The sequence below is a fragment of the Nocardiopsis sp. iso_186 genome (assembly GCF_056173365.1).
Window position 1 is genome coordinate 1,492,935 of record NZ_CM149670.1, and the last position, 57,341, is coordinate 1,550,275.

The 57,341-nt window shown below is 68.2% G+C and carries 52 protein-coding genes and 4 tRNA genes (1 of these 56 only partly in view); 35 read left to right on the forward strand and 21 right to left on the reverse strand.

Going from position 1 to position 57,341, the window contains the following annotated elements:
• Positions 1–1,415 carry the 3' portion of a RecQ family ATP-dependent DNA helicase gene (locus tag AC0VYP_RS06740; protein WP_475473050.1) on the forward strand. The gene continues 721 nt to the left of window position 1, outside the view, so the window shows 1,415 of its 2,136 coding nt (coding positions 722–2,136); its start codon lies beyond the left edge, outside the window; the stop codon is at positions 1,413–1,415.
• Positions 1,416–1,514: 99 nt separating this feature from the next.
• On the opposite strand, the gene AC0VYP_RS06745 is transcribed toward AC0VYP_RS06740, so the two are convergent.
• Positions 1,515–2,402 carry a carbohydrate kinase family protein gene (locus AC0VYP_RS06745; RefSeq protein ID WP_285759567.1) on the reverse strand — a complete coding sequence of 296 codons (888 nt, stop codon included), beginning with the start codon at positions 2,400–2,402 and terminating at the stop codon, positions 1,515–1,517.
• A 228-nt stretch (positions 2,403–2,630) separates the two neighbouring features.
• On the opposite strand from AC0VYP_RS06745, the gene AC0VYP_RS06750 reads away from it, so the two are divergent.
• The 6 genes from AC0VYP_RS06750 (at position 2,631) to AC0VYP_RS06775 (ending at position 9,555) form a co-directional block, all read left to right on the forward strand.
• Entirely contained in the window at positions 2,631–5,351 is a 2,721-nt protein-coding gene (locus AC0VYP_RS06750; protein ID WP_475473051.1) for a bifunctional acetate--CoA ligase family protein/GNAT family N-acetyltransferase, read from the forward strand.
• A gap of 346 nt (positions 5,352–5,697) precedes the next feature.
• The gene (locus AC0VYP_RS06755) at positions 5,698–6,291 is read left to right on the forward strand and encodes a DUF5998 family protein (RefSeq protein WP_285759430.1); all 594 of its coding nucleotides are present in this window, start codon (positions 5,698–5,700) and stop codon (positions 6,289–6,291) included.
• A gap of 19 nt (positions 6,292–6,310) precedes the next feature.
• On the forward strand, positions 6,311–7,444 hold the full coding sequence (locus tag AC0VYP_RS06760) for an alkaline phosphatase family protein (protein WP_475473053.1): 1,134 nt from the start codon (positions 6,311–6,313) through the stop codon (positions 7,442–7,444).
• Between the two features lie 10 nt (positions 7,445–7,454).
• Positions 7,455–7,919, forward strand: coding sequence for a peroxiredoxin (locus tag AC0VYP_RS06765; RefSeq protein ID WP_285759434.1), 465 nt, complete (start codon positions 7,455–7,457; stop codon positions 7,917–7,919).
• Positions 7,920–8,048: 129 nt separating this feature from the next.
• Entirely contained in the window at positions 8,049–8,837 is a 789-nt protein-coding gene (locus tag AC0VYP_RS06770; protein ID WP_475473054.1) for an enoyl-CoA hydratase-related protein, read from the forward strand.
• 64 nt (positions 8,838–8,901) lie between these two features.
• Positions 8,902–9,555, forward strand: a complete 654-nt coding sequence (locus AC0VYP_RS06775; protein WP_285759437.1) for an MBL fold metallo-hydrolase — start codon at positions 8,902–8,904, stop codon at positions 9,553–9,555.
• A gap of 52 nt (positions 9,556–9,607) precedes the next feature.
• On the opposite strand, the gene AC0VYP_RS06780 is transcribed toward AC0VYP_RS06775, so the two are convergent.
• From AC0VYP_RS06780 to AC0VYP_RS06795, 4 genes are all read right to left on the reverse strand, one after another.
• Positions 9,608–10,009, reverse strand: a complete 402-nt coding sequence (locus tag AC0VYP_RS06780; protein WP_285759438.1) for a DUF5709 domain-containing protein — start codon at positions 10,007–10,009, stop codon at positions 9,608–9,610.
• 51 nt (positions 10,010–10,060) lie between these two features.
• Positions 10,061–12,370 carry a CHAT domain-containing protein gene (locus AC0VYP_RS06785; RefSeq protein WP_475473057.1) on the reverse strand — a complete coding sequence of 770 codons (2,310 nt, stop codon included), beginning with the start codon at positions 12,368–12,370 and terminating at the stop codon, positions 10,061–10,063.
• A gap of 177 nt (positions 12,371–12,547) precedes the next feature.
• Complete coding sequence (locus AC0VYP_RS06790; RefSeq protein WP_285759442.1) at positions 12,548–13,000, reverse strand: hypothetical protein; 453 nt, start codon at positions 12,998–13,000, stop codon at positions 12,548–12,550.
• Positions 12,997–13,563 (reverse strand): RNA polymerase sigma factor, encoded by a 567-nt coding sequence (locus tag AC0VYP_RS06795; RefSeq protein WP_285759444.1) that lies wholly within the window; start codon positions 13,561–13,563, stop codon positions 12,997–12,999. The genes AC0VYP_RS06790 and AC0VYP_RS06795 overlap by 4 nt, the downstream gene beginning before the upstream one ends.
• Positions 13,564–13,782: 219 nt before the next feature.
• Here AC0VYP_RS06795 and AC0VYP_RS06800 point away from each other — a divergent pair, with 219 nt between their 5' ends.
• A complete protein-coding gene (locus AC0VYP_RS06800) occupies positions 13,783–14,277 on the forward strand; it encodes a DUF3145 domain-containing protein (RefSeq protein WP_285759445.1) in 495 nt (164 codons plus the stop codon).
• A gap of 8 nt (positions 14,278–14,285) precedes the next feature.
• Here AC0VYP_RS06800 and AC0VYP_RS06805 read toward each other — a convergent pair whose 3' ends face one another.
• The 9 genes from AC0VYP_RS06805 to AC0VYP_RS06845 all read right to left on the reverse strand — a co-directional run bounded on the left by AC0VYP_RS06805 (position 14,286) and on the right by AC0VYP_RS06845 (position 19,496).
• On the reverse strand, positions 14,286–14,804 hold the full coding sequence (locus AC0VYP_RS06805; protein ID WP_285759446.1) for a DUF1707 SHOCT-like domain-containing protein: 519 nt from the start codon (positions 14,802–14,804) through the stop codon (positions 14,286–14,288).
• 47 nt (positions 14,805–14,851) lie between these two features.
• Entirely contained in the window at positions 14,852–15,286 is a 435-nt protein-coding gene (locus tag AC0VYP_RS06810; RefSeq protein ID WP_475473060.1) for a DUF1707 SHOCT-like domain-containing protein, read from the reverse strand.
• On the reverse strand, positions 15,235–15,726 hold the full coding sequence (locus AC0VYP_RS06815) for a hypothetical protein (protein ID WP_475473062.1): 492 nt from the start codon (positions 15,724–15,726) through the stop codon (positions 15,235–15,237). The genes AC0VYP_RS06810 and AC0VYP_RS06815 overlap by 52 nt, the downstream gene beginning before the upstream one ends.
• 849 nt (positions 15,727–16,575) lie before the next feature.
• On the reverse strand, positions 16,576–17,196 hold the full coding sequence (locus AC0VYP_RS06820) for an HAD family hydrolase (protein ID WP_475473064.1): 621 nt from the start codon (positions 17,194–17,196) through the stop codon (positions 16,576–16,578).
• 129 nt (positions 17,197–17,325) lie between these two features.
• Positions 17,326–17,862, reverse strand: a complete 537-nt coding sequence (locus AC0VYP_RS06825; RefSeq protein WP_475473066.1) for a YbhB/YbcL family Raf kinase inhibitor-like protein — start codon at positions 17,860–17,862, stop codon at positions 17,326–17,328.
• 722 nt (positions 17,863–18,584) lie between these two features.
• Positions 18,585–18,659: transfer RNA gene (locus AC0VYP_RS06830), tRNA-Val, on the reverse strand.
• Between the two features lie 22 nt (positions 18,660–18,681).
• Positions 18,682–18,753: transfer RNA gene (locus AC0VYP_RS06835), tRNA-Gly, on the reverse strand.
• Positions 18,754–18,781: 28 nt separating this feature from the next.
• A tRNA-Gly gene (locus AC0VYP_RS06840) sits at positions 18,782–18,853 on the reverse strand.
• Positions 18,854–19,064: 211 nt separating this feature from the next.
• Positions 19,065–19,496, reverse strand: a complete 432-nt coding sequence (locus AC0VYP_RS06845) for a roadblock/LC7 domain-containing protein (RefSeq protein WP_285759452.1) — start codon at positions 19,494–19,496, stop codon at positions 19,065–19,067.
• A gap of 374 nt (positions 19,497–19,870) precedes the next feature.
• On the opposite strand from AC0VYP_RS06845, the gene AC0VYP_RS06850 reads away from it, so the two are divergent.
• Entirely contained in the window at positions 19,871–20,713 is an 843-nt protein-coding gene (locus AC0VYP_RS06850) for an aminotransferase class IV (protein WP_285759453.1), read from the forward strand.
• A 211-nt stretch (positions 20,714–20,924) separates the two neighbouring features.
• Here the strand turns inward: AC0VYP_RS06850 and AC0VYP_RS06855 are convergent, their stop codons facing one another.
• Positions 20,925–21,344: an SsgA family sporulation/cell division regulator gene (locus AC0VYP_RS06855; RefSeq protein ID WP_285759454.1), complete on the reverse strand. Its 420-nt coding sequence runs from the start codon at positions 21,342–21,344 to the stop codon at positions 20,925–20,927.
• Positions 21,345–21,777: 433 nt separating this feature from the next.
• Here AC0VYP_RS06855 and AC0VYP_RS06860 point away from each other — a divergent pair.
• Positions 21,778–21,851: transfer RNA gene (locus AC0VYP_RS06860), tRNA-Val, on the forward strand.
• A gap of 88 nt (positions 21,852–21,939) precedes the next feature.
• Here AC0VYP_RS06860 and AC0VYP_RS06865 read toward each other — a convergent pair.
• Together AC0VYP_RS06865 and AC0VYP_RS06870 are read right to left on the reverse strand one after the other, a co-directional pair.
• Positions 21,940–22,200: a PGPGW domain-containing protein gene (locus AC0VYP_RS06865; RefSeq protein ID WP_285759568.1), complete on the reverse strand. Its 261-nt coding sequence runs from the start codon at positions 22,198–22,200 to the stop codon at positions 21,940–21,942.
• 190 nt (positions 22,201–22,390) lie between these two features.
• Positions 22,391–23,572 carry an FAD-dependent monooxygenase gene (locus tag AC0VYP_RS06870; protein ID WP_285759456.1) on the reverse strand — a complete coding sequence of 394 codons (1,182 nt, stop codon included), beginning with the start codon at positions 23,570–23,572 and terminating at the stop codon, positions 22,391–22,393.
• 185 nt (positions 23,573–23,757) lie between these two features.
• Here AC0VYP_RS06870 and thrS point away from each other — a divergent pair, with 185 nt between their 5' ends.
• The 20 genes from thrS to AC0VYP_RS06970 all read left to right on the forward strand — a co-directional run bounded on the left by thrS (position 23,758) and on the right by AC0VYP_RS06970 (position 43,880).
• Entirely contained in the window at positions 23,758–25,737 is a 1,980-nt protein-coding gene (gene thrS, locus AC0VYP_RS06875) for a threonine--tRNA ligase (RefSeq protein ID WP_285759458.1), read from the forward strand.
• The gene (locus AC0VYP_RS06880) at positions 25,734–27,005 is read left to right on the forward strand and encodes a DUF2786 domain-containing protein (RefSeq protein ID WP_475473068.1); all 1,272 of its coding nucleotides are present in this window, start codon (positions 25,734–25,736) and stop codon (positions 27,003–27,005) included. The genes thrS and AC0VYP_RS06880 overlap by 4 nt, the downstream gene beginning before the upstream one ends.
• Before the next feature lie 68 nt (positions 27,006–27,073).
• Positions 27,074–28,771 carry a DUF885 domain-containing protein gene (locus tag AC0VYP_RS06885; protein WP_475473069.1) on the forward strand — a complete coding sequence of 566 codons (1,698 nt, stop codon included), beginning with the start codon at positions 27,074–27,076 and terminating at the stop codon, positions 28,769–28,771.
• Between the two features lie 181 nt (positions 28,772–28,952).
• Entirely contained in the window at positions 28,953–29,798 is an 846-nt protein-coding gene (locus tag AC0VYP_RS06890; protein ID WP_285759463.1) for a TerC family protein, read from the forward strand.
• 101 nt (positions 29,799–29,899) lie between these two features.
• Positions 29,900–30,469 (forward strand): HIT family protein, encoded by a 570-nt coding sequence (locus AC0VYP_RS06895; RefSeq protein ID WP_285759464.1) that lies wholly within the window; start codon positions 29,900–29,902, stop codon positions 30,467–30,469.
• Positions 30,466–30,849 (forward strand): thiol-disulfide oxidoreductase DCC family protein, encoded by a 384-nt coding sequence (locus tag AC0VYP_RS06900; RefSeq protein WP_285759465.1) that lies wholly within the window; start codon positions 30,466–30,468, stop codon positions 30,847–30,849. Before AC0VYP_RS06895 ends, AC0VYP_RS06900 begins: the two co-directional genes overlap by 4 nt.
• Before the next feature lie 66 nt (positions 30,850–30,915).
• A complete protein-coding gene (gene pgsA, locus AC0VYP_RS06905) occupies positions 30,916–31,551 on the forward strand; it encodes a phosphatidylinositol phosphate synthase (RefSeq protein WP_285759467.1) in 636 nt (211 codons plus the stop codon).
• A 10-nt stretch (positions 31,552–31,561) separates the two neighbouring features.
• The gene (locus AC0VYP_RS06910; RefSeq protein WP_285759469.1) at positions 31,562–32,467 is read left to right on the forward strand and encodes a phosphatidylinositol mannoside acyltransferase; all 906 of its coding nucleotides are present in this window, start codon (positions 31,562–31,564) and stop codon (positions 32,465–32,467) included.
• 5 nt (positions 32,468–32,472) lie between these two features.
• Positions 32,473–33,621 (forward strand): glycosyltransferase family 4 protein, encoded by a 1,149-nt coding sequence (locus AC0VYP_RS06915; RefSeq protein ID WP_475474179.1) that lies wholly within the window; start codon positions 32,473–32,475, stop codon positions 33,619–33,621.
• A 43-nt stretch (positions 33,622–33,664) separates the two neighbouring features.
• Positions 33,665–34,147: a hypothetical protein gene (locus AC0VYP_RS06920; protein WP_475474181.1), complete on the forward strand. Its 483-nt coding sequence runs from the start codon at positions 33,665–33,667 to the stop codon at positions 34,145–34,147.
• A gap of 277 nt (positions 34,148–34,424) precedes the next feature.
• Entirely contained in the window at positions 34,425–35,351 is a 927-nt protein-coding gene (gene pdxS / locus AC0VYP_RS06925) for a pyridoxal 5'-phosphate synthase lyase subunit PdxS (protein ID WP_285759571.1), read from the forward strand.
• A gap of 178 nt (positions 35,352–35,529) precedes the next feature.
• On the forward strand, positions 35,530–36,138 hold the full coding sequence (pdxT, locus tag AC0VYP_RS06930) for a pyridoxal 5'-phosphate synthase glutaminase subunit PdxT (protein WP_475473070.1): 609 nt from the start codon (positions 35,530–35,532) through the stop codon (positions 36,136–36,138).
• Positions 36,135–36,884, forward strand: a complete 750-nt coding sequence (locus AC0VYP_RS06935) for a YebC/PmpR family DNA-binding transcriptional regulator (RefSeq protein WP_285759472.1) — start codon at positions 36,135–36,137, stop codon at positions 36,882–36,884. The genes pdxT and AC0VYP_RS06935 overlap by 4 nt, the downstream gene beginning before the upstream one ends.
• 131 nt (positions 36,885–37,015) lie before the next feature.
• Positions 37,016–37,483 carry a DUF4282 domain-containing protein gene (locus AC0VYP_RS06940; RefSeq protein WP_285759474.1) on the forward strand — a complete coding sequence of 156 codons (468 nt, stop codon included), beginning with the start codon at positions 37,016–37,018 and terminating at the stop codon, positions 37,481–37,483.
• A 102-nt stretch (positions 37,484–37,585) separates the two neighbouring features.
• Positions 37,586–38,134 carry a crossover junction endodeoxyribonuclease RuvC gene (gene ruvC, locus AC0VYP_RS06945; RefSeq protein ID WP_475473071.1) on the forward strand — a complete coding sequence of 183 codons (549 nt, stop codon included), beginning with the start codon at positions 37,586–37,588 and terminating at the stop codon, positions 38,132–38,134.
• 28 nt (positions 38,135–38,162) lie between these two features.
• Entirely contained in the window at positions 38,163–38,774 is a 612-nt protein-coding gene (gene ruvA, locus AC0VYP_RS06950) for a Holliday junction branch migration protein RuvA (RefSeq protein ID WP_475473072.1), read from the forward strand.
• A 134-nt stretch (positions 38,775–38,908) separates the two neighbouring features.
• On the forward strand, positions 38,909–39,964 hold the full coding sequence (ruvB, locus tag AC0VYP_RS06955) for a Holliday junction branch migration DNA helicase RuvB (protein WP_475473073.1): 1,056 nt from the start codon (positions 38,909–38,911) through the stop codon (positions 39,962–39,964).
• Positions 39,965–40,097: 133 nt separating this feature from the next.
• The gene (yajC, locus tag AC0VYP_RS06960) at positions 40,098–40,487 is read left to right on the forward strand and encodes a preprotein translocase subunit YajC (RefSeq protein ID WP_432707469.1); all 390 of its coding nucleotides are present in this window, start codon (positions 40,098–40,100) and stop codon (positions 40,485–40,487) included.
• A 100-nt stretch (positions 40,488–40,587) separates the two neighbouring features.
• The gene (locus tag AC0VYP_RS06965; RefSeq protein ID WP_285759482.1) at positions 40,588–41,118 is read left to right on the forward strand and encodes an adenine phosphoribosyltransferase; all 531 of its coding nucleotides are present in this window, start codon (positions 40,588–40,590) and stop codon (positions 41,116–41,118) included.
• Positions 41,119–41,696: 578 nt separating this feature from the next.
• Positions 41,697–43,880, forward strand: a complete 2,184-nt coding sequence (locus AC0VYP_RS06970; RefSeq protein WP_285759483.1) for a RelA/SpoT family protein — start codon at positions 41,697–41,699, stop codon at positions 43,878–43,880.
• A gap of 81 nt (positions 43,881–43,961) precedes the next feature.
• Here AC0VYP_RS06970 and AC0VYP_RS06975 read toward each other — a convergent pair whose 3' ends face one another.
• Positions 43,962–45,194, reverse strand: coding sequence for a DUF349 domain-containing protein (locus tag AC0VYP_RS06975; protein WP_285759484.1), 1,233 nt, complete (start codon positions 45,192–45,194; stop codon positions 43,962–43,964).
• A gap of 387 nt (positions 45,195–45,581) precedes the next feature.
• Between AC0VYP_RS06975 and AC0VYP_RS06980 the strand changes: the two genes are divergently transcribed.
• The 4 genes from AC0VYP_RS06980 (at position 45,582) to AC0VYP_RS06995 (ending at position 51,767) form a co-directional block, all read left to right on the forward strand.
• Positions 45,582–46,256: an MBL fold metallo-hydrolase gene (locus AC0VYP_RS06980; RefSeq protein ID WP_475473074.1), complete on the forward strand. Its 675-nt coding sequence runs from the start codon at positions 45,582–45,584 to the stop codon at positions 46,254–46,256.
• A gap of 183 nt (positions 46,257–46,439) precedes the next feature.
• The gene (gene aspS, locus AC0VYP_RS06985) at positions 46,440–48,179 is read left to right on the forward strand and encodes an aspartate--tRNA ligase (protein ID WP_475473075.1); all 1,740 of its coding nucleotides are present in this window, start codon (positions 46,440–46,442) and stop codon (positions 48,177–48,179) included.
• A gap of 793 nt (positions 48,180–48,972) precedes the next feature.
• On the forward strand, positions 48,973–50,997 hold the full coding sequence (locus AC0VYP_RS06990; RefSeq protein ID WP_475473076.1) for a SpoIIE family protein phosphatase: 2,025 nt from the start codon (positions 48,973–48,975) through the stop codon (positions 50,995–50,997).
• Positions 50,998–51,074: 77 nt separating this feature from the next.
• Positions 51,075–51,767, forward strand: a complete 693-nt coding sequence (locus AC0VYP_RS06995) for a phosphatase PAP2 family protein (protein ID WP_285759489.1) — start codon at positions 51,075–51,077, stop codon at positions 51,765–51,767.
• A 27-nt stretch (positions 51,768–51,794) separates the two neighbouring features.
• Here AC0VYP_RS06995 and AC0VYP_RS07000 read toward each other — a convergent pair whose 3' ends face one another.
• Positions 51,795–53,213 carry a serine/threonine-protein kinase gene (locus AC0VYP_RS07000; RefSeq protein ID WP_285759491.1) on the reverse strand — a complete coding sequence of 473 codons (1,419 nt, stop codon included), beginning with the start codon at positions 53,211–53,213 and terminating at the stop codon, positions 51,795–51,797.
• 157 nt (positions 53,214–53,370) lie between these two features.
• Between AC0VYP_RS07000 and AC0VYP_RS07005 the strand changes: the two genes are divergently transcribed.
• A complete protein-coding gene (locus tag AC0VYP_RS07005; RefSeq protein WP_475473077.1) occupies positions 53,371–54,690 on the forward strand; it encodes a replication-associated recombination protein A in 1,320 nt (439 codons plus the stop codon).
• A gap of 76 nt (positions 54,691–54,766) precedes the next feature.
• On the opposite strand, the gene AC0VYP_RS07010 is transcribed toward AC0VYP_RS07005, so the two are convergent.
• Entirely contained in the window at positions 54,767–55,327 is a 561-nt protein-coding gene (locus AC0VYP_RS07010) for a hypothetical protein (RefSeq protein ID WP_285759494.1), read from the reverse strand.
• A 121-nt stretch (positions 55,328–55,448) separates the two neighbouring features.
• Complete coding sequence (locus AC0VYP_RS07015; RefSeq protein ID WP_475473078.1) at positions 55,449–57,092, reverse strand: serine/threonine-protein kinase; 1,644 nt, start codon at positions 57,090–57,092, stop codon at positions 55,449–55,451.
• Positions 57,093–57,341: the final 249 nt, after the last annotated feature.

Consider the following 57,341-nt stretch of genomic DNA (forward strand, 5'->3'; position numbering starts at 1 on the left):
CACGGCTCAGCTGGCTGGCGCAGAACCTCGGCGAGTTCGAAGGTTCCGGCATCATCTACACCCTCACCGTCGCCGCTGCCACCGAGACCGCCGAGTTCCTCGCCGCACGCGGTTACGACGTCCGCTCCTACAGCGGCCAGACCGATATCGAGGACCGTCGCCGCGCCGAGGACGACCTTCTCGCGAACCGGACCAAGGCATTGGTGGCCACCAGCGCGCTGGGAATGGGCTTCGACAAGCCCGACCTCGGCTTTGTCGTGCACTTGGGCGCTCCGCAGTCGCCCATCTCCTACTACCAGCAGGTCGGGCGTGCCGGCCGAGGCGTGCACCGTGCCGAGGTCGTCCTCTTGCCCGGCCGCGAGGACCGCGAGATCTGGGCCTACTTCGCCAGCATGGCGTTTCCCCCAGAACCCACTGTGCGCCGCACCCTGGACGCCCTGGGCGCAGCGGAGGGACCGACCTCGCTGCCGAGGCTGGAGGCCCAGGTCGATCTCGGTCGCAGCCGTCTGGAACAGATGCTCAAGGTCCTCGACGTGGACGGCGCCGTGCGTCGGGTGCGCGGCGGCTGGACCGCCACCGGTCAGCCCTGGAGCTATGACGCCCAGCGCTACGCCGCAGTGACCGCCGCCCGTGAGGCCGAGCAGCGCGCCATGCTCGACTACATCGACGCACCCGGTTGCCGAATGGAATTCCTGCGCCGTCAGCTCGACGACCCCGATGCCCGGTCGTGCGGCCGGTGCGACAACTGCACCGGCCGCCGCTGGGCGGCCGACGTTGACGCCCACCAACGAGAGGCCGCCGCCGAGCATCTCAACCGTCCTGGCGTCGCGGTCCAGCCCCGCAAGCAGTGGCCCACGGGGATGACCGCGCTGGGGGTCACGGCCTCCGGCGCCATCGCTGCGTCCCGGCGCGCCGAGGAGGGGCGCTCCCTCGCCCGTCTCACCGACATCGGGTGGGGCACCGCCTTGCGCAGGCTGCTGGCCGAGGACGGCCCCGACGCCCCGGTGAGCGAAGAGGTCTTCCACGGGGTGGTGCGGGTCCTGGCCGCCTGGGGATGGGAGCATCGCCCGGTCGGAGTCGTGGCGATGCCCTCGCTGCGCCGTCCGACGATGGTCACCGATCTGGCCCGCCGCCTCTGCGAGGTCGGCCGGCTCGCTCCGGTCGGACTGATCGGCTACGCGCGGCCGACGGGGACCGGTCCACGCCGCCACAACAGTGCGCAGCGCCTTGCCTCGCTGTGGGACGCCTTCACCCTCGACGACGAGCTGCGCGCCGGTCTGGCCGGGCTGGAGGGGCCGGTGCTGCTGGTCAACGACTACACCGACACCGGGTGGACCTTGACGGTTGCCGCCGGCCTGCTGCGCGAGGCGGGAGCACCGGGTGTACTGCCCCTGACCCTCGCCAGCCGCGCCTGAGCCCCCGACAGGACACCCGCCCTGCGGGTGGGCCACGACGGACCGAACCCGTAGTGGACCCACTCGCACAGCGGGTGGAGGAAACGCGCAGGACCGAGGTCAGCCCAGATCGGGGCGCGCGCCGGGCTGGTGCAGGGCGCGCGCGGCCAGACGCTGGGCGCTGATCAGGGCGTCCTTGGGGTGCTTGCCGGAGAGCCACGGGGGAAGGAAGCCCGCGACGAAGGCGTCACCCGCACCGATCGAGCCGGGGGAGGGCTCCACCGGCTCGGCGGGAACCCTGATGGTGCCTTCACGTGCCTTGGAGGCCCACAGCGCGCCCTCGTCGCCGAGCTTGATGACGATGTTGGGGAACCAGGCGGTGAGAACCTTGGCGGCAGCGTCAGGATCATCGCGCCCGGTCAGTACCGCCGCCTGCTCCTTGTTGGCGAACAGCAGCCGCGCGCCGCTGGTCCAGTCCAGGAAGGCCTCGGCCCCGGCGCGCTCCAGGGGTGCGTGCGAGCCGCCGTCCACCGAGATGGACATGCCGTTCTCCCGGGCGAAGCGCAGCGCGACCCGTGCGGCCCGCCGCGAGCCCTCGTTGATCAGCGTGTAACCGGAGACGTGCAGGTGGCCGTCGGGACCGAACACGTCGCGCGGAAGGTCCTCGGGCTGAAGGGCGGCATTGGCGCCGGGATCGCTGAGCATCGTCCGGTCGCCACGATGCGTGATCATGACCACACATGTCCCGGTTGCGCGCTCGGGGTCCATGACCATCCGGGCGTCGATGCCGTAGCCCATGAGTTCCATCTCACGGGTGCGCCCGGCGATGTCCGCGCCGCGCCGCCCGATAAGGGCGGTCTCGGTCCCTTCCAGCGCCAGCCATGCGGCGACATTGGCGGCGGAACCGCCGCCGTACATGATCACCGAAGCGGGGGTGTCACTGCCACGGGCCAACGGATGGAAGGCCCGTGCGACGGCGTCGGTCATGAGATCACCGACTACGACCACTCGCGTCATAAGACGTCACTTCCTTGCCCGACCGCGGAGCGTGCGGGACCCTGATAACCGCACGCGCCCTGAGACGTTAACAGGTCCAGGGACCCGTGCGGGTAACGAACTGACAGATGTGGAACGCTCCGCACCACACCGGATTTGGTCCGTTCAAAGGAGGACCAACGGACGTTTCGTTGGCAACGATGCCCCACGGTCCGAGCAATCTCGTTTAGGCTCAAAACCGTGCAGTCATACCCGAAACACTGGGAAGCCGACGTCGTCCTCACCGACGGCGGTACCGCGCATCTACGGCCGATCGCCCCGGACGACGCAGATCTACTCCAGGAGTTCCACTCCAGACTGTCGCCGGAGACCATCTACTACCGGTTCTTCGCGCCCTATCCGAAGCTGTCGTCGCGTGACGTGACCCGTTTCACCACGGTGGACTACGAGGACCGCGTCGCCCTCATCGCGACGATCGGCGAGTCCATGGTTGCGGTTGTGCGTTACGACAAGGTCGGCGGCGACGAGGCCGAGGTCGCCTTCGTGGTGGAAGACGCCCACCAGGGCAGGGGCCTTGCCTCGGTGCTGCTCGAGCACATCGGCGCTGCGGCCCGCGAGCGCGGGGTCCGGCGTTTCATCGCCGACGTCCTGCCGGAGAACCGGCGCATGATCAACGTTTTCCGTGAGGCCGGCTACACCGCTCAGCAAACCTTCGACGAGGGGGTCATCCGACTCACCCTCGACCTCGAGCCCACAGACGATTCCCGCGAGGTGATGCGCGCCCGCGAGCAGCGTGCCGAGTCGCGGTCCATCGCCAGGCTGCTCTTCCCGGAGTCGGTGGCCGTCATCGGCGCCAGCCGCACCGCCCACACCATCGGCCAGACCGCACTGCGCAACCTCATCGCCGGAGACTTCCAGGGACCCGTCTTCCCGGTACACCCCGAAGCCAAGGCGGTGGCGGGGGTACGCGCCTACCCCAGCGTGCTGGACATCCCCGATCCCGTGGACCTCGCCGTTGTCGCGGTGCGCGCCGACATGGTCGCCGATGTCGTGGAGGAGTGCGCGCGCAAGGGGGTGCACGGCCTGGTCGTGGTCAGTTCGGGGTTCGGTGAGGCAGGCCCCGAGGGGCGCGGCCGCCAGGAGGCACTGGTCCTTACCGCGCGCGCGGCCGGAATGCGGGTCGTGGGCCCCAACTGCCTGGGCATCGCCAATACCGATCCGGCCGTCTCGCTCAACGCCACCCTCTCGCCCGACGTCCCACCGCGCGGCAGGATCGGTTTCTTCTCGCAGTCGGGTGCGCTGGGCCGCGCCATCCTGCAACGTGTCGCCCAGCGGGGAATGGGGCTGTCCACCTTCGTCTCCGCGGGCAACCGCGCGGACGTCTCGGGCAACGACCTCATCCAGTACTGGGAGGAGGACCCCAAGACCGAGGTGGTCCTGCAGTACCTGGAGTCCCTGGGCAACCCGCGCAAGTTCACCCGGTTGGCGCGCCGGCTGGCCCAGCACAAGCCGCTGGTCGTGGTCCGGACCGGAGGCTCCGCACGAGGCGTCCCCATGGGCCACGCCGCCGACGCCCTCACCCTGCCCGACTACGCGGTGAGCTCCCTGTTCCAACAGGCCGGACTGGTCCGGGTCAACGACATCACGCAGATGTTCGACGTCGCGCAGATTTTTGCCTACCAGCCGATGCCCAGGGGACCAAGGGTCGGCATCATCGGCAACTCCGACTCCCTGGAACTACTGGTCAAGGACGCCTGCCTACGAGCCGGCCTGCGCCCGCACGAGCCGGTCAACCTCGGCCCCAAGGCCACGGCCCAGGACTTCGCCGATGCCCTCGACACCGCACTGGCCGACGACTCCGTGCACTCGGTCGTCGTGGTCTTCATCCCGGCACTCGCCCCCATCTCCGGTGACGTCGCCGAGGTCCTGCGGGAGCGGTCCGAAACCGCAGTCAAGCCGATCCTCACCAATTACCTGGGCTACCAGGGACTGCCCGAGGAACTGCGCCAGGTCGGGCCGGACGGGGAGACACTGCGCGGTTCGGTGCCCTCCTACCCCGCACCCGAGGATGCGGTGCGCGCGCTGGAGCACGTGACCCGGCACGCCATGTGGCGTGAGCGCGACCCCGGCCGGCATCCCGAGATCGGTGGGATCGACCGGGCACAGGCGCGCGGCCTCATCAAGGCCGCACTTGGACAGGCCCAGGCAGAAGGGGTCCCCGAGCACTCGGTCTGGTTCACCAGCGAGCCGGTGCACAACGAGGAGTCGGCCGTGCCGGCCGAGACCGCGCGCCGCCTGTTGGGCTGCTACGGGATCGACGTCTGGCCCGACGTCCCGGTGGCCTCCGAGAAGGAGGCGGTGGCCGCGGCAGAGGAACTGGGGTATCCGGTCGTGGTCAAGGCCAACGCCCCGGACATGCGGCTGCGTGCCGGCGGCCGGGGGATCCGGGTCGAGCTCAACTCAGCGGACGAGGTCCGCCACGCCTACGCCACGTTGGACGAACGTCTGGGCGCCGAGGCGATGCTGGTGGTCCAGTGCATGGCGGTCCCCGGCGTTCCCACGGTCATCAGGGCGGGCGAGAACCCCTCGTTCGGCCCGGTTGTCGCCTTCGGCCTGGCCGACGTCACCGCCGAGCTCCTCGACGACCGCGCTTACCGGCTCGCCCCGCTCACCGACGCCGACGCAGCCGATCTGGTTCGAGCGGTGCGTTCCTCGCCGCTGCTCTTCGGTCTGCCCGCCGGCGCTTCCTCGCTTGCGGACCAGCCCGACGTCGAAGCGCTGGAAGAGATCCTGATCCGGGTCTCGCGGCTGGTGGACGCCGTCCCCGAGGTGGCCCACGTGGATCTCGACCCGGTCATCGTCAATTCCACCGGCGCACACGTCCTGGGGGCCCGGGTCTGGTTGCGGCAAGCCCCGGACCTGCGGCCGGACGCGGGGCCCAGACGACTACGGGTGCCCTGACAGCACAGAAACCGGGCCGGGCCCCGGTGTAGGGGGCCGGCCCGGTCGGCCTCGGCACGGTCCGCTCTGCTGCTAGACCGGCTCGGGCTGGGGTTCCGGCCCCGGCTCGGGAATCGGCGGTTGGGGCGGTGCGGGGCTGGGCGCGGGCGGTTCGGGTGGATTCGGGCCCGGTACCGGGGGTTGGGGAGTCGGAAACGGTTGACCCGGGGTCGGCGGCGCTGGGACCGGCGGAATCGTGGCATCCATGACCACACCATTCCCGTCCCTTACCGCACTACACATCCGGCACGGCCGGTAGCGCCGGGCGCGGGTGCGTGCGGTCACCCGGAGGGGGCAGGATGGACACATGAGGAAAACGCGTGCCGTGTCCACCGATTGGCGCTTCGAGATCGAACGCAGCGGGTACTACCCGGGTCTTGTCGCCGACGCGGTGGCCACCACTCTCGGAACGGAGGCCGCCGAGGCGGCAGTCGTGCACCATGAGGCCACCTTTGATCCAGGGATGGAGGTACGCCGCCACATCACCGTGCTGGTACTCACCCGGACCCGCCTCATCGTCTGCCATACCGACGAGCACCCGCCGGTGGCCCCGGACGACCGTCCGCACGCCTCCACCACCACCGACGCGATCAAGATCGACAACATCCAGTCGGTGGCGCTCACCAGGGTCGTGCCCGACCCCGCAGCCTATTCGCCAGGCACCCCGCCCAGTGAGGTGGTGCTCAGCATCAGCCTCGCGGTGAACTGGGGCGCTATCGCCCACATCGACCTTGAGCCGGCCTCCTGCGCCGATGAATCCTGCGAGCTGGACCACGGCTACACCGGTGCGATCACGGCCGAGCCCCTCACGCTGAGGGTCAGTCAGGCCGCCGACGGCACCGAGGCCGTGACGAACCTGCTCAACTTCGCCCAGGCACTGGCCGAAGCCACCGCACAGTAGATCGGCAGGGGAGCCGGAAATGGCCATTGCCACGGGTGGGTTCGACAGTCCTCGCTACGGCGCTGCTTCACTGGCCGACCTGGCTCCCTCCGTGCTGGCCTCGCTCGGCGTACCCCGGGAGACCAACAGGCTCGGCCTGGGGCCCGCCCAGCGGGCCTGCGTCCTCCTCGTCAACGGGCTGGGGTGGGAGGCGCTACTGGCCAACGCCGTGCACGCACCCTTTCTGTCCTCCCTCGCGGGCAGCGACTCCCCTTTCACGGCTGGATTTCCCACGACCACGGCGACCAGTCTGACCTCGTTGGGGACCGGGGCCCCTCCCGGCAGCCACGGAGTGTTCGGCTATCAGGTCGCCGTTCCGGGGGAGGACCGGATCCTCAACTCGCTGCGTTGGTCCCCCGACATCGATCCAGAGGCGTGGCAGCCGCACCGCACGATCTACGAACGTGCCCGGGCGGCCGGAGTGGCGACCGCCTACGTTGCGTCGGGAGCCTTCGAGGGAGGCGGTTTCACCCGTGCCTCCGCCCGTGGAGCGCAGTACCGCCCCGCTGAGGACATCGACGAATTGGCGGCCGAGGCCGAGGCCGCCCTCAGGGAGTGCGGTTACGTCTTCGTCTACCACTCCGTCCTGGACACCATCGGCCACGTGGCCGGAGTGGACTCCGACCGCTGGCGGGAGCACCTGAGCCGGGTGGACCGGCTCGCTGAGCGGTTGGCCACCGCGCTTCCCCCCGGCGGCGCCCTCTACGTCACCGCCGACCACGGCATGGTCAACGTCGCGGTCGAGGACCGGGTGGACGTCGAGGAACCCGCCGAACTGTCAACCGGTGTCCGTGTGCTGGCAGGCGAGCCGCGGATGCGCCAGATCTACACGAGGCCGGGCGCCGAGGCCGATGTCCTCGCTGCCTGGACCGAGTGGCTTGCCGATCGCGCCACTGTCCTGCCCCGGGCCGATGCTGTTCGTCGCGGGTGGTTCGGCCAGGTGGACGCAGCACTGCTGCCGCGCATCGGTGACGTGCTCGCCCTCGCCCATGGCTCGACCGCCCTCATCGCCCCCACAGCCGAACCCGCCGGGTCCGCCCTGCTCGGCCAGCACGGCTCGCTGACGACCGCTGAGCTCTACGTTCCTTTGCTGCGTGTCGATCCGCTCGCGTAGGGTTGCCGTTGTGAACAAAGGCGAGCAGGCACCGGACTTCGACCTTCCCGACCAGCACGGCACCAGGCGCAAGCTGAGTGATTTCCTCGCGCAGGGACCACTCGTGCTCTTCTTCTATCCGATAGCCCTGAGCTCGGGGTGCACCGCGGAGAGCTGTCACTTCCGTGATCTCGGAGCAGAGTTCGCCGAGCTCGGCGCGCAACGCGCGGGAATCAGCAACGACACTGTGGAACGCCAGCTCGAATTCGACAAGACCAACGCGTTCGGCTATCCGCTGTTGTCCGACGAGGACGGCGCCGTCGCGACCGCCTTCGGAGTGCGGCGCACCGGCCTGCTCGCCGGTCTGTCGCCGACCCGCCGTCAGACCTTCGTCATCGACACCGACCGCACGATCCTGGACGTCGTCAAGTCCGAGGTGCGGATGCAGGCACACGCCGAAGGGGCGCTCAAAGCTCTGCGCGCCCGTACCGCCTGACCTGAGAACGCAGCTTCCGCAGGTCGGGCGAAGGGGGAGTCGGCGGAGCGGCCCCGCCCCGCCGGCTGCCGGCGGCTTCGGGCAGGATCGGTGGTGCCCGCGACAACACGGTCACAAGGACGGTAGACGATGCCAGAACCCGAAGAACACCTGGTGTTGAGCTCGGTCGAGCGGGGGGTGTGCACCCTCACCCTCAACTCTCCGCGCAACCGCAACGCGCTTTCCGCCCGGCTGCGTACCGAGCTTGCCGCAGGGCTGACCGAAGCGATCGCCGACGATGACGTCCGCGCCGTCGTCCTGACCGGGGCGGGCCCAGCTTTCTGCGCCGGGGCCGATCTCAAGGAGGTCGCCGCCCACCACGCCGGGCAGCCTGTCACCGACCCGCACGCCCCGGGGATGGCCGAACTCTTCTCCGCGATCATGGACGCCCCCAAACCGGTCATGGCCGTGCTCAACGGCCCGGCGCGTGCCGGTGGCCTCGGCCTCGTCGCCGCTGCCGACATCGCCATCGCCCCAGACACCACCACCTTCGCCTTCACCGAGGTTCGTATCGGCGTCGTCCCCGCCATCATCTCCGTCCCGGTCGCGCGTCGGATGGACGACCGGCGCATGACCCGCTACTTTCTCACCGGAGAGACCTTCGACGCGGCCACCGCAGCGGAGTCCGGACTGATCACCACGGCGGTGGCACCCGATCGTCTCGACGAGGTCGTCGGCTCGGTCCTGAACGGCCTGCGAACCGGCGCTCCGCGCGCGCTGGCCCGCACCAAGACGCTGCTCGGCGCGAACGGCTACCCGGAGCGCAAGAACGCCTTCGCCGAGATGGACGAGTTGTCCGCTGCCTTCTTCGCCAGCTCGGACGCGGCCGAAGGCCGTGCTTCTTTCCTGGAGAAACGCCCGCCCCACTGGGCGCTGTGACCGATGGCCGGGCGAATGCTCCCGCAGCTTGGGTCATCGCCCGGCCATTCGGCACAATGATGCGGTGACTTACTCCGGAGACACGCGAGTCGGCGGACCCGCTGACGTACGCGAACTGCCCGCACTGACCATCAGCAAGCTCGCGGTCGGCCCGATGGACAACAACGCCTACCTGCTGCGATGCGCCCGTACCGGTGAAGGGGTGCTCATCGACGCGGCGAACGAGGCAGACCGGCTCCTGGAACTCATCGGGAGCAAGGGGCTCGCCAGAGCCGTCACCACGCACCGCCATGGTGACCACTGGCAGGGACTGGCCGAAGTCGTGGGAGCGACCGGTGCGCGTACCGTCGCCCACCCCGACGATGCCGCGGAACTGCCCGTTTCGGTTGACGAGCCGGTGGTCCACGGAGCACAGGTACCGGTCGGAGAGTGCGTCCTCTCCGTCATCCACCTGCGCGGCCACACACCCGGCTCCATCGCGCTGCGCTACGACGACCCCGAGGGCGGTTCCCACCTGTTCACCGGGGACAGTCTGTTCCCCGGCGGGGTCGGCAAGACCTGGAACGAGACGGACTTCCGTTCGCTCCTCGCCGACGTCGAGGAGCGGGTCTTCGCCGAACTACCCGACGACACCTGGGTCTATCCCGGTCACGGAAAGGACACCACGCTCGGTGCACAGCGTCCGAGCCTCCCAAAGTGGCGGGAGCGCGGCTGGTGACGCCCGCGGCCCCCGGGAGCCGATCCCGGGGGCCGCGTACCGTGCGATGCCGTCACAATTCCCGTGGTTCCCCCTCCACACGGACGGCCTCCTCCTCGGCGCTGTAACCCCCGCCGTCCGCACCGTCCTCCTCGGCGATCAGATCGGAGGAGTCGCCCCCGTCGTCCTCGGCGGTGAGGCGCCCCGCAGCAGGGTCGGCGTCCACACCGCCCTTCGGATCCAGTCCGTGGCGGTTCCAGACGTCCGGCTCCTCCCGCGCCAGGGCGGTGTCCAACGGCTCGCCTGCTTCCCGCTCCGTCCCAGTGGTGCCGAACTCGTTCATCGCGATCGGCCGCTCGCCGGGAAGCACCGTGTCCTCGGTGCTGTCCTCCAGCGCGGGCAGTCCGGCGTCCTCCCAGTCGGAGTCCTGCGCGTTGATCGGGTCTTCCCTGGGGTCCTCGCGGTTCTCGCTCATGGCGCCCCGCTACCACCGCCGGGCTCGATCATGCGTGTGATCACCGACGACTCAACCGGCCCCGAAACACACGAAACCGCTGCCGGCCAGGTGCGCTGCGACCATCGCCGCCGGTGCGGCGCCCTCGCGCAGGCCCTCGTGAACGCGGCCCATCGCTCCGGCGACCTCACTGTCGCGTACCGGCAGCACACTGGCGATGACGGTGGCGCAGCCCCGGGCCAGCAGAGCAGCCGAGACCCCCAACGGGAGACCCGACGAGGCAGGGGCGCTGCGTCCCACCTCGCACGAGGAGAGCACGGTCAGCAGGGGAGGCCGGGGGAGCCGTTCGAGATCGTAGGCCAGCAGCGGGCCGTCCACCAAGGACAACCCCGCGCACATCGGCGGTTCGGAGGGGGCGAAGCCGTGTGTGCTCAAGTGGGCGAGATCGGCCCGGCCGAGCTCGTGCAGGACCCGTGAGGTCCTGGCCTCGTTCCCGGTCAGTACCCTGGCCCGTCGGTGCAGCCTGCGCAGTCCGCGGACCTCCGCCTCGGCCCCGTTCAACCCCGCGCCGGCCACGAGTAGGACCCGTCGAATGCGACGGGCGCGCTGTCTGTGGAAGCAGCGCGCCCAGGTGCGCGCCGACGGCACGACGCTGACCTGGCGGCCCCGCAGCGCGGGAAGCAACCCCCATGCCACGGCCTGGGTACGCGGCCCCGGCGCGATGACCAGTGGCCGGTCGCCGATCGCGTCAACCACCGGATCGATCAGCAGCGCCGAGAGATCCGCTGCCCGCTCATCGGTCAGCGCAGCTTCCGTGGGCCCGGGCGTCACGGCATCGGTGCGAGCCGAATGGCTCAAGGACGCGGTGACCGCGTCGAGTGCGCCGGTCAACGACAGGGGATGAATGCGGACACACCCGTCGATCAGACTCAGTGCCACACGCTGTCCGGGCAGGTCGGGATAGCACACGAAAGCCCGGTTCCCCAGAACGGCGGCCAGCACCGTGAGGGTGCGCCGTCCCGGACGGCGCGCCCTGGCCGCTCTGCTGTGGCAGCCCGGATGCCACTGGGAGACCGTGAGCTCGCGTTCCAGACGGAGAAGTTCCTCCCGCGCCGGTTCCGATCCCGTCTCGGCGCGCGTACGTGCATTGCGGTAGCGGTCCAGCAGCGCCGCCCACTCACGGTCCCGGCAGCACCGCGCGGGCATCCCGACTTCTCTGGCCTGTTCCACCCACCCCAGTGCGGCCCGGGCGTCGCCGACGGAAACGGCAGCAGCGGCCCGCCCCAGAGCCTCGTCGCTCCACAGGCCCCAGGCATGTGCGGTGAGCTCCGTGTGCGCAGAAGGAACCGCCGACGGGGTACTCATCCCGTGGTCGCGCACGGAGTTGCCGTCGCCCGGTGTCGGCAGAGCGTGCGTGCACGCGGGCCCGACAAACCAGGGAGCCGGCTTTTCGGCTGCGGCGATCCGCTCTGCCTCGCGCGTCCACAGCGATCGCGGGCCGAACCGGGAACGCAGCCACTCGGCCGCCGGGCGCAGGCGTTCCCGATCACCTCGGGCGGCGTGCAGTCTCATCGTCAGCAGGGCGGCGGTTGCGAGCTCCGCTCCGTGGGAGCGCCGCCAGGAGACAGGGCGCAGAAGGTCCGCCGCGGCGGACCACATGCCCGCGTCCGCCAGCGTGGTCGCGCGATCGACGGCCAGTGCCGTCGGCCTGGGCCCCGGGCCGAGCAGCGGCTCCGCGGCGGTGAACAGCTCCATGGCCTGGGCGGTGTCGTTTCGAGCCGCGGCCAGACATCCCAGGTTCTGGGTCACCGAGCCCCGAAGACGGTCCAGGCCGTGACCTTCGGCCATCGCCAGGGCCCAGGACAGGTCCTCTTCGGCCGCGGCCAGCCGGCCCGAGTGGACCTGGGCAATACCGCGATTGCACAGTAACCCCGGTAGTAACCGGGGGTCCCAGCCGTTCCCGACAGCGTCCAGTGCATCGGAAAAGAAGGCCACCGCCCGGTCGAACCGGCCTTGTTGGCACGCGGCAACACCCGCATTGAGCAGGCGCAGTGCGGTGATCATGGGCGTCGGCGCGGTGGTCGGCCGAGCCGTCGGCGCCAGGCCGCGCCGGGCCAGCAGGCCGGTTTCGGAGGATCGGGACAGCGCGGCCGCCCGGTGGAGCGCTGCCTCTTCCGCGACCCGTGCCGCGGCGCGCAACCGGCGTGTCGCCTCGGTCGAACGGCCCAACTCGTAGGCGGCCAGGCCGCTGACCCGTAGAGCGGCGGCACGGGCCGCCGGGCTCGGGGCCTCGCCGAGTACGCGGGCGGCCTGACGTTCCGCAGCCTCGGGATCGCGTGCCACGAGGGTGATGGACAGGTCCGTACTACGCCCGATCGCCATACGCTTCGCCTCTTCGTCGCAGGGCACCGACTTGTCGGCAACGGTCACAACCGCCCGCTCTCGGCGCAAGCGGGGGCCATTGCGTCACTCTCAGTGATAGCAGGGGCAAAGGTGCGACGCCGACCATTCCCCGAAACGGGAAGAACCGTGGCCCCGTGGTGACATCGGGCTATCTCCTCAGAGCAGCGTCCACGGCAGGATCATCGGCTGTGCGGTCCCGGTCTGCGGAGTGCAGACCAGACTGACGGGCCCCGGGCCGGGGACCCGCAGGACGAAGGCGCCATCGGGGCCGATCGCATGCTCGGTCCGGAGGTCGGCCCAGCGCAACTCCACCGTGGCCCGGCCGGCCGGATCCAGTTGTCCGCTGAGGTCATGCCCCTCGCCGCGGACCTCCACCAGGATCCGCAGCAGCAGGCCGGGCACGCCGAACGACAACATGCGAGGCCCAGCCGTCCGGCCGATCGGGTGGCGCAGACCGTTCGGCGGGTTCTCCGCGGAATCGCTGATGAGTTCGGCGACCCGGATTCCGGGGCGGCGCATTCGGTAGGCCGCGCGAGCAGCCGCCAGGACTCGCTCGGGGGGACGTTCCCAGGCACGCTCCGGCACGTCGTCTCTTCCCGAGGGGCTCATCCCTGTTCCTCTTCTGCCAACAGCCGCAGCAGCCTGCGTCGTGCCCGACGGCGAATTCGGGTGACATCGCCCTCAGCGATCCCCGTTCGGCGCGCCACCTCGGCCGCGGCCAGTCCCGGGTCGCGCGCGTCGAGCCGGGCTACGTAGCGATCGGGTGGACGGAGACGCTCCAGCGCGGCACGGACCCGATCGGCGCCCTCTTCCAACAGGTGGATCGTCTCGGGGGAGCGGTGATCGGCCACCTCCAGGTCCTGGGGGGCAAACGGTCGGCTCTGAGTAGATCTTTGCAGGTGACGCAAGCATTCGTTGCGAGTCACCACTCGAAGCCAGGCCCCGACCCGGTGGGGCTCGCGCAGCCGGTCCAGATTCTCCGCCAAATTACACAGCACAGTTTGGGTTATGTCCTGTGCATCGTGGAAGGAGAGGGGATGCGTTCGGACGATCATCCAGACCAGTCCTGAGAAACGGTCGAGGAGGGCGCTCCATGCATCCTCGTCGTTGTCGTCCGCGGCGCGCCGGACCAGTTCTCCGACCTCAGTGGCCTCGTGGGTCTGGTCACCCACCGGCACCCCCAGTAAAATCGCACATCCGGTCACGCCTTGAGACAACACGCTAACCGCCGGATGCGCTTGATGCTGGGCGGTCCGTTATTTCTGACGTCAACGGACCTGGTGCCGCTGATGCACATGGGGCACAATAGGACGAGGAGAAGACCCAACGGACATCTCCTCTGGAGAGTACGAGAGCGTCGGGGAAGCGCACTCGTCGTATCAGGAGGTTCGGTGTCCGCACGTGGCGTCTTGTACGTTCACTCCGCGCCTGCGGCGCTGTGCCCACACGTTGAGTGGGCGGTCGCGGGTGTTGTTGGCGTACCTGTAAAACTTGACTGGGAGTCGCAACCAGCGGCCCCGGGAACCTACCGTGCCGAGCTCAACTGGCAGGGGGCCCCAGGGACCTCGGGGGCAGTCGCCTCAGCCCTGAAGGGCTGGCAGCGTCTGCGCTATGAGATCACCGAGGAGGCCACCCCCGGTTGTGACGGGGTGCGCTACAGCTGTACTCCCACACTCGGGTTCTTCTGCGCCGTGACCAGTGCCTCCGGTGAGGTAATGGTTTCCGAAGCGCGGTTGCGCAACGCCATGGAGCGTTCGATCGCCCAAGATCTCGACCTCGTTGAGGAATTGGACAAGCTGACCGGGCGTGCCTGGGACGAGGAGCTGGAACCTTTCCGCTATGCGGGTGACGGCGCCCCCGTTCGCTGGTTGCACGCGGCAGGGTAATCCCTGCCTCAACCAGCCGGTCCCGGACCGCCGTCGATATCGCGGCGCCGGTCCGGGTCGATCTGGTGACGTCCGAGGTCGCCGTTGCGCGGGCGTTTTTTCTCGTAGTCGCCGCTCAGTGCACCTGCGGCGGTGAAGACGAACATGAAACCGATCGGCCATGCCGGCCAGAACGGCTGAAGGCTGCCCGACAGCAGGCTGGTGACCGTCCAGATCCCGGTCAGGATGACCGCGATCGCGGCCAATCCGCGCCACGGTTCCAGCCGTTCGCGCCAGCGTCCCTCGCCGTTTTGCCCACCACCGGGAACCGGGGCCTCCGCCGGCGGCGGAGCAGTTTCGGGGAGGTCCGCGGTCAGTTCGGCCAGTTCCCCCAACGTCTTGGCGCGCATGGTTGCGCTCAGCCGGTCGTCGTACTCGGTCAGGTCCAGGCGCCCCTCGGACAGTGCTCCGGCAAGCCGCTCGGCGATGGCGTCGCGATCGGCGTCGGATGCGCGCATCCGCTTGACGGGCAGGCGTTCTTCGTCCATTCCCGCCCCCTTTCCGTCCTGTAAACCAGGGTATGCGCTCGCCGGGTTCAATGGGGGGAGCCGGAAGCGTCATCGGGCCACACCACCGCAGCCACCAGGATCGCGGCCCAAATACCGAGCGGGACCAGCGGCCAGAAGGGCAGTAGTTCACCGCCGACCACACTGGTCACGCCCCAGATGGTGCCCATGATGATCGCTGCGCCCAGCCACCAGCGCCACTCGTTGACCCAGTTCTTCCAGGCAGAGTTGAGGACCGGTTCCCGGTGGCCGGCGTTGACAAGTGCGCGGTGGGTCGGACCGGTGGGGGCAGGCGGAGCGGGCCGGGGAAGATCGGCGGTCAGCGGCCCCAGGTCCCCCATGAACACCGCCGTCATGGCCAGGGACAATCGACGCTCGTATTCGGTCAGGTCCAGGCGTCCCTCGGTCAGGGCTACCGCGAGACGCTCGGCCACGAGGTCGCGGTCGGTGTCCGAAGCGCGCATGCGTTTTGGGGGCACGCGTTCTTCGTCGTCCACATCCCCACCCCCTTCGCACACCCGATGGGGAGTCCCAGGATACGACGGAGGGCCCCGCGGGACAGCAGGCCCCGAAGCCAGGTCATCCTGCCTTTCGGGTACCGCCCCGCAGTTCCGGGCTGTCGCTGTTCTCCCGTTCGGGCGTCCCGGGCGGGGACGGATCGGCCGCCGTCCGGACGGTGTGCGATGAGCGGTACCAGTACGCCACCGTGGCGGTCGGCCGCGCCGATCAGTCCGGCGTGCTCGAAGGAGCCGGTGCAGCCGAACCGTGCTCCGGCGAGTGTGCGCACCGCGCCGCCTGCCTCGGCCGGCACCAGTTCGGGGCCGTCCGCGGCCAACGCGCGCTGCATGTCCCGGCAGACCTGTTCGATACGCGGATTGCGGCGGGAGACCGCGAACTTGGCCACCCCGTGTTCGAGAACGACCTCCTTTGATCGCGATGGGGACGCGGAGGCTTGGCAGGCCGTCGTGACGACGACGGTCGGTCCTGTCGGATGCTGATGAACGGGCACCGGTGCACCCTTTCCGTCGAACGGTAGGTGCTAATTGCGTGGATCCGGTTCCTGAAGAGCCGGTTGGGTGCAATGGTCCTGGCTTTTTCGTGAGCCTGTTGGACTTATCGCCGGTGTATGGAGTAGTGGCCGATTTTGGATTCCAGGACAACCGAAAGGAGGGGGCGGGCATGGTTTCGGCAATTTTGGAGGGAAGCGTTTTCCAATTCTTGTTTTTCTGGCGAATCCCTTGTGACCTGGGCTATCGTGTCTACTGGTGCCCTAACTAGGTACTTTTGGGGCGGTGGGCAATCGCGGCGCGGCGAATACCCGCCGCCTCGAAAAGTCGCTCGTGGTGAATTGTGGGAAAAAGTCTGGCAATTTGAGATCTGCGGTTACGTAAGGCGACTTTTCGCGTGGCCCGTATTTTTGGTGGGTCACGGAGCGAGAAAGGGGGCGCCTGAATTTATCCTGGTTCCGACAGTGACAGGAAACTGCACGGTCAACCGTTGCGGGCATGGTCCGCGTGAGTGTCTCGCGGCCTGCTTCCCCGTGGCCGCGGCTCGGTGCGAGCAAGGACTGCCCGATGGCGCCGTCACCGCTTGCCGGTTTCCATCGGTGGACACCGGCATCCTCGGTTCTTGGAGTGCGGGCGCGGTGAGACAGAACCAGCAGGTGGTGAGCAGTGCGTAACGGCCCGTCCGCCCGGAAGGCGGCACCGGGGGAGAAAGCCGAATCACGGCGAACCGGACCACCGGCGCGCAGTCAGTAGGAGACCCCGACCTGGTCGAGGAATTTTTCCAGCCCGGCCCCGTCGGTGTAATGGTGCGCGACAATCCCCAGTTCGGCGGCCGCACGGACGTTCTCCTCCCGGTCGTCGATGAAGGCCGTTTCCTGTGGGCTTGAGCCGAGCGCGTCCAGTGCGTGCTGGTAGATCGCCGGATCGGGTTTGCATACGCCGATGTCACAGCTGAAGAAGACCGCGTCGAAGCCGGACAGTACGGGAGAGTCGCGCAGCGCGCCGGCAAAACCGAGGGCTGCGTTGGAGAGAAGGGCGAGGCGGGTCAACCCCGCGGCCAGGCGGTCGATCAGCGCGATGGTGGAAGGCTCGGGATGCAGCCAACTGGTGAGGTCCGCACGCCATAGGGCCTGAAGCGTCGCCAGATCCCAGTCGGCGCCGGTATGCCGGGCGACGCGGTTCCAGTACTCGTGGCCGCTCAAGCCGGCATCGTAGTCGAGTCGTTCTGCCCAGTACGCAGCCCAGAACCCGACCGGGGGTACGCCGCTCAGCTCCTCCATCCGGGCGAGGTCCGCCGCGGGCTGCGGAGTGCAGATGACGTTGCCGTAGTCGAAAACCACGGTCGTGATGGGTGATGGCGCCGTCACGTTATCCCTCACTTTTTGAATGTTTGAATTGAGTCAATCCAAACATAATTTGTGTGAGATTCCGATTGTGGTGGCACGCGGCATCCGCGAGTCCCCTTGTGAACGGGGGACTCGCGGCGGAGGACGCCGTCAGTCCTGGGTGTAGACCGGCGTGATCGTCGCCCGGGCCAGGGTGTGGAAGAACAGGTTGAACCCGAGGAAAGCCGGGCTCGCCTGGTCGTCGATGCCGAGGCTTTCCACATCGAGGGCGTGCACCACGAAGAAGTAGCGGTGCGGGCCGTGGCCGGCAGGAGGCGCGGCCCCGACGTAGTGCTTGCCGCCGGCGTCGTTGCGCAGGGTCACGGCCTTGGCAGGCAGGCCCGCGCCTCCCTCGTTGCCCGCGCCGGCCGGCAGCCGGGTGGTCAACGCCGGGATGTCCAGGACCGCCCAGTGCCAGAAGCCGCTGGCGGTAGGCGCGTCGGGATCGAAGCAGGTCACCGCGAAGCTCTTGGTTCCCTCGGGGAAACCGCTCCACTCCAGTTGGGGCGAGATGTCTTCCCCGCCTGCGCCCATCATTCCGCTGACCTGTGGTTTCGCAAGGGGCTTGCCATCGACTACGTCATCACTGGTGACGGTGAAATCCGCAACGTCGGGCAGGAAGTCATACGGAGACGGCGGTCGGGTCATGAAAGCCTCCCGGTTGGGTCAGGATTGGTGCTTCGCCTCTCCTACCCAGGTAAAGGTGCCGGAACCGCGCGCCCGAAACGCGCTCCGTATCCGACTGATTACGAGGATTCACTGTGGCGTGTGGACGTCGCGAGCCGTAGTCGGGGAGGGACCGCATGGATCGTGCACAGGGTAAGGCTCAGCGGTCTGCGGATGATCGAGTGCGACCGCGGACCAAGACGGCCCGTTATGCGGCCATGCCTACCGCTGTCGGGTGCGCCCGCCGCGAGGCGGCTGACAGCCTCAGATCGTGGGGGTGGGGAGAACGCGCCGAAGCGGCTGAGCTGCTGGTCTCGGAATTGGTCACCACCGTGGTCAGTGCCACCGGTCCGCACGGGGGGCGCCCGGTTATGCCGAACTCGCCGGCCTGCCCACGGTGATCCTGCAGTTGCGGGTCGTCCCGGGCGTGGTACGGATCTCGGTGTGGGACGGCGACGCCCGCCCGCCGGTGATGCAGGACGTGAGCATGGGGGAGAGGCGGGGTGCACCTGCTCACTGTGATCAGCAGCCGCTGGGGCTACTACCTGCCCGAGAGCGGCGGCAAGGTCGTGTGGTGCGAACTTCTCCTCCCCGGCACGCTCTGACCGCTGGCGGGCCTGTCGGCTTTCGCCGATCGGTCAACCGTCGAGGCAGGGAAGAAAAGAGAAAGCAGGCCAGAGAAAATCTCTGACCTGCCTCTTGGTTGGTGGGCGATACTGGGATTGAACCAGTGACCCCTACCGTGTCAAGGTAGTGCTCTCCCACTGAGCTAATCGCCCAAGTTCCACAACTTGGAAACCGAGCGGACGACGGGATTCGAACCCGCGACCCTCACCTTGGCAAGGTGATGCTCTACCACTGAGCCACGTCCGCGTGGTGCCCTCGGCCCCACGGTGTTACGAGCGGACGACGGGATTCGAACCCGCGACCCTCACCTTGGCAAGGTGATGCTCTACCACTGAGCCACGTCCGCGCGGCGATCCAGTGTCCCCGCCGTGACCGGCCGGGTCTCGCTCGCTGCGTTAGGAACTCTATCGGATTCCAGCGGTCCTACAAACCTGAAACACACGAACCCGGCGGCGGCCCGTTCGCCGGGGGCGGGCGAAGCGGGCGGCTGCTCCGGTGTGGCCGGTCGTCGTGGCTGCCGCCGGGGGTCACGGGCGGCACGCCGTGATCGGGCTGGGTCAGCGTTCGATGCGGGCGGGGGTGGTGGGCATGTCCGGACGTGGGGGAGCGGTCAGGTATTGGCCTACGCGCTGGATGACCATGTTCATCTCGTAGGCGACCATGCCGACGTCGCACTCGGAATCGGCGATGACGGCCAGACAGGCGCCTTCGCCGGCGGCGGCGACGAACAGGAACGCCTTGTCCATTTCGATGATGCTCTGCCTGATGTTGCCAGAGCCGAACTGCCGGCTCGCACCTCCTGCCAGGCTGTGCAGCCCCGAGGCGATGGCGGACAGGTGCTCGGCGGCGGAACGGTCTAGTTGACTCGACGATGCCATCAACAGTCCATCGGTGGACAGGACGATGGCGTGGTGTGTGCCCTCCGCACGGGTGAGGAGGTCATCGAGCAACCAACTCAGTTCTCCAGGGGCGGTGCTCCGTGAAGTCATGGCTCTCTTGATCTGTGTCGTCATCGGGAGGAAGGACGTGAGAGGGGCCGGATGGATGGTTTTCCGGGCTTTGCGGGAAGAGTGGAAGGCGCCCGCATCCCACAAGTGTTGCCCAGATGATAGTCATTCGTAACGTGGGCGTCCGGTTTTGGTAGGGGTTGCGCAGCCTTCGGCAGATCGTCGTTGATGGAGTGTGTCGCGCAGATTCGTTACGGTACTCCTGCGTTTCGCGCAGGTCCGGGCCCCGGCCGAAGTCGGTCATCCTTGGCTTTTCCCCTTGCCCGCCCCGAAAAGAAACGTGGTGCTTCGGCGGTACACCTGCGGTGGCAGGATCAAGGGAAGGCGTACGACCAAGAGATGGGGGCTGACCAGCGATGAACATCTGGATTGCCGGGGCCGGTTACGGCTCCGGGCAGGTCGTTTCGGCGGATGAGGCACGGATTCCGGCACTGGATCACGGAATCACGGTGGGCGACGGCGTCTTCGAGACCGTGAAGTCCATCGGAGGGCGTCCGTTCGCGCTCACCCGGCACCTGCGACGACTGGCGCGCTCGGCGCGCGGTCTCGGCCTGGGCGAGGTGGACCTCGGCCTGATCTCCGACGGTGTGCGCCGTGCGCTGGACGCCAACCCCGGCACCGATCCCGGTCGCGTCCGCATCACGGTTACCGCGGGCCCGGGGCCACTGGGGTCTGAGCGAAGCGGCGAGGGCCACACGATGATGGTGGCGATCGCCGACTTCCCCGCCCCGGCTGCCACCGTGGACCTCGCGGTCCCGCCCTGGGCCCGCAACGAGAACGGTGCGCTGACCGGGTTGAAGACCACCTCCTACGCGGAGAACGTGCTGGCGTTGGAATACGCGCACGGCCGCGGTGCAGGGGAGGCGCTCTTCGCCAACACCGCGGGAAACCTGTGCGAGGGGACCGGGAGCAACATCTTCGTGGTGAGCGAGGGGCGGTTGATCACCCCGCCGCTGTCGGCGGGACCGCTCGCCGGGATCACGCGCGAACTGGTCCTGGAGTGGTTCGGTGCAGAAGAGGCCGATCTTTCGATGGCGCTGCTGCCCACGGTCACCGAGGCGTTTCTGACGTCAACGGGCCGTGACGTCCAGCCGGTGCGTGCGATCGACGGCCACGTCCTGTCCGAGGCGCCTGGGCCGCTAACTTCCAAGGCGGCGGCGGTCTTCGCCGAGCGGAGTGCCGCAGACCTGGACCCCTGATCCGTGTGGTCGGGGTGCAGTGCGCCCGGCCGCCGTGACGACGAATGCCGCGACTTTGCCAAGTCGCGGCATTTTTTGTCGATCGCCGTACTTGGCGGGTTTGGTGATTTTTGTGTCGGGTAAGCCATCTGACGGGATTCTAGGCATCTGTAATCGATTGAGGCATGCCAAATAGCGCGTCCTCGTTCGAGTTGATCGTCCTGATCCGTCCCTACATGCAGAGGTGCTGCTCGATCTCGGCGTCGAGGTCAACGTAGTCGCCCTCCTGGCCGGCCGGAACAATCTCATAGGTGCGGTGCAGGAATTCCGCCAGCGGCGAGATCGCCGCGTCGAACTGGGCTTCACCGAACGGTGACGACAGCGAGATGTTGATGATGCGCTCGCCCTCGCCTGCTGCGGGCCACACCCGGACGTCACCCTCGCCGACCTCGCGGACAATGCCCACGGTCAGGAGTTCGCGCGCGAAGATCCACTCAACGGGTTCGTCCTCCCCCACGTGGAAGGCGACCTTGATGGCGTAGGGGTCGTCGGCGGTGTAGTCGAGCCGAGCCACCAGGGGGACCGCAGTGCGGTCGGGAACGACGAGCCGCAGGCCGAGCTCGCTGGTGGCAGTGGTGCCGCTGCTGTTCATATGCCAAACCTTTTCTCGTCCGGCCCCGCGCTTCGGGGATCAGTTGCTGTCTCACCCGCTCCAACGCGGTCGATCGATGTCTATGACGCGCAACCGGGGAACTTTTTTTACTGGGCGTTGAGGCGGCGGCGAGCCGGTTCTTCCCACGCCCTTCGTCACTCTAATGAGCTGCGGAAACGAAGAATTTCCGGTTGATCTGTGTGCCACGTCACTCATGTGCGACGTGATCGCCTGGTACGTCCTGGGATGTGGGCTTGCATCGCCCCTAGGTGAGGCAGTTTCACATTTAGCGGAGGTTACCGCTTTGCCAACCGCAGGTAATGTGACCTCGGTCACTCATTGCTGTACTGGGCTTCCACTGCCGAGTGGACCACCCATCCCATCGGATGCGCTAGAGTTTTCCTTGTTCGACCCGCTGGTCGGGGCGAGACGAGGGCGATTAGCTCAGTTGGTTAGAGCGCGTCGTTCACACCGACGAGGTCACTGGTTCGAGTCCAGTATCGCCCACCCGATCATAGAAACGGCCCTGCACTTCTGTGCAGGGCCGTTTCTTTGTCTTCATCGAAGTGAAGCCGCAGCGTGACGGCCTTGCGCGTCAGGATCGGCGCCTGCGCATGCGGCGCGTCTTGATGGCCACCTCGGCGCGTACCCGAGCCATGTGCGCATAGCGCTGCGCGCGTCGGAGCAGGCCGTGGGCCCAGGCGAACTCCGTTGACAGGATCGCCAGCCCCAGGATGATCCCGCCGATCCCCGGACCGGGGGTGACGCACATGACGAGACCGGCCACCACCACGAGCGTGCCGACGACGCCGATGGTGACACGCCAGGTGAGATGGAGTGCCGGATGGGAGCGCATGTGCATCCGCCAGATCCGGACCCGGGTCCGAGCCCGGCGCCAGCGCCGTCTCCTGTCGTGAACAGGGGCCGCCGTCGGGTCCGGCTCGCTGGTACCAGCGGGAGAGCTCGGGGACATGCGGACACACTATGCCGGAGGACAAATATCGGTTAGTTAAAAATCACGTGCCGTTCTGTCTTCAACGGCCAGGTCAGGGGATGGTCGGACTGAGAAGCCGCTCTTCGACCGCGACGTCGTAACCATAGATATCCGGAGCCTTCCGGTTCTCCCGCTTCACCAGGAACTCCGCGCTGGAGGCCCGGGACCGTTCGGCGCTGCGCATCTCCCGGATCAGACTCGTGGACAGCTCCTCGACATAGGCGGCCCGTGCCTGCCGGATCGCCGCGTAACGCTGCAACAAGGATTCGACCGTGCCCAGCGTGGCCGATCGCAGGCAGTGCGCCAGGGCGATCGCGTCCTCGATCGACTGGTTCACGCTCTGGTTGAAGAACGGCATGATCGGGTGCGCGGCGTCGCCGGTGAGTACGACACGGCCTTTGCTCCACTCCGGTACGGGGGCCCGCTCGTGCAGGGCCCAGACCCCGATCCAGTCGGCGGCCGAGATCATGTCCAGGACCTCGCTGCTCCAGCCCGAGAAAGAAGCGCGTAGATCCCCGATGCGGCTCTGCGCGTTCCATGACTCCGGCCGGGCGTGGGAACTGGGGATCGTGGCATTGAAGCTGACGGCCCGCCCGGAGTCCACCGGGTAACAGGTGAAGTGTCGGTCCTCGCCCATCCACAGCGCCACCCTAGGGCTGCTGTCCCCGCCCACCCGGAAGGGTACGGACGCCAGGCCGCGGAAGATGCTCAGCCCGGAGAAGGACTGGTGGTCCGGCCACAGGCTCGCCCGCACCACCGAGTGGACGCCGTCCGCAGCCACCACCATGTCGGCGTGCACTTCCCGGCCGTCGGCACAGCGCAGCGTGATGACGTCGCTGCTGTCCAAAACATCGGTCACGTAGTGTCCGGAGCGTACGGTACCGGCAGGAACCGCGGCCAGCAGCGACTGGTGCAGGTCCGAACGCAGCATCGTGTAAAGAGGCGCCCCGAAACGCTCGGTGAAGTCGCGCCCCATGGGCAGGGAACCGAGCAAGGAGCCGTCGCGCCAGTCCAGGACGTCGCGGCTGTTCGGCTGTACCGCCATCCGCTCCAGGGCGTCGCCCAGCCCCAGCCGTAGCAGTAGACGGGTGGCATTGGGGGTGATCTCCATCCCCGCTCCCAGCAGTTGCGGACGCTGGGACTGCTCCAACACCGTCGAGGCGATGCCCTGGCGTGCCAGCGCGGCCGCGAGCGTGAGCCCGGCAATCCCCGCCCCAACGATGACGATGCGCACCTGAAGTACCCCCAATGACGGTTACGCACTATCTCTGCTGCATACCCGTAAGTCGCCGACCTGCACCATCAACAGCGCAGGCAACGTCAGCAGCCGGGGGCCGATAGCATCGACGGGTGGGCGGTGCCCCGCGTTTCCCCGCGGGCTCCGCGCGCTTCACATCGAGCGATCCCTGAGGAGTCACCGTGTCCGCCGTGCCTGAGCTGCGTATCACCCTCGCTGGAGCCGAGCGTGTGGTGGCGGCCGGCACTACGGCCGGTCAGGCTCTTGAAGCCGACGGGCGAACGGTCATCGCCGCCCGGGTCAACGGAGAATTGCGCGACCTTGCCCGAGAGCTGGTCGAAGCCGACACCGTCGAGGCCGTCACGATCGATTCCGACGACGGTCGCGCGATCCTGCGGCACTCCTGCGCACACATCCTGGCCCAGGCCGTCCAGGAACTGTTCCCCGAGGCCAAGCTTGGTATCGGCCCGCCCATCGACAACGGTTTCTACTACGACTTCGATGTAGAGCGGCCCTTCACCCCCGACGACCTCAAGCGCATCGAGAAGAAGATGCAGGAGATCGTCAAGCAGGGGCAGCGCTTCTCCCGGCGCGTCGTCTCCGACGACGCCGCGCGCGCCGAACTGGCAGCCGAGCCCTACAAGCTCGAACTCATCGGCCTCAAGGGCGGCGCCGTCGAGGCGGCCGAGGGTGCCGGTGTCGAGGTCGGCGCAGGCGAGCTCACCATCTACGACAACCTGCACGCCCGTACCGGCGAGCTGTGCTGGAAGGACCTCTGCCGCGGTCCCCACCTGCCCAGCACCAAGACCATGCCCGCGTTCAAGCTGATGCGTTCGGCAGCGGCCTACTGGCGGGGCAGCGAGAAGAACCCGCAGCTCCAGCGCATCTACGGAACCGCCTGGGAGTCCAAGGACGCACTCAAGTCCTACCTCGCCTTCCTGGAGGAGGCCGAGAAGCGCGACCACCGCAAACTGGGAGCCGAACTCGACCTGTTCTCCATCCCCGAGGAAATCGGTTCGGGGCTGGCGGTCTTCCACCCCAAGGGCGGCATCATGCGCCGGGTGATGGAGGACTACTCGCGCAAGCGGCACGAGGAGTCGGGTTACGAGTTCGTCTACACGCCGCACGCCACCAAGGGCAAGCTGTTCGAGAAGTCCGGTCACCTCGACTGGTATGCGGACGGCATGTACCCCCCCATGCAGCTGGACGAGGGCCAGGACTATTACCTCAAGCCCATGAACTGCCCGATGCACAACCTGATCTTCGACGCACGGGGGCGGTCCTATCGCGAGCTGCCGCTGCGCCTCTTTGAATTCGGGACCGTTTACCGCTACGAGAAGTCCGGCGTCGTGCACGGGCTGACCAGGGCACGCGGTTTCACCCAGGACGATGCGCACATCTACTGCACCAAGGAGCAGATGGCCGACGAGCTGGACTCGCTGCTGACCTTCGTGCTCGACCTGCTCCGCGACTACGGCCTCAACGACTTCTACCTGGAGCTGTCCACCCGCGACCCCAAGAAGTCCATCGGCTCCGACGAGGCCTGGGACGAGGCCACCGAGACGCTGCGCCAGGCCGCGGGCAAACAGGGGCTGGAACTGGTTGACGACCCCGAGGGGGCCGCGTTCTACGGCCCCAAGATCTCGGTGCAGGCCCGCGACGCCATCGGGCGCACCTGGCAGATGTCCACCATCCAGGTTGACTTCAACCTTCCCGAGCGTTTCGACCTGGAGTACACCGCGGCCGACGGTTCCCGTCAGCGGCCGGTGATGATCCACCGTGCGCTCTTCGGCAGCATCGAGCGTTTCTTCGCCGTACTGCTGGAGCACTACGCCGGGGCGATGCCGCCATGGCTCGCCCCCGTGCAGGTCACCGGAATCCCCATCACCGACGAGCACGTTCCCTACCTGCAGGACGTGGCCGCCAAGCTGCGTGCCGAGGGGATCCGTGTCGAGATCGACGCCAGTGACGACCGTATGCAGAAGAAGATCCGCACCGCCCAGAAGCAGAAGGTTCCCTTCATGCTGCTGGCCGGTGACGAGGACGCCGGCCGCAACGCCGTCTCGTTCCGTTACCGTGACGGTTCCCAGAACAACGGTGTTCCCATCGACGACGCGGTTGCCGAGATCGTCGCCGCGGTTCGCGAGCGCCGCCAGGCGTGACCGAATCACCCCCGGACACCGCTGAACGGTTGATCGGTGAAGCCGTCCTCGCGCTCTCGCGCGAGGACGGCGCGGCGTTCGAGCGTGCGGCCGATCGAGTGGCCGCCGGACCGGGGACCGCCGACTGGCAGGGCACTGCGGAGGCCGTGCTTGCCGAGTCGCTGCGGCGCTACGTCGCGGCCGCGTGGCGGCGCGGTTGGCAGCCGACCGACCTCGTCCACTACGTCCGCCGCAGGTTCGGCGACCAGCATGCCGTGGTCGTGGTCAACGCGATTGCCGCCGAGCTTGCGGACTACCCTGCTGAGACCGTGCACGAGCGGTGGCGCGCCCAACTCCAGGAACTGGACGGTCCCGAGGTGCGCGTCCCCGGTGCCGACCGTCTGCGGCTGTGGCGTACGGGGGAGGGCCTGGTCTGGCCCGTCGCGGTGCTGTGCCTATTGGAGACGGTCGCTCTGTTGGCACTGCTGCCGGAGCTGCCCCAGTTGTGTCCACCGCCGGGACGGGCGCGTCCGGCCGTTGTGCCCGCCACCACCGGTACCCGGGGGCGGGCCGGGCGCCGCATGCTCGACCGGGTGCGCGCGCTGCTCGCCAAGGCCGAATCCACGGAGTTTCCCGAAGAGGCGGAAACCCTTAGCGCGCGGGCCCAGGAGCTCATGGCCCGCCACGGCATCGACGTGGCGCTCCTGGACGAGGTTCCGGGGGCACCGTCTGCTCCTGTCGGGATACGCGTCCCGGTCGAGGGCCCCTACGAGGCGTCCAAAGCCACCCTGTTGGAGGTCGTGGCCACGGCCAACCACTGCCGGACCGTCTGGCACTCCGACCTCGGTTTCTCCACCGTGCTGGGTTTCGGGGCCGAACTGGAGGCGGTGGAACTCCTGCATACTTCGCTTCTCGCCCAGGCCACGACGGCCATGGTGCGGGCCGGATCGGGGCCGCCCGGCAGAGGCAAGAAGGCGCGGGCCCGTACCAAGGAGTTTCGTCAGTCCTTCCTGGCCGCCTACGTCCAGCGTGTCAGCGAGCGATTGGAGAACATCGCCCACGCCACCGAGCGTGCGGCTGCCCAGCAGGGCGAGCCGGACCTGCTTCCGGTACTGGCGGCCCGCGACGTGGCCGTGGAAGAGGCCGTCGAGGCGATGTTCCCCGGACTGGTCCGCACCCGCACGCGTGCGGTCGGTGACTACGACGGTTGGGTCTCGGGGCTGGCCGAAGCCGACCGCGCCCCACTGCGCGCCCGCCACCAGGTCCACGACGGTCCCGGCGACGGTTGAGGCACCGGTTCAAGGAGCAGGCCCGGCACCAGGGCGAAATCGACGTCCTGGTGGCAGGATGAGAGGCGATGACTACGCCTGAGCCCCAGCACCCGGACCCGGGTGCCAACGCCATGACCGACCGGTTCCGCGATGTGGCCGAGAAAGTCCTCGACCGGCTGCTCTTTGATGATCCCGAGTGGGCGGACGGGCTCGGTGACCACCGTTTCGCCGACCGCCTCCCCGACTACTCCGAGGGGGCCCTGGCCGACCGCGCCGACACCCTCGCCGACGCCCTTCGCGCCCTCGACGACATCGACGACACGCTTCTGTCCACTGCCGACCAGGTCAACCTGGAGACCCTGCGGACCAGGGTCAGCGCGGACCGATGGCGGCTGACCGAACTGCGCCCGCACGACTGGGACCCCCTCCATCTGCTTCCCGGCGACGCGTTGTCCACCCTGGTGGGCCGCGACCGGCTGCCGCGGGCCGAGCGTCTGGACGCCCTGGCCGCACGGTGCGCCGCGATACCGGACTTCCTGCGCCACGCCCGCGAGCGGCTGGCGAGCGGCCCGGGAATGCCCCGGGTGCACGTGGAGACCGCGATCGGCCGGACACACGGCGCGGTCGGACTGTTGGGGGAAGAACTCGACCGGCTGCTGGCCGGTCCCACCGCGCCGCCGGCCGCCTTGGGGAGTGCCCGAGACGCAGCCCGCCAGGCCCTGACCGAGCACGCCGAGTGGCTGGCAGCCGAGGCCCCCGCGGCAACGGCCGACCCACGCCTCGGAGCCCGGGATTACGCCGCGCAACTCTGGTACGCCCTCGACTCGCCGCTGAGTCCCGAGACCCTGCTCACCCGTGCCGAGAGCGATCTCATCGCCACCGAGGACGAGATCGCCGAGGTAGCCGCCGAGTACGACGCGCGGGCGCGCTATCCGGGGCAGGTCCGCGAAGTCCTGGACCGACTCGCCGTCAAGGGCGCCACGAACGCGGCGGACGTGCGCTCACTGTGCGAGCGTGCGCTGGAACACCTGCGCACGCGGACCGACGACCTGGGCCTGGTCAGTGTCACCGACGATCCGGTACGCGTCATCGACATGCCCGAGACGCGTCGGGGTGTGGCGGTGGCCTATTGCGACCCGCCCGGGCCGCTCGGCCCCGCGGGTGCCGCGCCCACCCTGGTGGCGGTCGCCCCACCGCCCGAGGACTGGCCGGTCGAGCGGCAGGAATCCTTCTACCGCGAGTACAACGCCTACATGCTGCGCAACTTGATGGTGCACGAGGGCACCCCCGGTCACGCCCTCCAGCTTGCCCATTCCGCCCGCTACCGGGGGCCTACCCGGGTTCGCAGCGCCCTGGGCAGCGGGTCCTTCATCGAGGGGTGGGCGGTCTACGCGGAGGAACTGCTCGCCTATGCGGGGTGGGGCGGAGGAGAGGACGATCTGGCACTGCGCCTGGTCCAGCTCAAGATGCGATTGCGGATGATCCTCAACGCGATTTTGGATGTGCGCACCCACACCGGTGACGTTGACGAGGAGGAAGCGCTGCGACTGCTGACCGAGCGCGGTCACCAGGAGGAGGGAGAAGCAGCGGGAAAGTGGCGTCGGTCCCTTCTCACCAGCGCTCAACTCTCGACCTACTACGTCGGCTACCGCGAGGTCAACGACGTCGCCCGGGACCTCGCCGCTGCCCGTCCGCACGCCGACCAGCGAGCCGTGCACGACGAGATGCTGGCTTTCGGGTCCCCGTCGCCCCGTCACCTGCGCACCCTGCTCGGTCTGGCCTGAGGCGGCGGTGACCGGTCGCCGCACATCCGGATGTGCGGCGACCAGACCCGACGGGGTGGGCGGGCCGCGGTGCCCGCGGAGAGGGCCTTGGTCCCTTACCCGTGACTTATCTCGGTTTCCCTAGATTCCTCAGGCCAGTGTCGATACTCCACCACCCCGCTGCCTCGGAGTCAGAAACCTTATGACCACGGACCTCATCATTGGATTTCTGACGCTGACAGTGTTGGAGATCGTGTTAGGGATCGACAACCTCGTCTTCATCTCGATCCTGTCCAACAAGCTTCCCGAGCATCAGCGCGAGAAAGCGCGCAAGCTCGGCATCGCCCTGGCGCTGATCACCCGCCTGGCGCTCCTGGCCTCGATCAGTTGGATCGTGCAGCTCACCGAACCGCTGTTCTCGGTCGCCGGGTTCGAGTTCTCCGGGCAGGCGCTGATCCTGCTCGTGGGCGGGTTCTTCCTGCTCGCCAAGGGCACCTACGAAATCCATGAGAGCCTCGAAGGCGACCACGGACACAAGGCATCCACGACCGGTGCGGTCTTCGGTGTCGTGGTCGCACAGATCGTCGCCCTCGACCTGGTCTTCTCCCTCGATTCCGTGATCACCGCAGTGGGGATGATCGACCCCGAGGGGTTGGGCATCTGGGTGATGGTGGCCGCCGTGGTCATCGCCGTCATCGTCATGCTGGTCTCGGCCAACCCGTTGGCCCGGTTCGTCAACGACCACCCCACGGTCAAAATGCTGGCCCTTGCGTTCCTGCTGCTCATCGGCATGAGCCTGGTGGCAGAGGGCTTCGGCTTCCACATCGAGAAGGGCTTCATCTACACCGCGATGGGCTTCTCGCTCTTCGTCGAGGTCCTCAACCTCCTGGCCGGTCGGCGCCGTCGCAAGAAGCGCGAACTGGCCGGAGCCGAGCCGGTCAGACTGCACAACCGCTTCGTCCCGGCCCGCCAGGGAGCAGTCGCCACCACGGTCGCCGCCTCCCCGACTGCCGAGGAGGGGCGGCCCTCCGCCTCCGAGACGCCGTAGGGCGTTGCCGTTGTCGCCGCGCTGTCGGGGTGCCCGACGGCGCGGCGACACCGCCCCGTCCTATGCTGGCGTGGAGGCGAAGAGGAGAGGTGGGCGAGTCGGTGAGCAGCACCCAGCACGACGTTTCGGACACCGGTGCCGGAGAGGAGCAGCCGCATGATCCCGACGGTTTCCAGCGGCTGTGGACCCCCCACCGAATGGCCTACATCAAGGGCGAGAACAAACCGACCGGATCGGCGCCGGAGGACGGTTGCCCCTTCTGCCGTGCGCCCTCGCTCCCCGATGACGAGGGACTGGTGCTCGCGCGTGGCACCAAAGCGTTCGCGCTGCTCAACCTCTATCCGTACAACAGCGGTCATCTGATGGTCTGCCCCTACCGCCACGTCGCCGACTACACCGAACTCGACCCCCGAGAGGCGGCCGAGGTCGCGGAGCTCACCAAGGCCGGGATCACCGCGTTGCGCACGACCGCCGGTCCCCACGGCTTCAACGTCGGGATGAACCTGGGGACCGCGGCGGGAGCGGGTATCGCCGCGCATCTGCACCAGCACGTCGTCCCGCGCTGGGGCGGTGACACCAATTTCATGCCGGTGGTCGGTCGGACCAGGGTGCTGCCCCAATTGCTGACCCAGACGCGGGAGCTGTTGGCCGAGCATTGGCCTGCGCCATGAGCGCTGTATCGCCGGTCCTCGTCTACGACGGCGACTGCGCCTTCTGCACCGTCGCTGCCCAGGCAGGCCAGCGCCACATCACCGGGGGAGGCCCCGTCGTGTGGCGGCCCTGGCAGTTCTGCGAGCTGTCCACTCCTTTGGAGGAGCGCGCGCAACGCGAGATCCTGCTGCTGCACCCCGACGGCCGCCGGGTATGGGGTGGCGTTGACGCGGTGGCCGTCCTGCTCCTCAACAGCCCGCACCGCTACTGGTGGCCGCTGGGGTCCCTGCTGCGGCGGCCTGTTGCCAGGGGCTTCGGGGGCGCCGTCTACCGCTGGACGGCCCGCAACCGATACCGGCTGCCCGGCGGGACTCCCGCCTGCCAACTGCACAGTGACTGAGGGCCGCGCGTTTCGGCGCGCTCGGTGCGCCGGAACACCGCGAGCGCTCTACGATCTGAAGAAGTCATGCTGAGAATTCTGCGTCCCGTCATCGCCCGCCTACTGCGACCCGTCGGCCGCGGCCTCGCCCAGCTCGGTGTCAGCCCCGACATGATCACGATCGTGGGCACCATCGGCGTCGTCGTGAGTGCGTTCGCCTTCTACCCTCGCGGAGAGCTCTACCTCGGGACCGTCGCTGTCACGGTCTTCGTGCTGTTCGACATGCTCGACGGAGCGGTTGCCCGGGCCGGCGACGTCGAGAGCCGTTGGGGGGCCTTCCTGGACTCGACCCTCGACCGGCTCGCCGACGCCGCCATCTTCGCCGCGCTGCTCATGTGGTTCATCAGCGACGGCCACGATGAGCCGCTTGCCTGGCTCACGATGTTCTGCCTGATCAGTGGGTTTGGTGTGTCCTACATCAAGGCCAGGGCAGAGGCACTGGGAGCCAACTGCGACGTCGGTATCGCCGAGCGGACCGAACGACTGATCATCACGTTGGTCTCCGTCGGCCTCGCGGGGTTGGGCGTTCCCTACGTTCTCGCCGGCGGGCTCTGGGTGCTCGCGATCCTCAGCGCAATCACCATCGTCCAGCGCCTCGTGGAGACCCGTAACCGGTTGACCGAGCCCAGTCCCACGTACGGCGCCACCGAACCGAAGGGCTGAGCACTCCGCTATGGGAGATCGCACCACCACGGCCGCCTACACGCTGGGTTGGACGCTGATTCGCCACGTCCCCGAGCGCTCCGGTCGTTGGGCTTTCACCAAACTCGCCGATCACGCCTGGCGTCACCGGTTGGGCGGTGTCCGGCAGTTGGAGGCCAACCTCCGTCGGCTGGTCGGCCCCGACGCCTCCCTGGCCGAGCTCCGAGCGTTGTCCAGGGCGAGCATGCGCTCCTACATGCGCTATTGGTACGAGTCCTTCCGGCTGCCCGCTATGGGGCGGGACCTCATCGCGGACCGCACCCGAAGTACCGGGATCGACGCACTGGAAGCCCACATCGCCGCAGGCCGGGGAGTGGTCGCAGCACTGCCGCACATGGGCAACTGGGACCACGCCGGAGCGTGGATGACGGTGCGCGGGACCCGGTTGACCACCGTTGCCGAGCGATTGCGGCCGGAGAGCCTCTTCGAGAAGTTCGTGGGTTTTCGCGAGGAACTGGGGATGGAGGTGCTGCCGCTCACCGGAGGACCGTCCAGTGCGGCCGGGACGTTGGCACGCCGACTGCGTGCGGGCGGCCTGGTCTGCCTGCTCGCCGATCGCGACCTCACCGAGTCCGGCATCGAGGTGACCTTCTTCGGCGAATCCGCGCGGATGCCCGCGGGACCGGCTGCGCTGGCCCTTCGCACCGGCGCCGCGCTTTTGCCCGTTTCGCTATGGTTTGACGGTCCGTGCTGGGGTATTCGGGTGCATGCGGAGATCGCGCCGCCCGCGGAAGGCGACCGGTCGGAGAAGACCCGCGCCATGACACAGGAACTCGCGACGGTGTTCGAGAGCGAGATCGCCGAGCACCCGGAGGACTGGCACATGCTGCAACGAGTGTTCACCGCCGATCTCGACCCCGAACCGCGGCGGCGGTGAGTCCGATTCGTGTGGGCCTGGTCTGTCCCTACACCTGGGATGTCCCGGGCGGCGTGCAACAGCATGTGGGCGACCTCGCGGAAGCGCTCATCGGACTGGGGCACCGGGTATCGGTCCTCGCCCCCTGCGACTCCGAGACCGAACTGCCCCCGCACATCGTCTCCGCGGGCCGGGCGATCGCAGTGCCCTACAACGGGTCGGTGGCACGTCTGAGCTTCGGGCTGCGCGCCGCGGCCAAGGTCCGCCGCTGGATCCGCGAGGGCGACTTCGACGTGCTGCACGTGCACGAGCCCGCTGCGCCGAGCCTGTCCCTGCTCGCCTGCTGGGTGGCGGAGGGCCCTATCGTCGCCACCTTCCACACGTCCAACCCCCGCTCGCGTGCGATGGCCGCCTCGGCGACGATGCTGCGCACCGCCCTGGAGAAGGTCAACGGTCGGATCGCCGTGTCCGAGGCGGCCCGCAAGACGCTTGTGGAGCACCTGGGCGGGGATGCCGTCCTCATCCCCAACGGCGTGCTGGTGGACCGTTACACCGAGGCGGAGCCCCTCCAGGGGTGGCCCGGAGAAGGCGGAGCGATCGGTTTTCTGGGCCGGATGGACGAACCGCGCAAGGGGTTGTCGGTACTGCTCCAGGCGTTCGACCGGATCGGACCGGATTTTCCCGGCCTGCGCCTGCTCCTGGCCGGTCCCGGTGACGCCGAGGAGGCGCGTGCCAAGATCGCGCCGGCACTGCGCGACCGGGTGGTCTCCTTGGGGCTCGTCAGCGAGGCGGACAAGGTCCGGGCCTACCATTCCGTTCACGTCTTCTGCGCCCCCAACCTGGGAGGGGAGAGCTTCGGCATCGTCCTCACCGAAGCGATGTCGGCGGGGGCGGCGATCCTGGCCAGCGATATTCCGGCGTTCCGCCATGTTCTGCGGGAGGGGAGGGCAGGACAGCTGTTTCCCACCGGCGACCCTGCCGCGCTGGCGGCCGGCGCCGTGGAGCTCCTCCACGATCCCGATCGCCGGGCCGCGCTGTCTCGCGCGGCCCGTGTCGCCGTGCAGCCCTATGACTGGAGTGCGGTGGCCGCGGACGTGGTGCGCGTCTACGAGGCCGTACTGCCCGAGCCCGACGCACCCGTGGTCGCCGCCCGGCCCGTCGCAGAGACGGGGTGAGAGCGTGCTCTCCACGCTGACCACGGTGTTCGCCATTCTGGTGATGTTCTCTTTCTACCTCTCCTGGCGGGCCACCCGACTGGACCGACTGCACACCAGGTTCGAGACGGCTTCCGCTGCGCTGGACGCTGCCCTCGCCCGGCGCGGAGCGGTCGTGGGTGAGCTCGCAGGCGCCGCACTGCTCGAACCCGCCTCCAACGTGTTGCTGGCCGACGCCGCCGCCCAGGCGCGCCGTGCACGTGGCCAAGCCGACCGCGAGCTGGCCGAGAGCAACCTTTCCCGGACCTTGCGCGTGGTGTTGGCAGAAGCGGACCTGTCGGACGAAGGCGCCGGTCTTCTCGCCGAAGTGCACGCCGCGGCCAAGCGGGTCTACATCGCCCGGCGGTTCTACAACGACGCGGTCGCCGCCACCCACGTAGCCCGCTCTTCCCGTCTGGTGCGGGTCCTGCGCCTGGCAGGACGCGCCGAACTGCCCGACTATTTCGAGATGGACGACGAATCGCCGGGGGCGGGGACCCTGGGATGATCCGGTCGGCTCCGTCCGACGACGACCGTCGGGAATTCCCGATCGGCGGTCGTCGTTCCACCTAGGCGTGCACCACGCGAGCGCTCTTTCGCGGATGCAGTGGGCACGGACCGCCAATGGCCCGGACACCTTTGGTGTTATGTCCTGAAAGTGGCGCTCAAGGGAGGATCTACCATGGAGAACACAGGAGCAGGCGAGGCCGACGTCAAGCCCGTTCGTGTGACCCCATAGGATCCTTCCCGCACTGAGGGATTTGAGAGCCGTGTCCACCCAGAACCTGGAGTCCGCAGCCGTGACCAACACCGTTGAGAACACGACCGAAAGCACGGTCGGCACCGCCCGCGTCAAGCGCGGCATGGCCGAGCAGCTCAAGGGCGGTGTGATCATGGATGTGGTGACGCCCGAGCAGGCCAAGATCGCCGAAGACGCCGGCGCCGTCGCCGTCATGGCACTGGAGCGGGTTCCCGCCGACATCCGCAAGGACGGCGGCGTGGCTCGCATGTCCGATCCCGACATGATCGACGGCATCATCAGCGCCGTCTCCATCCCCGTGATGGCCAAGGCCCGCATCGGTCACTTCGTCGAGGCGCAGGTCCTGCAGTCCCTCGGCGTTGACTACATCGACGAGTCCGAGGTCCTCACCCCCGCAGACGAAGCACACCACATCGACAAGTGGGCTTTCACCACTCCTTTCGTCTGTGGCGCCACCAACCTGGGCGAGGCCCTGCGCCGCATCGCCGAGGGCGCGACCATGATCCGCTCCAAGGGTGAGGCCGGCACCGGCAACGTCGTCGAGGCGACCCGCCACATGCGACAGATCCGCAGCGACGTCAAGCGCCTGGGAACCTTGGACGAGGCCGAGCTCTTCATCGCGGCCAAGGAGCTGCGCGCTCCCTACGACCTGGTGAAGGAGGTGGCCACGCTGGGCAAGCTCCCCGTCGTGCTGTTCACCGCCGGTGGCATCGCCACTCCGGCCGACGCCGCCATGATGATGCAGCTGGGCGCAGAGGGCGTCTTCGTGGGCTCGGGCATCTTCAAGTCGGGCGACCCGGCCAAGCGCGCCCAGGCCATCGTCAAGGCCACCACCTTCCACGACGACGCCGAGACCATCGCCAAGGTCTCGCGCGGTCTGGGCGAGGCAATGGTCGGCATCAACCTGGACGACCTCAGCGACAACCAGCGTTACGCCGGCCGCGGCTGGTAACGGCCCCGCCGCGGGCCGGGAGCCCGACGACAGTGGTTCCCGGCCTTTTCGGCCCCGCCCGCGCCAACCAGGTACCTACGCCGGTGAACGCGGGCTTCGGCGTTCTACGGACGCCGTCCACACAGCCGGGCCCTCCCCGGGGAACGGTGATGAACGAGCAGTTGAGCGAGGTTGCCTCTTGTCCGCCACCCCCACCATCGGCGTACTCGCCCTCCAGGGCGACGTACGCGAGCACACGCATGCGCTCGAACGGTCGGGTGCCCGCGTCGTCACGGTGCGGCGCCCGACCGAACTCGACACCGTGGACGGACTTGTCGTGCCGGGAGGGGAGTCCACCACGATGTGGAAACTCGCCGAGGCTTTTGAGGTTTTGGAGCCGCTGCGCAAACACATCGCCTCCGGAATGCCCGCCTACGGATCCTGTGCGGGAATGATCATGTTGGCCGACCGCATCGAGGACGGCGTCCAGGGGCAGAAAACCATCGGCGGGATCGACATGACGGTGCGCCGCAACGCTTTCGGGCGCCAGGTTGACTCCTTCGAGGCGGGGGTGACGGTTACCGGCGTGGACGGCGGTCCGTTCGACGCAGTGTTCATCCGCGCGCCCTGGGTCGAGTCCGTCGGAGCGGGGGCCCACGCGCTCGGACACGTCGCCACGGGAGAACGTGCCGGTAGGATCGTCGCGGTACGACAGGGGGCGCTGCTGGCAACCTCGTTCCACCCCGAACTCACCGGGGACACGCGTATCCACAGGCTCTTCGTCAACATGGTGAAAGGACACGCATGAGCGGCCACTCCAAGTGGGCCACCACCAAGCACAAGAAAGCCGTCATCGACGCGAAGCGGGGCAAGCTCTTCGCCAAGCTGATCAAGAACGTCGAGGTGGCCGCACGCACCGGTGGCGGAGACCCGGACGGCAACCCCACGCTCTTCGATGCCATCCAGAAGGCCCGCAAGAACTCCGTGCCGCTGGACAACATCGAGCGCGCGCGCAAGAGGGGCGGCGGCGAGGAAGCCGGCGGTGCCGACTGGCAGACCATCATGTACGAGGGCTACGGCCCGGCGGGCGTGGCGCTGCTGGTGGAGTGCCTCACCGACAACCGCAACCGCGCGGCCTCCGAGGTCCGTGTCGCGGTCACCCGCAACGGCGGCTCCATGGCCGATGCCGGATCGGTCTCCTACCTCTTCAACCGCAAGGGCGTCGTCATCGTGCCCAAGGAGGGGACCACCGAGGACGACGTCACCCTCGCGGTGCTGGATGCCGGCGCCGAGGACATCAACGACCTGGGCGAGGCATTCGAGGTCATCAGCGAGGCGACCGACCTCCTCCCGGTGCGCACCGCACTCCAGGAGGCCGGGATCGAATACGAGTCGGCGGAGACGAGTTTCCTGCCGAGTATGGAGATTCCGGTGGACGAGGAAGCGGCCAAGAAGGTGCTGCGTCTCGTGGACGCCTTGGAAGACTCCGACGATGTGCAGAACGTCTTCACCAATGCCGACATCTCCAACGAAATCTTGGAGAAGATCGGTTAATCCCCCCGTTTCACTCACGCGCGCCCCGGCACCAGTGCCGGGGCGCGCGTGTGTCCGCACCTCTTCGGTGGAAGGGCGACCCCGGAGACGGTAGATATGTGCAGTCACCCCTGACGAAACGGAGCCCGGCCATGTCCTATCCCCCCGACCCCAACCAGCAGCCCTGGCAGCAGCCGTCCGGTCCCTATCCCGGACAGCCCCCGCAGGGGCCGCCCCCCGGTTCTTACGGGGTGCCGCCCGGTATCGGGTACCAAGGGGCGCCGCCCCCCGGCGGACCCCAGCCGGTCCTGGAGAAGGGTTTCTTCGGGGCCCTGTTCGACTTCGGGTTCACCACCTACGTGACCTCGAAGGTCATCAAGGTCCTCTACGTCATCGGCCTGGTGCTCGTGACGATCGCGACGCTGTCCTTTGTGGTCAGCTCGTTCTCGATGATGGGGAGAGGGGGCTTCGATACGTTCTTCGGCATCCTCATGCTGCTGTTCAGCCCGGTGCTGGCCCTGCTCTATCTGATCCTGCTACGGATCTGGATGGAACTGCTCATCGTGGTCTTCCAAATCGCCGACGACCTCCGGGCGATCCGGATCCGCGGCGGTTTCTGACACCGCTCACCGGCTCGCTCCGCGAGGGAGGGAGCCGGTGACCCCCCTTCCGGGTAGGCTCTGCGAACGGACGTTCGAGAATCAGGGCGGGGAGGCCGCAAGGTGCGCGTGCTGGGAGTCAACCCGGGGTTGACCCGGTGCGGTATCGGAGTGGTCAACGGGGCCATCGGCCGCACACTCACCATGGTCGCCGCCGATGCGATCCGCACCTCTGCCGATGCCGAACTCCCCGTCAGGCTGCTCGGCATCGAGCGCGGGATCGAGCAGTGGCTGGACGACTACCGGCCGGACGCGGTCGCCGTGGAACGGGTGTTCGCCCAACACAATGTCAGCACCGTTATGGGAACCGCGCAGGCCAGCGCGTTGGCCATCGTGTGTGCCGCACGTCGTGGCCTGCCCGTGGCCCTGCACACCCCCAGCGAGGTCAAGGCGGCGATCACCGGAAGCGGCCGCGCGGACAAGGCGCAGGTCGCCATGATGGTGGCACGGATCCTCAAACTCGCGGAGCCCCCCAAACCCGCCGACGCCGCCGACGCCGTCGCCCTTGCGGTCTGCCACCTGTGGCGCGGCGGCGCCCAGGCACGCGTTGCCCAGGCCCAGCAGGAATTCGCCCGCAAGGTGGAGCTCGCCCGTCAAGCACGCGGCATCTAGTAGTCCCGTACGACACGAGAGGGAAGAAGTGATCGCGTTCCTGACCGGCCGGGTCGCAGCCCGCGGCATCGGATCGGCTGTCATCGAGGTGGGCGGCGTCGGTATGACCGTGCAGTGCACCCCGGCCACCCTGGCACGGCTGCACATCGGTGAGCAGGCCACTGTTGCCACCTCACTGGTGGTCCGGGAGGAATCCCTGACCCTTTTCGGCTTCGGCGACGACGACGAGCGCGACGTCTTCGAGCGAGTGCAGACCGCCAGCGGAGTAGGGCCCCGCCTGGCGTTGGCGATGCTCTCCGTGCACACCCCCGACTCGCTGCGGCGCGCCGTGGCGGCCGAAGACACCGGCGCGCTCACCCAGGTCCCGGGAATCGGCAAGAAAGGAGCGCAGCGCATCGTCTTGGAGCTCAAGGACAAGCTCGGTGCGCCGCTCGACCCCGGTCCTGCCCCGATCGGGGCCGCCGCTTCCGCTCCGGCCGCCCTCGCCTGGCGCCCCCAGGTCGTCTCCGGTCTGGTCAACCTGGGGTGGACCGCCAGGGACGCCGAGGCCGCGGCCGACGCAGTGGCCACCGATGCCGAGGAAGGCGCCGACGTCGCCGTCCTGCTGCGCAGCGCACTGCGCAAACTCAGCCGCGCCTAGCCGCGGCGTCTCTGCCGACCGGAGCGGGATGCCCTTTGCGGCAGCCCGCTCCCGTCAAGAAAGCCCGGGCTGGGCGGGGAACATCCGATCGCCCCGCGACATCCCCCGGCGACCAGCGTAGAAAGGCCGCACCGATGAACGAGCACGACCGCGAACTCGTCTCGCCCGACGCCGACGTGGACGAGCGTGCAGTCGAGGGAGCACTGCGGCCCAAGAGCCTGGACGAGTTCGTCGGCCAGGAGCGCGTGCGCGAGCAGCTGTCCCTCGTGCTGCGCAGCGCACAGCGAAGGGGCAAGGCACCCGACCACATCCTCATGTCGGGGGGCCCCGGCCTGGGCAAGACCACTCTGGCCATGATCATCGCCGCGGAACTGGGCGCACCCCTGCGCATCACCTCCGGGCCGGCCATCGAACGTTCCGGTGACCTCGCCGCGGTGCTGTCCACCCTGCACGAGGGCGAGGTGCTCTTCCTCGACGAGATCCACCGCATGGCCCGTCCCGCGGAGGAGATGCTCTACGTCGCGATGGAGGATTTCCGGGTGGACGTCGTGGTGGGCAAAGGGCCCGGCGCCACCGCGATCCCTATCGACGTGGCGCCGTTCACCCTCGTCGGAGCGACCACCAGGGCGGGAATGCTGCCCGCTCCGCTGCGTGACCGGTTCGGCTTCGTCGCACACATGGACTTCTACCGGCCCGACGAATTGGAGCGGATTCTGACCCGTTCCGCCGGACTGCTGGGGGCCGAGATCGATCCGGACGCGGCAGTGGAGATCGCCGGACGCTCCCGGGGCACGCCTCGGATCGCCAACCGGTTGCTGCGCAGGGTCCGCGACTACGCGGAGGTGCGTGCCGACGGGCGCCTCACCCTGAAGATCGCCCGTGCGGCCCTCAACCTCTACGAGGTCAACGACGAAGGTCTCGACAGGCTCGACCGTGCGGTGCTCGACGCCCTGCTCCGCCGGTTCCGCGGGGGACCGGTCGGCCTGTCCACGTTGGCGGTGTCGGTGGGGGAGGAGCCCGAGACGGTCGAGACCGTTGCAGAGCCCTTCCTCGTCCGTTCGGGATTCATTGCCCGCACTCCCCGCGGCCGGGTCGCAACCCCCCAGGCGTGGTCGCACATGGGGGTGGCCCCGCCTCCGGACGCGGCCTTCGGTGCCGCGGCCCTGATGGAGGAGACCGAAGGGTCGTAAGCTGGACGTAAGCCGGTCTCCGGCTCGACGCCGGCCGGTTCGGGAACCCGCAGCCGGGGCCGTTCGTTGGAGCAGGGCGTGCCGCCCGTTGTGCTGTGGTGCGGCCAGGACATACCCCAGGAAAGGACGCCCAGTGCAGGGCCTACTGAATTTCGCAGCGGAGGGCCAGGGCCAAGGCTCTGGAGTCCTCGGCCAGATCCTCATCTTCGTTCTCATCATCGCGGTGTTCTACTTGCTGTTCTTCCGGCCGCAGCAAAAGCGCCGCCAGCAGGAGATGCAGATGCAGAGTGAGCTGGGCCCGGGGACCGAGGTGATGACCAAGGCCGGTATCTACGGCACCATCACCGAGGTTCACGACAACGACGTCGAGCTGGAGATCTCGCCCGGAACCCGCATCCGGATGGTCAAGGCCGGCGTGGGCGAGGTGATCAACCCGCAGGAGCCCCAGGTTGACGACACCCCTGTCGAGGATCGACCCGATTTCGGCAATGACCCCGGCGACGGCAGGGGAGACAACAAATAGTTTGGCCTGCCCAGCGCGCAGCGAAGACTTTTCACCCGGTACCGGCCCCGCATGCGGGGCCGGTACCGTTTTTGGTCCGACAAACCGGAGAAGGCCCCCGATGACCACTGACCTGATCGCTCTCATCGACCGCCACGTGCGTGACATCCCCGATTACCCGCAGCCCGGAGTCGTGTTCAAGGACATCACTCCGCTGCTGGGCGACCACGCCGCCCTGACCGCGACGGTCCGCGGCCTGGCCGACCCCTTCAGGGACGAGCGGATCGACTACGTGGTCGGGTTGGAGGCCCGCGGATTCATTTTCGGGACACCGGTCGCGCTGGAACTGGGGGCGGGTTTCGTCCCGCTGCGCAAAGCAGGGAAACTGCCCGCACGAACCTTGAGCCAGTCCTATGATCTGGAGTACGGCACCGCGACGGTCGAGATACACGCCGACGCGATCACTCCCGGGAGCCGGGTGCTCATCGTGGACGACGTTCTCGCCACCGGGGGTACGGGGCACGCCGCGGTTGAATTGGTCCGACGCGCGGGTGGTAACGTCGTGGGACTCTCGGTCCTGATGGAACTCGGTTTCCTCAAGGGGCGCGAGAGGCTGCCCGACGTCGAACTGCGCGCTCTGATCGCTCTCTAGCGGTCCGGCGGGGGACGCCGACCAATCGGGGTGCTTGTGCCCCACCGCACCGACGTGCTGATATGTCGTCCCTTGCGGTATGCGAACCGTGGAATGACGGCATGGCGGCACCGCGTTACAGGACCCAAGGGCTGACCGCCCACATCACACATCAAACCGATGCATCGGGCGGCGACGACGACGTCCCACCACCTCGGTTTTGAAGAATCCGGTCCGGCGGAAGCCAACGAGGCGACCATCGGTGAAGCCGCGGGAGGTTGTCCATGCGCAGTGAAATGGTCTCGACCGAGGCGGTTTCCGCACGGTCGGACGAGCCGGACCGAAACCGCGACCAGCAGCCCGGAGACGCCCCGCGCGTCGAGACGGCAGACGAGTGTCAGGGGGGCGCCGTCTCCGACGAGGTGCCCCACACCCCAGTACCCGACGCCGTGGCCGGTGCCGCCGCGGACTCCTCCCACACCGGCAGGACGGATGACGATCCTGACCCAAGGCCAGCTTCCACCACTCCATCCGCCCCGTCCTCTACCGTGCGGGTCCGCCGCAGACTCGCACGACTCGGCGCTCAGCGGGGAGCGAACATGAACCCGGTTCTCGAACCTCTCATCAAGACGGTGCGTGCCACGCACCCCAAGGTTGACGTCCGACTCATCGAACGCGCCTACGACGTCGCAGCGCATCACCACCGCGACCAGAAGCGCAAGAGCGGTGACCCCTACATCACCCACCCCTTGGCGGTCGCCACCATCCTGGGCGAGCTGGGGATGCAGGAGCCCACCATCGCAGCGGCCTTGCTGCACGACACCGTCGAGGACACCTCCTACACGCTTGGGCAGCTGCGCACCGACTTCGGCGACGAGATCGCCGAACTGGTGGACGGAGTCACCAAACTCGACAAGGTCAAGTACGGCGAGGCCACCCAGGCCGAGACCGTGCGCAAAATGGTCGTGGCCATGTCGCGCGACATCAAGGTCCTGGTCATCAAGCTGTGCGACCGTCTGCACAACATGCGCACGCTGCGCTATCTGGCGCAGCCCAAACGGGAGAAGAAGGCCCGCGAGACGCTGGAGATCTTCGCCCCGCTCGCCCACCGCCTGGGAATGAACACCATCAAGTGGGAGCTGGAGGACCTCGCGTTCGCCACGCTGTTCCCCAAGCGCTTCGACGAGATCGCCCGTTTGGTCTCCGAACGTTCCCCGCGCCGCGACGTCTATCTCCAAGACGTCATCGAGGCCGTCTCGGCCGACCTGCGCGAGGCCAGGATCAAGGCGACGGTGCGGGGGCGGCCCAAGCACTACTACTCGATCTACCAGAAGATGATCGCCCGCGACTGCGGCTTCGACGAGATCTACGACCTCGTGGGCATCCGGGTCCTCGTCGACAGCGTCCGCGACTGTTACGCGGCCCTGGGCACCATCCACGCGCGCTGGAACCCGGTGCCTGGGCGGTTCAAGGACTACATCGCGATGCCCAAGTTCAACATGTACCAGTCGCTGCACACCACGGTGATCGGTCCGGCGGGCAACCCGGTCGAACTCCAGATCCGCACCCGGGCCATGCACCGCCGGGCCGAGTACGGGATCGCCGCGCACTGGAAGTACAAAGAGGACCGCAACACCGGTGGCAAGAGCGCCGAGCCCAAGGCCAAGGGCGGTTCCGGCGACCTCGCCTGGCTGCGGCAGCTCATCGACTGGCAGCAGGAGACCAAGGACCCGGGCGAGTTCCTGGAGTCGCTGCGGTTCGACCTCTCCGTGCAGGAAGTCTTCGTGTTCACCCCCGACGGTGATGTGATCGCGCTGCCGCAAGGGGCCACCGCTGTCGATTTCGCCTACGCCGTACACACCGAGGTCGGTCACCGCACCGTGGGGGCACGGGTCAACGGCCGACTGGTTGCGCTGGACAGCGAACTCAGCAATGGCGAGACCGTGGAGATCATCACCGCCAAGACCGCGGACGCCGGCCCCAGCCGCGACTGGCTGAATTTCGTCAAGAGCGCCCGAGCCCGCAACAAGATCCGCCAGTGGTTCACCAAGGAGCGGCGCGAGGCCGCGATCGAGCAGGGCAAGGACGCCATCGCCAAGGTGATGCGCAAACAGGAGCTACCGGTCAAGCGGCTCTTCAGCGGTGAAGCACTGATCGCCCTGGCACACGACCTCCGGTACCCCGATCTCGACGCGCTCTACGCCGCGGTCGGGGAGAACCTGATCAGCGCGCAGAACGTCGTGGAAAAGCTGGTCGACGCCCTGGGCGGTCTGGACGGTGCCGAAGAGGACATCGCCGAGACCGCGGTGCCCACCCGGCCGGTGCGCCAGCGCGCGGCAGGCAATCCCGGCGTGGTCGTGGAGGGCGATGCCGATGTCTGGGTGCGGCTGTCCAAGTGCTGCACGCCGGTCCCGGGCGACCCGATCATCGGTTTCGTCACCCGTGGCTCCGGTGTCTCGGTGCATCGCAGCGACTGCGTCAACACCAAACACCTCGACCCCGAGCGCATGGTCCAGGTGCAGTGGCAGCCCACCGAGAAGTCCATGTTCCTGGTGGCACTCCAGGTCGAGGCGTTGGACCGCACGCGCCTGCTCTCCGACATCACCAGTGTGCTGTCCGATCAGCACGTCAACATCCTCTCGGCGACCGTGCAGACCAGCCGGGACCGCGTCGCGCTGAGCCGGTTCACCTTCGAGATGGCCGATCCCGCTCACCTCGGGCACGTCCTCAAGGCGGTACGCGGTGTGGACGGCGTCTACGACGTCTACCGGATGAAGAACTAGCCGGGGAGAAACCTGCGGCCCGCGCCGCCCCGTTGATACGGGGACGGCGCGGGCCGCAGGCTGTTGAGGGTTGACGAGCCGTCAGCTCATCTCCTCCAGCGCCTTCTGCGCCTCGGCGAGCCAGGACCGGCGCGCGGTCAAAGCATCCTCGGCTTCGCGAACCTTGCGGTCGTTGCCGGCGGTGCGGGCCTTCTCCAGCTTGCCCTCCAGGTCCGCGATGGAGTTGCGCAGCTGGTTGACCGTCGCCTCGGCACGGGCACGTGCCTCGGGGTTGGTCCGCTCCCACTCCTTCTCCTCGGCCTTGCGCACAGAGTCCTCGATCGTGCGGAAGGCACCTTCCAGGCGTTCCCGGGAGTCGCGCGGCGCCATACCGGCCTCCTCCCAGCGCTCCTGGAAGTCGCGCAGCCGCGCACGGGCTTCACGCGGGTCGGAGAGGGACAGCAGTTCCTGGTTGGCCTCCTCCAGCAGTTTCTCCTTGGCTTCGGCGTTGACCCGGAGTTCGGCGTCGCGTTCGGCGAAGACGGAGTTGCGTGCCTGGAAGAACCGGTCCTGTGCACCCTTGAACCGCTCCCAGAGCGCGTCCTCGGTGGCGCGGTCGGCACGGCCGGTGCTCTTCCACTGCTGCATCAGGTCGCGGTAGCGGCCGGCCGTGGGCCCCCAGTCGGTGGAGTCCGCCAGGGTCTCGGCCTCGGCGACGATCTTCTCCTTGTCGGAGCGCACGTGCTCGCGCTGCTCGTCCAGACCGGCGAAGTACGCCTTGCGCCGCTTGGAGAAGGCGTTGCGGGCAGTGGACATCCGCTTCCACAGTGCCTGCTCGGTGGGGCGGTCGGCACGGGGGGCGGCCTTCCACTCCTCGATGAGCTGGCGCATCCGCTCGCCGCCGGTCTTCCAGTGCGTGGTCTCCTCGGCCACCCGCTCGGCCTCGACGACGATGCGTTCCTTGATGTCGCGGGCTTCGCCGCGCGCCTGCTCCTGGGCCTGCTTCTGTTCGACCTTGCGCTGCTCGGCGCGTTCGGTCAGCGTGTCCAGGCGCGCCGAGAGCGACTCCAGGTCTCCCACGGCGTTCGCGTCGGTCACCGAGGTGCGCAGTTTCTGCACGCTGCTCAGAGCTTGGGCCGCGGAGAGGTCGGTCGTCGCCAGCCGCTTTTCCAGCAGCTCCACCTCGGTCAGGAGCGCGTCGTACTTGCGCTGGAAGAACGCCAGCGCCTCTTCCGGAGCGCCCGCCTGCCACGATCCGACGACACGTTCGCCCTCGCTCGTGCGCACGTAGACCGTGCCGTCGTCGTCTACGCGGCCCCAGGGGTCCGTGGTCACCGTGATCCTCCTGCTGTGATGAGCCTGACGATTAGCCAGGTCGATGTGGTCGTGGACAGCATGTCCCGTACGGCTCGCCCCGCCTGAGCGGTGGTCGGCCTTTGGGGGTGGGCATGAATCTACCCGTACCGGCTGAACTGACCTATGTTGTCGCTGCCCAGAGTGTGTACGGTCCGGGCTCCGACCAATATGGCACTGTCGCGGCGATTGGCAAAGAGCCATCGGCCGCGTGGTGACCGAATGGTGATGAATCGTCGGGGTGGCTCGCCTCGGCGCGAGCGGTGGTCTCGTCCGGATAACAGGTCGCTCACCCTCCGCGACCTCGGTAGGCTCGGGGGGCCCGGACCGGGCACCCGCAGTCGTCAAGAAACGAGGTCGGCGCTCACCGTGTTCATCGCAGACTTTCCCGCCGGACCACTGGCCGCGAATTGTTACGTGGTCGCGTCCGCCGCGGGAGGGCGATGCGTGATCGTCGATCCCGGACAGGACGCGGTCAACAGGGTGGCGGGGCTGGTCGCCGAACACGGCCTGACCGTCGATGCGGTGTTGCTCACCCATGGCCACTTCGACCACGTCTGGTCCGCGGCGTCGCTGTGCGAGACCTACGCCGTCCCGGCCTATTTGCACCCCGCCGACCGTGCACTGCTCACCGATCCTGGCCGCGGCCTCGATCCCGGTCTGGCCGCGCAACTGCTCGACCTGTTCAAAGGCCAGGTTCCCGGGGAGCCGTCCGATCTTGTGGCCGTAGCCGACACCCAGGTCGTCAGGCTCGCGGGCCTGGAGTTCACGGTCGATCACGCTCCCGGACACACCCCCGGATCGGTCACCTACACCGTGCCCGGAACGGGAGACGCCCCGGCGGTGATGTTCACCGGAGACCTCCTCTTCGCCGGCTCGATCGGACGCAGCGACTTCCCCGGCGGCGACCACGCCGAGATCCTGCGCAGCCTCGATCGGGTCTGCCTGTCCCGTGACGACGACACCGCGGTCCTTCCCGGCCATGGGCCCCGGACGACCATCGGCCAGGAGCGGGCCACCAATCCCTTCCTGCGCGACCTCTAGGGCGCTTGCGCTTCCGTTTCAGCACGATCGTGAAGAATGATGACCAGCACTGCACCGCACGCGGGTTCGGACTCGCCGCTCATGCCCAGACGAGATACCGGCACCGGTTGCCCTCCTGAGTAACCGGAGACCGCGCATGTCAGGCAAGATGAGACAGTCCTAAACCGTTGAAGGAGAACCCCGTTGATCCGCACGCATGACGCGGGCACGCTGCGCGCCGAGCATGCCGACGAGACCGTAGTCCTGGCCGGCTGGGTGGCACGCCGCCGTGACCACGGCGGCGTCGTCTTTTTGGACCTGCGCGAGGCGTCCGGCGTGGTCCAGGTCGTGGTGCGCGAGGACGACCTCGCCCACGACCTCCGCTCGGAATACTGCATCAAGGTCACCGGCACCGTCCGGGTCCGCCCCGAAGGCAACGAGAACACCGAGATCACGACCGGGGCGATCGAGGTCGTGGCCACCGAGATCGAGGTCTTGAGCGAGGCAGCCCCACTGCCCTTCCCGCTGGACGGCTCCCAGGAGGTGTCGGAGGAGGCGCGGTTGCGCTACCGGTACCTCGACATCAGGCGCCCAGAACGTTCGGCTGCCCTGCGAGCCCGTTCCCAGGCCACCTATGTCGTCCACGACGTCATGCGCGAGCACGGCTTCGTCAATGTCGAGACGCCTTACCTCACCCGTTCCACGCCTGAAGGCGCCCGCGACTTTCTTGTCCCGGTGCGACTCCAGCCCGGACACTGGTACGCCCTCCCTCAGTCCCCCCAGCTGTTCAAGCAGCTGCTCATGGTGGGCGGCATGGAGCGCTACTACCAGATCGCCCGTTGCTTCCGCGACGAGGACTTCCGGGCGGACCGCCAGCCGGAGTTCACCCAGATCGACATCGAGATGAGCTTTGTCGACCAGGAAGATGTGATCGCGCTGGGCGAGCAGTTGGCAGCCCGGCTGTGGAGCGAGGTCGTGGGCTATGAGATCCCGCTGCCGCTGCCCCGTATGCCGTTCAACGAGGCGATGGACAGGTTCGGCTCCGACAAGCCGGATCTGCGTTTCGGCCAGGAACTCACGGAACTCACCGAGGTCTTCGCCGACACCTCGTTCCGTGTTTTCCAAGCGCCTTACGTAGGTGCGGTCGTCATGCCGGGCGGGGCCTCCCAGACCCGCAAGCAGCTGGATGGGTGGCAGGACTGGGCCAAGGCGCGCGGTGCGCGGGGACTGGCCTATGTGTTGATCCAGGAAGACGGGTCTCTTGGCGGTCCCGTGGCCAAGAATCTCTCTGACACGGAGAAGAGCGGCCTCGTGGCCGCGGTGGGAGCAAAAGCGGGAGACGCGGTCTTCTTCGCGGCAGGTGCACGTAGGGCATCCCAAGAACTGCTCGGAGCGGCTCGTCTGGAGATCGGCAACCGTCTTGGCCTCATCGACGAGTCGAAGTGGTCCTTCCTCTGGGTTGTCAACGCTCCGATGTTCGAGGAGACCGATGACGGGGGGTGGACCGCAGTGCACCACCCCTTCACCGGCCCGAAGCCCGAGTTCGAGGCCACCTTCGACACCGAGCCAGCCAGCGCATTGGCCTATGCCTACGACATGGTCTGCAACGGTTCGGAGATCGGTGGCGGGTCGATCCGTATCCACCGCGGCGAGATTCAGCAGCGCGTGTTCGATGTGCTGGGAATCAGTAAAGCCGAGGCGGAGTCGAAGTTCGGGTTCCTGCTGGAGGCGTTCAAGTTCGGCGCACCTCCGCACGGGGGCATCGCATTCGGTTGGGACCGCATCATTACCTTGTTGACCGGTGGCGACTCCATTCGTGATGTGATCGCGTTCCCCAAGACGGCATCCGGGGGAGACCCGCTGACCGGGGCGCCGACCCCGATCACGCCTGTGCAGCGTCGCGACGCCGGGGTTGACTTCGTTCCGGAGAACGAGGACGCCTGAAGCGTTTTCATTGACAGGTGAGGTGACCGGGGTCTGTGCGCCACAAGGGTGCTGGGCCCCGGTTCTCGTTTCGCGCAGTTCCTGGCCGTCGGACGGGAATCGGGGAGGCTGTCGGTGCAGGGAGGCGTGAACGGCAGGCCGGGGCCGTCCGGTCGCGACCGGAGTCGTGAAGAGCCGACCCAGGATTCCTCCGACCCTTCCGCTTTTTGCCTTTGAAGCCCTTCCTGGCGCCTTTTGGGGCAAATAAAGAGTATGGCCGCTTTGCGTTTTCGTGGCATGGGAAGAGGTTGTCGGGGCTGACGGTTCTCCCAGGCTCGGCGGTCCCTGTCCCTTCGCGGTCAGGCGGTTGATTCTCCGCCGGGGGTGCTCGATGTTCGGCTGTCGCAGCGCTCCTGAGGGTATTCGCGCCAGAGGACGGCTTCCGTGGCCGTCGGGGAACCCGTGCCAACACGGATCCTGAGCACCGGACGGGAGTGCGGCCAAGCCGCTAAGGTGGAAACTCGCCCGCCGGGGCGCCGGTTGGTGCCGAGGAACTCTGGTCGGCACACTTTCCGGGCGATATTGCTTCGGTTGTGAACGATCGATCCACTTGTCGGTACTTTGTTTGCATTTTCATGGAGATGTCCGAAGTACTGTTCGGGCAGAATGGTTCCCGGTCCGCCTTCGGCCGGTTCGACCACTCCCACCTGCCTGGACAGACGCTCATATCGCTAAACTAGGGCGAATCGGATGCTCTCGGGAGACCCGCGACTCACAGGTTGGGCATTCGTGACGACACAGGGATGATCTATACGTGAACGGTTCTACCGGCACCACGGACGGCTTTGCCGGTTCCGGAGGATTAACCGATGCCGCTTTCACCGCGGAGATGGGTGACCCCGCCGGTGCTGCGTTCCTGCATGCCCCGGCTGCAATGCTCGTCGCCGACAACGCCGGCGCGATCGTGTTGGTGAACAAGGCGTTCACCCGCTTCACCGGACTCACCTCAGCCGCGGCGACAGGCCGGGCCTGGCCCGAGCTCTTCACCGAAACCGATCAGGGGCGCGGGTGGGAGCTGCACCGGGCAGCCATCGACCCTGCCGACGTCCGTCCCGCCACCGACCTCACCCTCCAGACGACCCAGGGCGCTCCGCGCCGCACCACCGTCACCCCGCGTCCCCTGCCCGCGCACAGCGACTCCGTCAACGGAGCAATCGTCTCGCTCTCCGAGGTCGGGCGGGACGAGGAGACCCTGCGGGTCGTCACCGAACTTCGGCTGCGCGACGCCGACACCGCGCTGTGGAGCCTCGACCTCACCAACGGTGAACTCGGTGAACTCTTCGGTCCTTCACCGCTGGGGCGAATGCTCGCCGGCGACATCCGCACCCTCGAAGAGTGCCTTGCCCGAGTGCACCGCGACGACATCGCGCGGCTGCGCGACGCGTTGGAGGCGTCCTACCAGGGGCGCGACTACGAGCAGCGGTTCCGCATGTTCGACCAGGTCGGAGATGAGCGCTGGCTCTACGCTCGCGGCTGCTACGTGGGCGGGGAGAGCCCCCGCCTCGTCGGGATCATCGACGACATGACCGAGCACGTCCAATTGGTCCGGCGCCTGGCCGACCGCCGTCGGATCGAAGCCGCGCAGGGGCGCCAGGTCAATGAACTGGCCGCCAAACTCGTCTCCGCAACTACGGTCGAAGAGGTCACCGGACTGCTCAGCGAGGAGTTCGTTCCGATCTTCGGTGGCGACGACGCAAGCGTCATGCTCCTGGACGACGGTCGCCTCAAGCTCTACCCGGCCTCGGCCGCCGACGGGGACTCGGTGCGCATGATCGACGGCCGCGACCCTCATGACGCCTCCTATCCCATGGGCGCGGTCATTCAGGACCGCCAGCCCCGGTTCTTCGAGAGCCGCGCCGAGGTCCTCGAACGTTTCCCAGCCGTCGAGGAGTCGTTGCACCGCACCAGCGCCCAGTCATGGGCGATCGTCCCGATCTTCGGTGATCGCCGAGTGGCCTTGGGGGTGTGGTCGGTCTCCTGGACCCAGCCCCACCATGCCACCCCGGACGAGCGTGCCCTCATGCTGACCCTGGCAGGTCTGGCCGGGCAGGCGCTCCAACGTGTCAACCGCCAACAGGCCGAACTCGAACTCGCCGACGCCGTCCAGCGCCGTATGCTTCCCACCCAGCCACCCGACTTCCCCGATCTCGACGTCGCCGTGCGCTACCTGCCCTCGCGTGCGGGGTGGCGGGTCTGCGGCGACTTCTACGACGCCATTCCGCTCCCAGGCCGCCGTGTCGGCCTGCTGGTCGGCGACGTCCAGGGACACGGAGTGGAGGCGGCCGCGGCGATGGGCCAGATCCGGATGGCGTTCCGTGCGTACGCCACCAATCAGAGCGACCCCGGAGTGGTGCTGACCGAGACCAACCGGCTGCTCAGCGAGACCGGAGAGATCGTCTTCGCGACCTGCGGCTACCTGGTCCTTGACCTCGACTCCGGCAAGCTGCAGGCCGCCTGGGCCGGCCAGCCGCCGGTGGTCCTGGCGACCGAGTCCGGCTTCGACATCTGGGAGCCCGAAACCGGCCCGCCGGTCGGGGTGGACATCGACGCCTCCTATCCCGTCAGCAGCCGGGAGCTGACTGTCGGAACCACCCTGCTGATGTGTTCGGACGGCCTGGTGGAGAGTTCCAAGGTGCACATGGAGGACGGCCTGGCCGAGGTCGGCAACGCCCTGTCGGCGATGGCTGCCGACGTGCACCAGGCAGCCACCTCCCTTGCCGACCTCGTGCCGGCCGGCCGCGGCGACGACATCGCGATCCTGATCGCCCGGATGCGTTGACCACGGACCTGCGGGGCGGCCCGGTCGGGCGGAACCGCTGGGTATGACCGGTGCCGTGCCGGGTACGGGTGTCACTCATGAGACAACGATCAGCCGTGCCGCCCCCCGCGGCCTCGGGCACAGAAGTATCCCCTCGCCTGCTCGGCTGGGCCGCCGTCATCCTGCTGCTCGGGTTCGTGGCCCTGAGCGCTGTGCTCCTGATCGATGTCCGCGCGCCTTTGTTCCAACGCGGCGACGAAGCCGTCACCGCGACCGTCGCAGCCGGCCAGACCGGAGCGCTCACCACGGTGGCTCTCTTCCTCCACCATTTCGGCCAGTGGCCGTTGGCGACCGTGTGGTTGGTCGCGCTCTTGCTCCCGTTGGCCGTTGCGCGGCGGTGGGATTCCATCGCCCTGGTCGTCGGGGCCTGGGCCGGCACCTCGCTCCTGGCCGTGCCGTTCTTCAAGGCCGTGGTGGATCGCGTCCGCCCGCTTGAGCAGTTGGTCGTGATGGCCTCGCCGTCCTACCCTTCCGGGCACACCGCCTTCGCCGCGGTCGTCACGATGTCCGCTGTGGCGGTCTGCCCCCCGAAATGGCGGGCGTGGGCACTCGTGGGGTCGCTGGTCTGCACCGCGGCAATGGGGTGGAGCCGGATCTACGTAGGCGTTCACTGGTTTTCCGACACCATGGGCGGTGCACTGCTGGGCTGGGGGATCGCGCTCCTGGCGTGGTGGGCGGTGGCCCGGGTGCACGGTATCCGTGCCGGCCGAATCGACTCCGACGCGTCCTGAACCCGTCTGGACGTCCGCCCGGACCGGTCAGCCCAACAGGAACAGCACCGCGATCACCATCGAGATCACCACGCCCAGAACACCGCCCCAGTCACTGCGGCCCATCTCGTGGTTGAACGTCTTCCTGGCCGCTCCCAGCAGCACGAACCAGCCAGGAACCACGGTGGCCAACAGATAACCCAGCCGGAGCGCGTGCAGGAAGCCGTCAGCGGTGAAGAACCCCGGGTAGTGCCAGTCCGGTAGCAGGGTGGCCTGGGTGAACCATGCCCACAGCGCCGAGGCCATCCACCCCACGGGCAGTTGGATCACCGGAAGCGCGAACAGCAGGAGCATTCCGATCAGCGCTCCCTGGAACGTCTCACCGTCGGGGACGGCCTCCTCCGCCGGCTTCTCGGGGTCTTTCCCCGTTTCGGTGTCGTCCCCGTCGGAGTCCACGGGTTCGCCCGGAGCGTCGCGGACGTCGGGCACGCGTCCGCTGCCGGCCGCGTCCGCATTGACCAGGCGCTCGATATCGGCCAGCGTTCGTTCCGGAGCCATCGTCTCGGCGGCTTGGAGATCGGAGCCTTCGCCCCACCGTCGGGTCGGGGCGACAGCCGGAGTCTCGCCCACCGGGACCGGGGCGGTGCCGGACAGGGGGGCGGCTCCGCGTGCGTCACCCAGCCGGTTCAGGATCTCTTCGGGATCGGGGCGGGCGGCACGCTCCTTGGCCAGGCAGTCCAGCAGGAGCGGCCGCAACGAATCGGGCACCCCGCTCAGGTCCGGTGGGTCGGTGCTGACCCGTTTGAGCATCGTCAACGCCGCTCCGGTGCCAAAGGCGGGCCGTCCGCTCGACGCGAGCACCAGGACCGCGCCCAGGGAGAAGACGTCGCTCCTGGCGTCCAACTCCTGGCCCTCCACCTGCTCAGGCGACCAGTAGCCGGGGGTGCCCACGGTTACCCCGGTTCCGGTGATGGCGAGTCCGTCGGCGGCCCGGGCGATACCGAAGTCCAGCACCCGGGGCCCGTCCTCGGCCAGCAGTACATTCGCCGGTTTGAGATCGCGGTGGATCAGACCGCACCGGTGCACATCGATGAGTGCCTCCGCGAGGCCGGCCGCGAGTACCCGTACCTCCGATTCGGCCATGGGGCCCCGGGCCTCCACCTCGGCCTGCAGGGTGGGGCCCTTGATGTAGGCGGTTGCCAGCCACGGGATCTCCGCCTCGGGATCCGCGTCCAGCACCGGTGCGGTGAAAGCGCCGCTCACTTGCCGGGCAGCCAGTACCTCGCGCGCGAAGCGGATCCGGAACTCCTCGTCTGCGGCGTATTGACGGTGCACGGTCTTGACCGCAACCAACCGGTCCCCCGGGGAGCGGGCCAAGTAGACCTGACCCATTCCGCCGGCCCCCAACCGATTGAGCAGGGTGTAGCGCCCCACGTGGAGAGGGTCGGTGGCCTCCAGCGGCTGCACGACGTCACCTCCTCGGAGCGATCGGAACGGGGCAGTATGGCACAGTCCCTGTCCCATACTGCCCCAGAAGCCGGATCTTGCGGCATTCATCCCTCCGTGTGGCGTGTGCTCGCCCGTTGCCGTCCCGCCGCTCTGCGTGGTCGCCTACGCTGAACACGTGTCCGAAACACTGTTCGACGATGCCGGGGCCGAGGCCCAGCGCGGCCAGGAACCACTGGCGGTGCGGATGCGCCCGCGTACCCTCGACGAGGTCGTCGGCCAGCGCCACCTCCTCGGTCAGGGCAGCCCGCTGCGACGCCTGGTCGAGGACGACGCCCCGATGTCCCTGCTTTTGTGGGGGCCGCCGGGTACGGGCAAGACGACCCTGGCCACCGTGGTCAGCAAAGCCACCAAGCGCCGCTTCGTGGAGCTTTCCGCCGTCACCGCCGGGGTCAAGGACATCCGTTCCGTCGTCAACAATGCACGGCGCGAACTCGGTATGCGCGGGACCCGCACGCTCTTGTTCGTCGACGAGGTGCACCGTTTCAGCAAGACCCAGCAGGACGCACTGCTGCCGTCGGTCGAGAACCGCTGGGTCAGCTTCATCGGGGCCACCACGGAGAACCCCTTCTTCTCGGTGATCAGCCCGCTGCTGTCCCGCTCGCTGATGCTCACCCTGGAGTCCCACACCGATGACGACATCCGTGCCGTCGTCGATCGTGCACTGACCGACGGCAGGGGGCTCCGAGGCCGCTACACCCTCAGTTCCGAAGCCGCCGAGCACCTGGTCCGTCTCGCAGGGGGCGACGCCCGCCGTTCGCTCACCTATCTGGAGGCAGCGGCCCTGGTCGCCGGTGGGCGAGAGGAGATCGCCCTCGCCGACGTCGAGCGCGCGGTGGACCGAAACGCGGTGCGCTACGACCGCTCGGGCGACCAGCACTACGACGTCACCAGCGCGTTCATCAAAAGTATGCGTGGCAGCGACGTGGACGCGGCACTGCACTACCTGGCCCGCATGGTCGAGGCCGGAGAGGACCCGCGCTTCATCGCCCGTCGCCTCGTCGTGCACGCCAGTGAGGACGTCGGGATGGCCGACCCCAGCGCACTGCAGGTGGCTGTTGCGGCGGCCCAGGCCGTGGAGCTGATCGGTCTGCCCGAGGCACGGATCAACCTGGCCCAGGCGGTCATCCACATCGCGCTCGCGCCCAAGTCCAATGCCGTCGTCCGCGCCATCGACGCCGCATCGGCCGACGTGCGCGCAGGCAAGACCGGAGCGGTCCCCCCACACCTGCGCGACGGCCACTACAAGGGTGCGAAGGAACTGGGACACGCCCAGGACTACCTTTACCCGCACGACCATCCAGGCGGAGTCGTCGCCCAGCAGCACGCCCCCGACTCCCTGGACGGCACGCAGTACTACCATCCCACCACGCACGGGGCAGAGCGCCGGTTCGGCGAGGTGCTGGAGCGGATCAAGGGAGTTCTGCGTCCGTTGTGAACAACGGCGCCTGTTCACCGCCCGTCCCGTGCCCACCCGCAGCGGAGGGCGAGGGCCGTGACGAGAAGGCTGGGGATCACCCTCCGCCGTCGATCTGTGGGACTTCGGTGACCGCGGACAGCCGCAGTGTCCCGTCGTCCTCGGTGGTGTAAGTGATCTCGACCGGGATCGGGTCGGCACGATCGTTGACCGACCACACCAGGTCCACCGGGGTGGTGATCCAGGTGGGCGACCCCGTGGGGTCGAACAGGGGCTCGGTGACCCAGTCGGGAGCACACAGCAGCCCGCACCTGACGTCGGCGTCGGGCAGAACCTGCGCCCACTGGACCACTGCCTGCTCGGAGATGCCCCACAACGGCTTGCCGTAGGCCACCGAGGCCGTTTCCTCCTCCACCACCTCCGCCTGGAGGTAGTTCACCGCCAGTCGTCCTGGCGGACGGGTCTCCGCCGATTCCACCTCCGAGGCAAGGAAGACCACCGCCCGGCCCTGCTCGGGCAGCGGTGGCAGCGTCACGGCGGTCGTGACGGGCGACGAAGCCGAGGCGGGGGTGGCTTCGGGAGCGGACACCGAGCAGCCGCAGGCACACAGGACCAGCGCTGCCACGGTGCAGGGCAGTACCGGGGGAGAGAGCCGCATCCCCCGATTATGAACGCCCGGCCCCCGGGGTGTCCGCTCCTTGACTGAAACCGGTCACCGTCGGCACGAAGGGGCTCGTCGCGCAAGCGCGACGAGCCCCTTCGCCTTTCGCCCCCGGACGTCAGGGTGCAGGCGGGTACACCTCGGTGACCTGAATGATCGAGGGAGTCCCCGTCTCGGGGTCGGGCTCACCGAAGGTCGCCTCCGCGATCACCACATCACCCCAACTGAGGTAGTTGACCAGGTCGCGGCCGGTCACCGTATAGGTGCCCCGGTTCTGTTCGTCGGTGTAGACCTGTCCGGCGGCCAGACAGAAGTGCGCGCACAGCACCTCGGCATCGGCGGCGATCAGCGCCTCCAGCGGTTCTTCGGCACCCTCGACAGGTGTCCACCGCGCGCTCCACTCCTGCGGAGTGACGATCTCCTCGGACGAGGGAAGCCCGGCGTCGGGGTCAACCTCCTGCACCGGCGTGTAAGGCCAGGGGCCGGCCAGCAGGTTGTTCTCCGCAGGGCCGTCGAAGCGCACCATCATCGTCCCGCTGTCCAGCGGAGGCGGCGGCGTCGGGGAAGAACTCGGAGAGGGGCTGGGGGAGGGCAGCGGTGCGGCGGTACCCAAACCCCCGCCGAACGCGGCCACCCCGGCCCACGCCGCTCCGCCCAGCAGGACAGCACCCAGCACGGCGCTACCCGTCAGCAGCAGGGCGCGGCTGCGGGGCGCCTTCGCGGCAGAGGCGGTGGCCGTTGACGCTGCCGGCCGGAGGGTCGAAGTCTTCGCCGCGGCCTTGCCGGTCTTACCTTTGCCACGCTCGTTCAGGTGCACCACCCGGGGCAGGAGCGCAGGTTCCACGATGCCCTGCCATTCCCGGTTCAGCAGCCGGGTCACGCCCGTTCCGGGCCCCGCCTCGGTACCGACGGTGCCCAGCCCCTCCTCCCACAGTTGGATGGAGGCGCGCAGCAGTTCTTGACCATCGGGACGTTCGGCAGGGTCCTTGGCCAGTGCTGACTCCAGCAGCGGCCGCAATTCGGAGGGAACGCCTTCCAGGTCGGGGGCTTCCGACTCGACCCTGGCAGCCAGGACCGCGGGCTCGCCCATGCCGAACGGCAACCGTCCAGTCGCCGCGAAGGAGATGATCGCCCCCCAGGCGAAGGCGTCGGATGCGGGACTCGGTGCGGCGCCGTGGTGCCGCTCCGGGCCGAGCCACGCCGCGGAACGCCGCAGCGACTCGGGATCGCCGGGGAGGGAGCAGTCGAGAATGCGCGGGCCGGTGGAGCTGAGCAGAATGTTGCTGGGGGTCAGGTCGCCGTGGGACAGGCCGTGCGCGTGGAGGGAGCAGAGACCCTCGGCAAGCCCCGCGGCCAACGCGATCAGCCGGCCGGGGGTGAGGGGACCGCGCTTTCGGGCGTATTGCGCCAGGGGGATACCGGAGGCGTAGGGCATTGCCAGCCAAGGCGGATCGCCGGCGGAGTCGAAGGTGACGGGCGCCACGTAGCAGCGGCCGTCCACTCCGGCCAGTGCGCGCAGCCGCCGGTCCAATTCTGCGCGGGCGTTCCGGTCGGCGACGCGCGCGGGAGGCAGCGTCTTGACCGCGAGCAGGGAGTCCGTGCCCGCGGCGGGGTTCACCGCCGCATAGACGGTGCCCGTGCGGCCCGATCCGAAGCGGCCCACCAGCACGTAGGGGCCGATCGCCTGCGGGTCCTCGGGGGCGATGGGGCCCAGATCGGGCGGTACCAGAACGGAAATTGTCCGTTCGGAACGTCGGCTCATCGTGGTCCTGTCTCAAGGGATGCCGTGGGGGAGGGGAAACAGCGGGAGGCGCGGAGCCGCGCTGCGCAATCGTAACGAAAACCGCGTGTTGTGGCGCCGTACGTTTAGGACGCGCTATCCGGGTTACGGGTTTCCGGATGGTCGGAGGCGGTAGTGTCCCCCTGTCCGGCTCCTCTCGACCGCGAGGACCGCGTTCCCGGTCACCGACCGTGACTTTTCACCAGCCCAGCGCGTGGCAACGCGGTGCCC

Excerpts from the sequence above, each read along its gene's own strand:
- AC0VYP_RS06885 (WP_475473069.1), top strand. The coding sequence starts at position 27,074 with ATGACTACGCCTGAGCCCCAGCACCCGGACCCGGGTGCCAACGCCATG.
- pgsA (WP_285759467.1), top strand. The coding sequence starts at position 30,916 with ATGCTGAGAATTCTGCGTCCCGTCATCGCCCGCCTACTGCGACCCGTC.
- AC0VYP_RS06855 (WP_285759454.1), bottom strand. The coding sequence starts at position 21,344 with ATGAACAGCAGCGGCACCACTGCCACCAGCGAGCTCGGCCTGCGGCTC.
- AC0VYP_RS06760 (WP_475473053.1), top strand. The coding sequence starts at position 6,311 with ATGGCCATTGCCACGGGTGGGTTCGACAGTCCTCGCTACGGCGCTGCT.
- AC0VYP_RS06825 (WP_475473066.1), bottom strand. The coding sequence starts at position 17,862 with ATGACCCGACCGCCGTCTCCGTATGACTTCCTGCCCGACGTTGCGGAT.
- AC0VYP_RS06970 (WP_285759483.1), top strand. The coding sequence starts at position 41,697 with ATGAACCCGGTTCTCGAACCTCTCATCAAGACGGTGCGTGCCACGCAC.
- AC0VYP_RS06805 (WP_285759446.1), bottom strand. The coding sequence starts at position 14,804 with ATGGACGAAGAACGCCTGCCCGTCAAGCGGATGCGCGCATCCGACGCC.
- AC0VYP_RS06770 (WP_475473054.1), top strand. The coding sequence starts at position 8,049 with ATGCCAGAACCCGAAGAACACCTGGTGTTGAGCTCGGTCGAGCGGGGG.
- AC0VYP_RS06780 (WP_285759438.1), bottom strand. The coding sequence starts at position 10,009 with ATGAGCGAGAACCGCGAGGACCCCAGGGAAGACCCGATCAACGCGCAG.
- AC0VYP_RS06900 (WP_285759465.1), top strand. The coding sequence starts at position 30,466 with ATGAGCGCTGTATCGCCGGTCCTCGTCTACGACGGCGACTGCGCCTTC.
- AC0VYP_RS06755 (WP_285759430.1), top strand. The coding sequence starts at position 5,698 with ATGAGGAAAACGCGTGCCGTGTCCACCGATTGGCGCTTCGAGATCGAA.
- AC0VYP_RS06785 (WP_475473057.1), bottom strand. The coding sequence starts at position 12,370 with ATGGCGATCGGGCGTAGTACGGACCTGTCCATCACCCTCGTGGCACGC.
- AC0VYP_RS07015 (WP_475473078.1), bottom strand. The coding sequence starts at position 57,092 with ATGAGCCGACGTTCCGAACGGACAATTTCCGTTCTGGTACCGCCCGAT.
- AC0VYP_RS06910 (WP_285759469.1), top strand. The coding sequence starts at position 31,562 with ATGGGAGATCGCACCACCACGGCCGCCTACACGCTGGGTTGGACGCTG.
- AC0VYP_RS06995 (WP_285759489.1), top strand. The coding sequence starts at position 51,075 with ATGAGACAACGATCAGCCGTGCCGCCCCCCGCGGCCTCGGGCACAGAA.
- AC0VYP_RS06890 (WP_285759463.1), top strand. The coding sequence starts at position 28,953 with ATGACCACGGACCTCATCATTGGATTTCTGACGCTGACAGTGTTGGAG.
- AC0VYP_RS06965 (WP_285759482.1), top strand. The coding sequence starts at position 40,588 with ATGACCACTGACCTGATCGCTCTCATCGACCGCCACGTGCGTGACATC.
- AC0VYP_RS06865 (WP_285759568.1), bottom strand. The coding sequence starts at position 22,200 with ATGCGCTCCCATCCGGCACTCCATCTCACCTGGCGTGTCACCATCGGC.
- AC0VYP_RS07010 (WP_285759494.1), bottom strand. The coding sequence starts at position 55,327 with ATGCGGCTCTCTCCCCCGGTACTGCCCTGCACCGTGGCAGCGCTGGTC.
- AC0VYP_RS06790 (WP_285759442.1), bottom strand. The coding sequence starts at position 13,000 with ATGAGCCCCTCGGGAAGAGACGACGTGCCGGAGCGTGCCTGGGAACGT.
- AC0VYP_RS06935 (WP_285759472.1), top strand. The coding sequence starts at position 36,135 with ATGAGCGGCCACTCCAAGTGGGCCACCACCAAGCACAAGAAAGCCGTC.
- AC0VYP_RS06940 (WP_285759474.1), top strand. The coding sequence starts at position 37,016 with ATGTCCTATCCCCCCGACCCCAACCAGCAGCCCTGGCAGCAGCCGTCC.
- AC0VYP_RS06920 (WP_475474181.1), top strand. The coding sequence starts at position 33,665 with ATGTTCTCTTTCTACCTCTCCTGGCGGGCCACCCGACTGGACCGACTG.
- ruvB (WP_475473073.1), top strand. The coding sequence starts at position 38,909 with ATGAACGAGCACGACCGCGAACTCGTCTCGCCCGACGCCGACGTGGAC.
- AC0VYP_RS06810 (WP_475473060.1), bottom strand. The coding sequence starts at position 15,286 with ATGCGCGCTTCGGACACCGACCGCGACCTCGTGGCCGAGCGTCTCGCG.
- AC0VYP_RS06850 (WP_285759453.1), top strand. The coding sequence starts at position 19,871 with ATGAACATCTGGATTGCCGGGGCCGGTTACGGCTCCGGGCAGGTCGTT.
- AC0VYP_RS06845 (WP_285759452.1), bottom strand. The coding sequence starts at position 19,496 with ATGACTTCACGGAGCACCGCCCCTGGAGAACTGAGTTGGTTGCTCGAT.